Source organism: Facklamia sp. P12932 (assembly GCF_050409545.1).
Classification (GTDB): Bacteria; Bacillota; Bacilli; order Lactobacillales; family Aerococcaceae; genus Facklamia.
The window spans coordinates 1-44,421 of record NZ_JBNUPG010000012.1 but is presented as its reverse complement, the minus strand read 5'-3'; the positions used below and the strand labels follow the sequence as shown (position 1 = coordinate 44,421).

Below are 44,421 nucleotides of genomic sequence, written 5' to 3'. Positions count from 1 at the left end.
GGTCGATCATTCATGCGCTTATAATAATTGTTGATCTGTAAAAAAAGAGGTGAAGCAACCAGTCGGTTACCTCACCTACTCATCAACCCTATTTGACAAAGAGCCATTAATTAAAGTTTAACAATGTTGGTTGCTTGGTCGCCACGAGCGCCAGCTTCAACGTCATAAGAGACTGCTTGACCTTCGTCTAAAGATTTAAAGCCATCACCTTGAATGTTAGAGAAATGTGCAAAAACATCATTTCCGTCTTGACCTTCGATGAAACCAAAACCTTTATCTGCATTAAACCATTTTACTGTACCGTTGTTCATAATGTAAATCCTCCTGTGTGCGTCTTAAGCACTTTGTATTGCAATAATTAAATAATTAAAAAGAAGATTTTACATTTGTTGGATGAAAATGACTTAATTAACTTATTTCTTTACTACAAGACACAGTATGTTCCTTATTTGATGAGTTGTCAATAGATATTTTAAAGTAGTAAATAATACAAATATTTTCCAGAACGGTACTCGACTAAAAATTATTAAAGCTATAGTATTTTACCTACCAAAGGATTTTGACCAGTTTAAATTTTTATGGAAAGAGATAACGTGGGGAAAATATGATTAATTTAAAATTCAAATGTTTTAATTCTGAGTATAAATTTAAAAGATTAGATTCGTGTGCTTACATAAAATATTTAGAAATGAAGAGATTCATTATTCTTTAATTGAAATTCTTGAATAATATTTTCAATAAAATCTTTATAGAATTCCATTTTTAAATCATTGGGATTTATAAATAAACAGTAACAAATTTTACCATATAAAGATCTAAGATAAGCTTTAGCTTCGACTTTAGCTCCGATATGTTTAAGATGTTCATATAAACCAAATTTATTAATATAGTATATTTCTAGTCTTATTTTTTTTCGATAATTTCTAGAAACTTGGATTTTTTGATTTACTACTATACCAGTAATAATTTGGGATTGCTGTTGTTTTAATAATCTTGTTTTACTATGATTAAGTTCTAGACTCAACAATTTTAGTTGGTAATTAATAAAATTTAAAAGAGCTTTATGATTAAATGAACCTGAAAAACTCAAATCATCTGCATATCTTGTATATCTTATATTCCTTTTTTTACAAAATGAACTAACAGTTTTATCAAAATCAAGTAGAATTAAATTAGAAAGATATGCACTAGTACTTGCTCCTTGGGGTAAGTGACCATTTAAAGTGCATAATTTGGTTAACAATACTGATACGTCATTAAAATAACCTAAATTTCTAAATATTTTATATACCTGTTTTTCTGAAAGTGAACCAAAAAAATTTTTTATGTCTAATTTCAACACATATTTTTGATTTCTATGAAATCGAACGTTATCTTTGATAGAAACATTAGGAGTATAAGCTTTAGCGAATTTACTAACTTCTAACTTATATAAGATATTTTTTAAAATCCACTTTTGAATAATTTTTAAATTTGGAAGCGGCTCATGAATTATTCGTTTTTTCCCATTTCTTTTTTTTATAGAGAATTTTCTATAAAAGAGTGTGGTTTTATTAGTAACCTTGAAAAAATAGCTAGATTTAATGCCAATTAATTTTCCTAAGTGATCAGGATTATAGATGATAGGGAGATCTTTTTTTGCCAAATTTTCAGCATAATTTAAATTAAAGTATATATATTCTTTAGACTTTTTATTTTTAAATGCTTCTTGTTTGAAGTTTTCTTTATAAATAATCCACTCATTTTTATTCATTAATAGACCTCCCACTACTTAATTATTTCTATTTAACACGCAAAATGGACCCTAATTTAGATTAGTCTAAATTAGGGACATTTTGCGTTCATGGACAATTTGCTTGCAAATTTCCATCAGTTTAAAGAATTTATTTCTTCTCCAGAAGAGGGAAATTCTTTAAACTGTGAGCTTGAAAATCAGTTCATTCTAGCTTAGCGAACTCACTAAACCATACTCGAGTGGAGTATTAAACTAGTGGGAGATCAAGGTAAGTATACATCATTTATGCCTCGTTTATCAATAAAATATCTAAAATCAGGAATTATCATACTACCTATGTTAATAGTTTTTTTTAGTCTTTTTAATTCTTCATTACCATAATTCGTTAATTCTAGTTCACCTAAATAATCTATTAGCAGATGATTTCTTTTTAGATCATCTATAGCTCTTTTCAAGTCTAAATAACTAAATTCATCATTAATTAAAATTTCAATATTTGCATTAATTTTTATAACTTGCAAGATTCCAAATGTAATCTGTTCTAAACGCTCTTTATTCATATTAAATCCTTCTTTTAATTAACTAAATCTTGGAAAAGGAATATTATCTTTCTTTTTCCCCTTCCAGAAAGCACCAATTGTATTATTAGGAACTCTGACCATACTAAGAACCGCTTCACTATTTTCAAAACCCCAAAAATCCTTTGTATCAACACCTAATTTTTTAGAAATAATTTCTATGTTTTTTCTAAATATATCATTATCCTCAATTTTATGTAAGTCAATTTTTTCTGATAGAGATAAACTTTCAGTAGCAAAAAAAAATTTGAAACCTTTTTCAAAAATATTCTCTTTACCTTTATTCATTGTTACTAGTGAAAGAATAATTATTTTTTCTCTATCAACACCTCTATTAATAAAATATTTGGCTGATTTAATTGCCGAAGAGCCTGTTCCAATAAAGTCGTCAACTAAAACTAAATAACTATCGGTTTCGTTCACTTTATTTATTTTTGTTTTTGTCAAATCAATCTGTAAAATCATCTTCATATTTGAAAGGTCTGAATCATAATGAAAAGAATTAGATTTCAGTAAATAGTTAACCAAAAGAGAGCTTTTGATATCATTATTTTTCCTATTTGAAATAATTGGTGAGAAATAAAATTTATTTACCTTCATTTGCTTAAGCATTTTCTTTAGCACGGTTATTAAAAGAGACTCATAATCAGAAATAGTATAGTATTCCATCATGTCTAATAATTGTAAAAAAACCTCTTGTTCATTATTATCAAGTAGTTTTAAAGTTCTACATGTTCTCATGAATAAACTTTTTTGATCATCATTAGTTTCCCAAGATTTTATTTCAAATATTTTTTTTATCTTGTTAAATGTTTGAATATCCAAATTATGTTTCATAATAGCACCTTCTAAATTCAATGATTAAATTTATATAATAAGTGAGTAGTGTATCAATTAAGGAGGCAATATTTCTTCCATCTCATTAGAATCTTACCATTTTTTAAAAGTTAAATAAAATGTCATTCTTAAAGAATCTCATTAAAATTTTATCAGAAGATAGATAAGACTATACAAAATAGATGGAAATATTATTCAAATTATTGGTATGATATTAAAATATTTACAAATTAAAAACTGTAAAAGTATTAGAATATATAATATAAGTAATTTTGGGAATTGTTTTAAAGTCAAATGGGAAAATTTTTATGAAGTTACAATATATATTGATATAAAATTTTTCCAACTTAAATGTTTTAAAGTGTTAATTTTTTTACGCACTACATATCACTGTGATAGATTAAACATTAATTATTTCATGAGATTTTAAAGAATTCATTATACGTAGTTAGAATTAAAACTATGGACAAAAAGCTTGGTGCTGTTAATTTAAAATAATTTAGGAATAAAACTATTATCCAACAGATCCTTCCATCTCATAAGCAATCAGACGATTCAACTCGACGGCGTATTCCAATGGCAATTCCTTGGCAAAAGGTTCGACAAAGCCCATGATGATCATTTCAGTCGCTTTTTCTTCGCTAATGCCACGACTCATTAAGTAAAAGAGCTGTTCTTCAGAAATACGTGATACCTTGGCTTCGTGCTCAAGTGAAACATTCGAGTTATGTACTTCATTGAAAGGGATGGTATCTGATTTTGATTTTTCATCCATAATAATAGTATCGCACTCTACGTGGGATTTAGCTCCATCAGCTTTAGGCCCAAAGTACAACTGCCCCATATAATCGACATTTCCCCCATCTTTAGCAATCGATTTGGAAACAATGGTTGAGGAAGTGTTTGGAGCATTGTGATAGATTTTAGCTCCAGAATGTTGATGTTGTCCCTCGCCGGCAAAGGCAATGGATAAAACAGTACCTCTTGCACCCTCTCCATTTAAACGACATGAAGGGTACTTCATGGTCTTATAAGAGCCTAAGTTGCCGTCCACCCATTCCAAGGTGCCACCTTCTGCAACGGTTCCCCGTTGGGTAACTAAGTTATAAACGTTGTTAGACCAGTTTTGGATGGTCGTATACCGGCAAGTAGCATTTTTCTTAACTACGATTTCCACCACCCCAGTATGCATGGAAGTGGCGGAATAAGTTGGAGCAGTACAGCCTTCCACATAATGCACGCTCGCCCCTTCATCCACAATAATTAAGGTGCGTTCAAATTGTGCCACACTCGAATTGTTTAAACGGAAATAGGCTTGAAGTGGCATATCAACTTTAACCCCTTTAGGAATATAGATAAAAGATCCACCACTCCAACAAGCTGAGTTTAAGGCTGTTTGAAAGTTTTCATTGGGATGAATGACTGAGGCAAAATGTTCTCTAAAAAGTTCGGGATGGTCTTTTAAAGCAGAGTCGGTATCGGTAAAGATTATGCCTAATTTATCCACTTCGTCTTTCATTCGCGAATATACGGTTTCTGATTCATATTGAACACTGGTTCCAGCTAAGAAAGCCCGTTCGGCTTCTGGCACACCTAGACGTTCAAAAGTTTCTTTAATTTTGTCTGGCACCTCATCCCACGTACGAACAGGTTGGTCGGTTGCTTTTAGATAGTAGATATAATCGTCGAAATTTAAATCAGATAAATCAACGCCCCAGGTAGAGACTTTTTTATTGCGGAAAGTTTCATAAGCTTTTAACCGGAAGTCAAGCATCCACTCGGGTTCATCTTTTTCTTTTGAAATCGTACGGATGACTTGCTCATTAAGTCCTTTTCCAGTCGAAAAGAGGATTTTAGCATCGTCTTTAAAACCGTATTCGTATTCACCTAATACAGGAACTTCTGACATTATTCATCTTCCTTTCTTTCAATGCCATCTTGATGGAGCAATTGTTCATTGCGGTTTTGATCGAGTCCGTACTCGACGGCTCGCCAAGAAAGAATGGCACATTTATAACGGGCTGGAAAATTTTTGACGCCAGCCAAAATAGCTGCATCTTTTAATTGTTTGCGTAATTCAGCTTCATCTTTTTCTTCTTCATCGTTACCGATTGTTCCACCTACTAATTGATTGAAGTCATGCACTAATTGGATGGCTTCATCAACCGTTTTACCAATCATTAAATCGGTCATCATACTGGCTGAGGAAATAGAAATGGTGCAACCTTCACCATTAAAAGCAATTTGTTCAATCTGATTATCTTTAACAATCATATCCACAGTAATGGCATCACCACAAGTTGGGTTGAGTAATTGCATTTGATGGGTAGGTTTTTCTAAATGCCCTCGATGATGAGGGTTTGAAGAATGGTCAAGTACAATCGTACGATAGAGTTGGTCTAATCGACTAAGTGCCATAAGTGAAAAACTCCTTTATTTCTTTGGTAGCTTCTATAAAACGGTCGACTTCTTCAAGAGTATTATAAACCATCAGGCTGGCTCTTAAAGTGGCTGGAGTTTCAAGCAGACGCATCAAGGGTTGAGCACAGTGGTGTCCTGCTCGGACTGCGATCCCTAATTGATCATAACCTGTTGCAGCATCATGCGGATGGACTCCCTTAATATTAAAAGAAAGAATACCATGACTTTTAGCCGATTCAGGAGTATAAAGAACGACGTCCTCTAACTCTTTCATTCCTTGATAAAGTCTATCGCCTAATAATTTCTCTTGGGCTTGAATTTGATCAAAGCCAATAGCTTCAATCCACTGAATTGCTTGAGTCAACCCAACCACTTGAGCGATTGCCTGGGTGCCGGCTTCAAACTTCCATGGAGCTTGTTTGTAGTTGGATTGAGTATCCTCTACTAGGTGAATCATCTCACCACCGAAGCTAACCGGTAAGCAGCTTTCATGATGTTCTTTAGCTAAATAGGTGATCCCCAATCCCATCGGACCATACATTTTATGGCTTGAGAATGTATAGGCATCAACTTCCCATTCCTTCAAATGTAAACGAATATGTGGACTGGCTTGAGCGCCATCAACAATCAAAAGGGCACCTTGTTGGTGGGCCCATTGACTGAGAGCTTGAATGGGTTGCTGTACACCTAACACATTTGAAAAGTGTTGAATAACAATTGCTTTGACTGGCTGATCTTTATACTTACGTGATAAAGCTTCTACATCCACTTGATAATCAGCAGTTAGGTCCATAAATTTGAGCTTAGCTTCGGTGCGTTTACATACTTCTTGCCAAGGCACTAGGTTGGAATGGTGCTCTAAGCGCGTTGTGAGTATGATATCTCTATCTTGAAGGCGTGGTTCGATGAGTCCACGAGCAATTTTGTTGATGCTATCGGTTGTCCCTGAGCTAAATGAGATGCAGGCACTGGCTTCTGCCCCGACAAAAGCCGCAATTTTTTCACGACCTTTTTCAAAGGCTTGGGTAGCGCGCTCACTTAGGGTATGTACGCCACGGTGAACATTGGCATTATCCTGTTGATAATAGGCAACAATTGCCTCGACCACTGATTGAGGGGTCTGGGAAGTCGCCGCATTATCAAAGTAAATAAGTGGCTCATCATTAACGATTTGATCGAGTATAGGAAATTCTTGACGAACTTTTAAAAGATTTTGTCTAGTCAAGGCTATCACCTGAATTTATGCTTTCTAATTTTTGGTCTAAAGCATCAATCATCATTTGTCTTCTCTCAGGATCTTTAATTTGATTTAAAGTTTGCATTAAGAAGCCACGGATGACTAGATATTCTGCTTTAGTGCGATTTACTCCACGAGTCATTAAATACCATAATTGACTGTCATCCACCTTGGATACGGAGGCAGCGTGTCCTGCAGTCACTTCAAATTCATCAATTAAAAGAATGGGGTTAGCATCACCACGGGCTTGATCAGAGAGCATGAGTAAACGGTTTTCTTGTTGAGCATCCGCGTTTTTAGCATTTTTGAAAATTTTGCCAATACCATTCATTGTCAGGACTGCTTGGTCTAAGACAACACCTCTTTGGTTAATGTGTCCAATGGAATGGTTGCCATAATTACTGATTTTGGTGTCTAAAATTTGTTTAAAGTTTTGATTAGAAATAGCCACTTCGGATAAATGAGCGTGTGAACCTTTACCTTTTAAAATAGAAGCTAAATCGACAATCGTTGCTCCATCATTAAATGAACCAATTGACCATTGAATATGAGCGTCGTTCTTAGCCAAAGCATGGCGACGAATATAGCTAGCTTGGTCGGTTTTCGTTTGATCAATAGCCATATAATGCAAGTTTGCTCCATCTTCGAGGATGATTTCTACTGTGTAGCTTTGACTATGGTTAGCCACTTGATTTTGTTTTAGTTTTTCAAAAAAAGTAAACTGACTGTTTTTGCCAACGGCAAGTAGTAGATATTGATGGGCTCCATCATCGAAATTTTGTTCCCATTCAAAGGTTTCATTGCCTTGATAGTTATCAGGAACATAAATCAAGGTGCCGTGATTTAAATGAGCTAATTGGAAAGCAGAAACTTTATCTTGATTAGCAGGAACTGCTTGGAATAAATACTTTTTTAAAAGTTCTTCGTGATCAGTTTGAGCGCTTTGCCAATCAGCAATGATAAGGTCCGGATGAGTAGCTAATTTTCTTTCAGCTGCTGAAGGCCTACTTTGAGCTTCGACAAATAAAGGCCAGGTTTCGATCTTTGCTCGTTCGATGGTGGGAAGTCTTGTATTCTCGAATACTTGTTGACTTTGGTCAAAGATATCCTTAAGCCAGTTGACAGTTGGTGCGAATAATTGTTGAGTCATCTTTTCACCTACTCTTCATTTAATTCAATGCCGTTTTCGAGAGCTATCTCTTTATACCCTTTAGCTTCTAATTCTAGGGCTAACTCAGATCCACCTGATTTCACGATGCGTCCATCCATCATAATATGAACAAAATCTGGCTCAACATAGTTCAAAAGGCGTTGATAGTGGGTAATAATTAAAGCGCCAAAATCTTCACCACGTAAAGAGTTGATGCCTTTGGATACAACTTGTAAAGCGTCAATATCTAAGCCAGAATCAATCTCGTCTAAGAGAGCAAAACGAGGTTCGATCATTAACATTTGAAGGATTTCATTGCGTTTTTTTTCGCCCCCTGAGAATCCTTCATTCACATAACGTTCAACCATTTCATCAGACATATCTAAAAGCGCCATTTTTGCATCTAATTTGTCTAAGAATTCAAAAATAGGCATCTGATCATCTTCTTTACGGCGTGAGTTGATGGCTTCACGCATAAGAGTGGCATTAGTAACACCTGAAATCTCACTTGGGTATTGAACGGCCATAAACAGACCGGCTCTAGCACGCTCATCGACTTCCATTTCTAAGAGGTCAACACCATCAAGTAGAACTTGGCCTTGTGTAACTGTATAGTCAGGGTGCCCCATGATAGCTTGTGAAAGAGTAGACTTACCTGTTCCGTTTGGTCCCATAATAGCATGCACTTCATTAGTGTTAATTGTTAAATTAACACCTTTTAATATTTTTTTATCTTCAATTTCTACGTGTAGATTTTTGATTTCTAGTGTGGACATAAACTCGCTCCTTCTAATCATTTTCACAAGCTATATTCTACCATAAATTGTGAAGATTAAAATCTTGAATTTTAGAGTATCTATTTAGGCAGATTTTAAAAGCATTCGCCAATCAGTGACAAATTCGATATAATAAGTTTACTAAATGGAGGAGGCTATAAATAATGAGTTATCAGGCATTATACCGTGTTTGGCGACCGCAATCTTTTGATGAATTAGTCGGGCAAGAAATGATCGCCCAAACTTTGAGGAATGCGATTGCTAAACAACAATTAAGCCACGCCTATCTCTTTTCAGGTCCAAGAGGAACGGGTAAAACTTCTGTTGCTAAGATACTTGCAAAAGCGGTCAATTGTCCTAATTCAACGGATGGAAATCCTTGTAATGAATGTTCTATTTGTCAAGGGATTACTTCAGGAGAGATTAGTGATGTGATTGAGATTGATGCGGCATCGAATAACGGAGTTGATGAAATTCGTGACCTGAGAGACCGTGTTCGCTATGCTCCTACACGTGCCAAGAATAAAGTATATATTATTGATGAGGTTCATATGTTAACAACTGGTGCCTTTAATGCACTCTTAAAAACATTAGAAGAGCCTCCTGCCAATGTAATTTTTATACTTGCGACGACGGAGCCTCATAAAATACCGGCCACTATTTTATCAAGAACTCAGCGCTTTGACTTTCAACGGATTAAAGACCTTGATTTGATTAGAAGGATGCAATATATTTTGGACCATGACCAACAAGACTATGATCTTGAAGCGTTGAAAGTTATTGCTCGAGCAGCTAACGGTGGAATGCGGGATGCTCTAAGTCTACTAGACCAAGCGCTTTCTTATGGGCAAGATCACCTAGAACTTGAAACGGCTTTGTTAGTATCCGGTTCTTTTGCTCAAATCGTTTATGTTCAATATATTCAAGCGCTTGCTCAATCACGAGTAGAAGAAGCCTTGCAGATCTTGGAAGAACAATTACAAGAGGGAAAACAGGCTGGGCGATTTATTGAAGAACTGATTTTATTTGCTAGAGATGTCCTTTTAAGTTTATTTTCAATTAAGAACCATACACTGCTAACTGACCAAGAATTACAGCCATTGAAAGAAAATGTTGAGCCAGCATTCTTTTATCAGTTAATTGACTTTTTGAATCAAGCGCAAAATAAGATGCGTTTTTCTACACAACCAGAAGTTTATTTAGAAGTTATGACGGTTCAATTAGCACAATTAGGGCAGGACCTACTTCTAAGAGAAGAAGTAGAGCCTCAAATGTCTGGACAGATAGAAAGTCAGATTAGACTGTTACAAGAGGAACTAGAAAAACAAAAAAAATTACTTGCTGAACTTATAAATAATCAAAAAAGTACTACTCAAGGAGTTAATAATCAAACGGAATTAACTCCGCGTAAAAAGCCTGATTTTGCTCAAAAAGATTATGTGGTCGACTTACATGCGATTTATAATGTTTTGAATCAAGCAACTAAAGAAGATATTAACCATTTAAAAAAAGAGTGGTCAGCTATTTTAGCTGAACTAGCTCCTAACCAAAGAGTTCGCTTGAATAATACTAGACCGTTAGCGGCAGGGCCAGACTGCGCTTTGATTTCCTTCGAAGACCAAAATTTATGCGCGATTGTTCAACATGATAGTCATTTAATGGATCAGGTGAATAATATAGCGAGTCAGCGTTTAGGTAAGGCGATTCACTTCACTTATTTGTGGCAGGCTGATTGGTCTGGTATTCGAAGGGATTACAAAATCTTGTTTGAACAAAATGGTAGAAAGCCGATAGAACTAGCTAAAAAGTTATCAAAAGTTCAAGAAAGTATAACTCCGTCAGAAGGAACTATTGATTCGCTACAAAATGATCAGACAGATTCGCAGGACAATCCCCCAGGTCACATTAATCAGGATAATTTATCAGAAATTGATCAAACTGAAAAAAATAGGCCTCAAAATGAAGAGTTAGAATCAATTGAAGCTCAATTACCTGAGCCGGCAGAAGATGTAGCAGCTTTATTCCAACGGAGTCAAATTCACCATATTGAAGAGGGAGAAAATTCAAGTATTCAACCGGCGGATGGGCAAACGGGATTTTTTGATATAGAGGATACTCAGGAGCAAGAGAATCCAGCGGTCCAAAAAGCCATCGAACTCTTTGGTGAAGAAAATATCACTATTTACAATGATCGTTAAGAAAACTAGTTGGTGATGAATTTAATTAATTCTTTAAGTATCACTTTTACTGCTGAAATAATATGAATTACAATTGATCGTTAGTCAATAGAGAATCCAAGTGTTTAAGCGCTTGGATTCTTTTGGTTTATTAATACTTTACGAATGGTATGAGGTGGAGTATGAGTTGAGGTGAATTTGAATTATTTAATTTGATTATAAAAGACTTCTTTTGTAGTCGAAAGAAGTTATTGCCGTATGCTATAATTGAAGCGTAGTCGAAATAAAAGACAAATTTTACAATAATATTGAAACAATGGAAGGAAGATGCAAAATGATGCCAAATATGAACAATATGATGAAGCAAGTTCAGAAGATGCAAAAAGAGATGGAGAAAACACAAAAAGAACTAGAAGCTAAAGAATTTATGGTGGAGGATGCACAACAATTAGTTAAAGTGGTTATGACTGGTAAAAAAGAAATCAAAGAATTAACCATTAAACCAGAACTAGTTGATCCAGAAGATATCGAAATGTTGCAGGACGTAGTTTTAGCAACCATTAACCAAGCGATTCAAGAAGTTGAACAAACAACACAAGATCAAATGGGCCAATTCACCAAAGGGCTAAACTTGCCTTTCTAGTAGTAAGAAAAGAAAGGGGGAGTTGGAATGGATTATCCATCACCCATTGCCAAATTAATAAATAGCTTCACTAAATTACCAGGTATCGGAAGTAAAACAGCCGCTCGTCTAGCTTTTTATGTTTTAGAAATGTCTGAAGCAGATGTTTCTTACTTTGCTCAGGCCTTGATAAACGCTAAGCGTGATCTTAAATATTGTTCGGTTTGTGGGAACATTACTGATACAGACCCATGTATGATTTGTAGTGATTCGTCAAGAGATCGATCGATTATTTTAGTTGTTGAAGATAGTCGTGATGTGATGTCGATGGAAAAAATGCAAGAATTTCACGGATGCTATCACGTCCTGCAAGGTGTACTCTCGCCTATGGAAGGCACAGGACCTGAGGATTTAAATATTGCCTCACTAATAAAGAGACTTCAAGATGAAGAAGTTAAAGAAGTTATTGTGGCAACTAATGCCACTGCTGAAGGTGAAGCGACAGCCATTTATTTATCAAGGTTGATTAAGCCGGCCGGCATAAAAGTAACGCGTCTCGCTCATGGATTATCAGTGGGATCCGATATCGAATACGCAGATGAAATGACCCTCTTTCGTGCCATTGAAGGCCGAAGAGAGTTATAATAAAGGAGTATCAAATGCCAAAAGGGAAGTTTATTGCGTTTGAAGGACCAGATGGATCAGGGAAAACCTCGATTATCAAAGTTTTAGGTCCAATGCTTGAAAAAGAAGGTGTAGAAGCAGTATTTACTAGAGAGCCAGGGGGCAGCCCGATAGCTGAGCAAATTCGCGAACTCATTTTAGATATTAATAATACAGCTATGGACTATCGAACAGAGGCCTTACTATATGCAGCAAGTCGTCGGCAACACTTGAGTGAAACAATTTTACCCAATGTTCAAGCGGGGAAAATGGTGATTAGTGACCGTTTTGTGCTGTCTTCATTAGTCTATCAGGGCGTTGCAAGAGCAATCGGTTTAGAGGCCGTTTGGCAGATTAACCAGTTCGCCATTGAAGACCACTTACCAGACCTTACCATTTTAATAGATGTTCCTGCTGACATAGGTTTGGAGAGGATCGAGAAAGCTCGTGGTAGTAGACAGTATGATCGCCTCGATCGGGAGGCACTTGCCTTTCATCAACGAGTCAGACAAACCTATCTCGACTTGATACCTCAATGGGAAAATATTGTGGTAATTGATGGTAATCAAAGTGTAGAACAAGTTAGCTTGGAGTGCTTCGAAACTCTAAAAAAACGTGGTATGATTAAGTAATAATACATCAGGAGGGATAATATGAAATTACTAGTAGCGATCGTGCAAGATCAAGACCAACAAGTTTTGGGGAAGGCTTTATTAGAAAATGATATCCGTGCGACAAAATTATCTTCAACTGGAGGTTTTCTTCGTTCAGGTAATACAACATTCTTATTAGGAGTAGAAGATGAGCGAATTGAGGAAGTGCTTGAAGTTATTAAAGCTTCATGTCAGTCTCGTGAGCAATATATTTCAACACCTATCCATCTAGATATGAATTTGGAAGTTTCAAATACTTACCCATTAAAAGTTGAAGTTGGTGGAGCGACTGTTTTTGTTCTACCTATTGAAAGTTTCTTCCATTTCTAAGAGACAAGCATTTGAAAGAGGGAGTCTATGCGGTTAGAAGCTGCCAAAAAGCATTTTAATCTATTGATACAACATAAGCGACTCGCTCACGCTTATTTATTTACTGGCGAATTAAACCCAGCAAAAAAAGAATTAGTGGATACAATTACTCAAGCCCTTGTTTGTAAGCATTTTGATGCAGAAGGAAGGGCTTGTTTAAATTGCATGGACTGTCAGAGAATTACTAGGGGTCAGTTTGCAGATTATATGACTATTGAACCCGATGGGCGTAGCATCAAAGTGGATCAGATCCGAGGGCTAAAAGAATGGTTAGGAACGAGTCCGATTGAGGCTGATTTTAAAATTGCTACGATTGAGCAGGCAGATTTAATGGGCCCAGCAGCAGCCAATGCTCTTTTACTTTTTTTGGAAGAACCAAGTCCTAATGTTTATATCTTTTTATTTAGTCGTCAGGCTGAACAATTACTACCGACTATTCAATCGAGAGTTCAGGAAGTGATCTTGGAAGATGATAAAGAACACTCTCAAATTGATCAGATGGTGCAAGCAGGTATTCGTGATCAGCATGCAAGAGTAATGTTAAAGCTATCAGCCAATCGCTTGGAGAATTTAATGGATGACTATGAGGCGGAGTCTTTCGAAGCTTGGCTAAAAGCCATAGAATATTTTTATCAGTTATTGATACAAGAAAACCCTTATGCTTTTGTCGCTATTCAGCAACATTTAAAACCCTATCTTAATTATAATCAAGGCCAAGATGGTCTCGATTATTTAAATTGGTTGAATGCCCAATTGTTATTGAGTCACTATCCATCTAAAGAAAACCACTTAGGAAGTTTACAAAAGAGGGTAAATAGAATTAAAGAGAGAATCGATCATCAAATGAGTCAAACAAGCTATCATAGAATGAATGAGCTCTTAATGGATAGTAAAAAACTCCTTTTGTTTAATGTCACACCACAGTTGGCCTATGAGCGCTTAGCGATTAAAATGTGTGAATGGAAGTAATATGAAGAGAGGTGTTAGCATGTCTGAAATAAAAATTGAAGAACTTCTTATGCAAGTTAACCAAGAGCTGAATCAATTGTTCGAAACGGTTAACACCTTGTCGGAAGAAGTGACACGGTTAACTAATGAAAACAATCGGTTAAGGATGCAGCAGTACCAAGCAGTTGAGCAAATAGAAATTAAGCCATTAAAAGATGAGGAAAATCAAAAAAATCAAGTTATTGATAAATCAGAGCAAACGCTTGAGCATCGTCAAAGTGGGCAAGCTCGTCTTCAAGCCTTCTATAATGATGGTATTCATATTTGTCATCATTATTTTGGTAGTAAGCGTGAAACCAATGAAGAATGTATCTTTTGTCAAGACATTATTGACTCTTTAGGAGAGCAATAGATGACAAAAGAACTGTTTATGCCAAAACTGACTGATGAACAAATACGATTGGTGAAAGATGAAGAACGACTTGATTTTCTGATTCGAGAAAACCGTTATGTAATACAAAATCCAAATTACTTTCCTTTTTCTGTGGATGCCGTTTTGCTGGCGAATTTTATCACATTCAATCAGCGGTCCTCTTCCTCAAGGATAATGGATTTTTGTACAGGCGGTGGCATCATTCCTCTACTCTTATCGCATCGGACAGATGCTAAAATTCAAGCTATTGAGTTGCAAGCAGATATTGCAGATATGGCAAAACGATCGGTTCGATTAAACGGTTTAGAAGAACAAATTGAAATCATCCAGGGGGATTTAAGGCAATTAAAAGCAAATAATCAGCGATTAGATGTTATCAGCTGTAATCCTCCTTATTTTTCGCTCAATGAGGCAGCTAAATTACATTCTAATCCTTATCATGCTATTGCTCGTCATGAAATTCACTTAACTTTAGATGAATGGGTGAGCAAAGCGAGCCAATTACTTAAGCAAAAAGGCAGGCTATTTATTGTTTATCGCCCAAACAGATTAGACGATCTAATGATGAGTTTATTAAATCATCACTTTGCTATCAAACGCCTTTGCTTTGTCCATCCAAAACAAGCTGAAAATGCCAATAGTGTCTTGGTAGAGGCCATTGCCAGGGGAGGAAGACAAGGCGTTCGAGTTGAACCTGCAATTATCGTACATCAAGAAGATGGATCCTATACCCCTATGATGCAGGAGATCTACTATGGAAATCATTAATGATGAAGGGTTCTACTTTTATGTTTTATACTGTCATGACAAAACACTTTATGGAGGATTTACAACCAATCTTAGGCAAAGGTTAGAAGCTCATAATAAGGGCAAAGGAGCGAAGTATACTCGCGTTAAAAAGCGGCAGCCTTTAAAACTAATCTATGTTGAAAAGTGGCCGAATAAGTCTTTAGCGATGTCTGCGGAGTACCATTTCAAACAGTTAAATCGTCCCAAAAAAGAATATTACTTGGCTAAAAACGGTATGGCTAATTTTGATAAGGGTGTTTATATTATTAAAGATTACAGTCAGCATTTGATTTGTCATTTACAAAGAGATTTAAGCTTAAAGGAAGTGAGTGCATTTTGAATATTCAAAAGAGTTATCAAACAGAAAGCTCTTGTCTCTACTTGGTTCCTACTCCAATAGGTAATTTAGAAGATATGACTTTTCGAGCGGTTAGAATTCTTCAAGAAGTCGATCTAATCTTGGCTGAAGATACGCGAAAAACAGGAATTTTGTTGAAGCATTATGATATTAAAACAAGAATGATTTCTTTCCACGACCACTCGAATCAATCGGAAGTAGATAAGTGGACGGCCTATATTGGAGAGGGACATACGGTTGCCCTAGTCTCAGATGCTGGTATGCCACTAATCAACGATCCTGGCCATCCTCTAGTACAATCCCTACTGGCTAATTCATTAGCCGTAATAAGCCTTCCAGGAGCGAGTGCCGCCATTACTTCTTTGGTTGCTTCAGGATTACCTGCAAACACCTTTACTTATTATGGCTTTTTTCCAAGAAGTAAAAATGAGCAAGTTGAGTTACTAACAGATATCGGAAGGCGAAAAGAAACGGCTATTTTTTACGAGTCGCCCTATCGATTAAAGCAATCTATTCAGCAAATTAATCAGCTGTTAGGAACGGATACAAAAGTGGTTGTAGCTCGTGAAATCAGTAAAAAGTTTGAGGAATATCTTAGAGGCACAAGCCAAGAACTAATCAATCATTTTGAGGAGCATTCTTTAAAAGGTGAATGTGTCCTTTTGTTGCAGTCTATGGGTCAATTAGATCAAAGGCAAACGCTACTCAATCCAGACTTAAGCTATAAAGACCAGGTTCAATCTTTAATGGATAAAGAGAAACTTTCAGCCAAAGCAGCCATTAAACAGGTTGCCCAAGCACAAAATGTCAAAAAACAAGAAATTTATGCGGCTTATCATGAATTGGATTTCGACAGAAAGGACTGAGCGGTTTGTTGTATTTTCTGTCTTTCATTTTATTTGTCTCATCCGTTTTGGTCTACGTTTTTAAATGGCGCAAAGTCTCATTAATTGCTTTGCTTTATTTTTCACTCCTGATAGTTTTTTTTGCGATACTTAATGAATCACGATGGTATCTATTATCACTTATGCGCTATTTATTGTATTTTTCAAGTTCAGGAATTGCTATCATTATTCCCTTTTTTCTTTTGTTGTTAGCCTATTTAATGTTAAGTCGAATAGAAGATGACCGTTCGCTATCAGGCATGCGTATTTTTTTTAATTTGACGATCTCTTTTACTTTTGTTGGGATTGTTATTTTTACAGCATGGGTTGTTATACAAAGAAACTATTATATGAGTCGGTTCTTAGCTATTTATACCTTAGTGGCTATGTACTTAATTATTAATTTTTTTCTTTTTATTGTTCTCAACCTTCTCTTGTTACTATTTAAGTTTAAAATGCGATCTAATGATATTTTATTAGTTCTTGGCGCCCAATTAACAGCGAACGGTGAGATGGACAAGACTTTAATTTATCGATTAAAAAGGGCATTAAAAATTTTTAAACAAAGTAGAGCAAAAGGTCAAAAGCTGCATTTAATTGTCAGTGGGGGAAATAGTCACGAAAATATTGCTTCAGAAGCTGAAAAAATGGCGAAATTTTTAATTGCTAATGGTATTGACCATCACTTCATTACTATTGAAGATCAGGCTCGAACGACTAGAGAAAATCTCATTAATATTCAAGAGCTTTTAAATGATTGTTTTCCTGAACGTGGGAAGACGCTCATTGTAACAAGTTACTTTCACCTTTTAAGGACTTATCTTTATGCTTGGCGCTTCGGTTTTGATTTAAGAGTCGTCGGGGTAAGAACCCAATTTGGTCATGGTTTTTTTGCTATTTTAAGAGAATACCTTGCTTTTTTTGTATTAACTAAAGAATTAAATTATTTTTTTATGATTGGATTATTAATTTATGGTATTCGTCAAGTGCTTATGATTTTCCAGTAGGAGGTAAAAATGCAAAGATGCCAATGGGTAGCGAATAAGCCTGATTATTATATTCAGTATCATGATAAAATATGGGGAAAACCAGAACATGATGATTTACTTTTGTTTAAATGGTTGGTGTTAGAAACGTTTCATATCGGCTTGTCGTGGCAACTAATTTTATCTAAAGAACAAGCTTTTGAACAAGCTTTTGATCAGTTTGACTACCGAAAGATAGCCAATTATCAAGAAGATAAAGTTGAGGCTTTATTAAAAAACGAAAAGATTATTCGTCATCGCGGTAAGATAGAAGCTACAATAACCAACGCTCAAGCTTTTATCAAAATTCAGCAAGATTTTGGTAGTTTTGATAATTATATCTGGCATTTCACCAACAGACAGCTAGTATTAAGACCAAAAAGTCAGAAAGAACCTAAGACAGCTTCAAAGTTAAGTGATGAAGTCGCTCGTTCCCTAAAAAATTATGGTCTTAAATTTGTAGGTTCAGTAACTATATATTCCTACTTACAAGCTATTGGTGTTATTAATGATCATGATGCCGATTGTACCTTTCGTTTAAAATAGTAAAAGCCCAATTACTTCCAGTAACTGGGCTTTTCATGTGTAATGTGTTTAAAATAATCGGTTATTCAAATTAGCAAATCAGTAAATATAAGAGAGTCAAGTCTGATATTAAGCGTAAATTCAAGCCGCTTGACTTATTTAAACGGTCAATTCGATAATTAAGCGTGTTGCGATGTAAGTACAAATCCTGGGCGGTTTTACTAATATTCCCCCCATTTAGAAAGAGTTGGCGTATCAACGCACGATCTTGATCATCTGAAATCGTTTGACCATAGTTAGCAAATTGGGCGAGATGACTTTCTTGTAAGTTCCTACCAACTTGTTGTAAAAGCAAATGGCTCATGCGATTAATGGTGTTTTTCTTAAGTAACCTCTGATGACTTTCTATCTGAGCCACGTCAAAAGAAATTTGATCTTCAACACTTTCTATACCAGTATAAGGAGACCCTATGATGACAAGCGCTGATTGTCCAAAGTCATCATTAAGCATTTTTAGAATTCCTTCCATCATTTGGGATCCTTGGTTAGCCCAAAAAGAATTGTGGATGACATAAACAAAGTGATGTGAATTTCGTTTTATATAATCAATAATGTTTTGACTGCTTGATCTGAGAGTAGATAACCACAAGGATTGATCAAAGTCTGTTTGCAAATGCTCAAAAAAGATATGAAACAGACAATAACCTTCTTTATGAGAGCCCTCTAAATCAAGAAGAGAGTGAGGAATTTGAATGACTCCATTTGCTTTCATTGTAAGACCTCCTCGTAAATAAACGGTTTAAAGATTATACTTAATTTAGCGAATAACTTTTTCGCTTTCTTTATCGAAGAAATGAATTTTTTCCATATCGAAGGCTAATTCAATAGATTCTCCTGGAGTATATACTTCTTGTGCGTTTACTCTAGCAATGAACTCATCTGATCCAATCGTTAGATACAGCATGGATTCGGACCCCAGCAACTCTGCGACAGAAATCTTAGCATTAACAAGCGAGTCTTTAGATTTCGCAACAATGCTTGTTTCCGCGTGAATATCTTCCGGACGAATGCCAAGAATAATTTCTTTTCCTAAATAACCCTTATCTGATAACAACTTTTTGTGATGAGGGCTTAATGGCAAGTTAATACCTTGATTATTGGTTAAGGTATTACTTTCAATAGTAACAGTAAAGAAGTTCATAGCTGGTGAGCCGATAAAGCTTGCCACAAAAACATTATTGGGTTTATTATAAACTTCCTGAGGGCTACCTATTTGTTGAATATAGCCGTCTTTCATAATAACGATTCGACTGGCCATTGTCATAGCTTCAGTTTGGTCATGGGTTACATAGATAGTAGTTGTTTTTAATTGCTGATGCAGTTTGGCAATTTCTGCCCGCATTTGTACGCGCAATTTAGCGTCAAGATTTGATAAAGGCTCATCCATTAAAAAGACTTTGGCATCACGAACAATCGCTCGACCTAAAGCGACTCTTTGTCTTTGACCACCGGACAGAGCGGCTGGTTTGCGGTTTAAAAATTCAGTTAAGCCGAGTAAGTCAGCGGCATGATTGACACGTCGGGTAATTTCACTTTTATCATACTTACGCAGCTTTAAACCAAAAGCCATGTTGTCGTAGACAGTCATGTGCGGGTAAAGGGCATAATTTTGAAAGACCATAGCGATGTTTCGATCCTTAGGTGCTACGTCGTTCATCAATTTACCATCTATAATCAGTTCGCCTGCTGTTATTTCTTCTAAACCAGCAATCATTCTTAAGGTGGTTGATTTTCCACAGCCGGAAGGTCCAACAAAGACGATGAACTCTTGATCAGCTACAACTAAATTAAAATCAGTTACTGAATTGGTTTTTGCGCCTTCATATCTTTTATTAATCGACTTTAAGTTTATTTCAACCATTTTAATCCTTCTTTCTTACATAATAATTCTAGCTTAACTGAAATTTGTGGATTATACGATAGGCAATGTGCACAAGAAAAGGGAAATCCCAGAAAAGCTGGGCTTGTCTGGGTATTAAAATTAATTAATTATTTACTTTTTAATTCTGAGAGTATATCTTGTAATAGTTCGACTTCTGAAGGGCTTGCTGGCTCTTCTTCTGGAGAAATAATTTTTTTGTTTTGTGCTTTTTCTAAAGCTTTAAGTGTGATAAATAAGAAGCTACCAATTAAAAGAAAATTAATAATTGCTTGGATAAATGCTCCATAAACAATTTCAGTCTTACCAACTGTCAGAACAAGACCTGAAACATCTGCTTGACCTGTAATGGCTATAATGAGTGGCATAAAAATATTATCGACTAAAGAAGTAACAATTGCTGTAAAAGCTGACCCTAAAATAATCCCAGTTGCCATAGTAACAACATTTTTATTTGCAATAAAACCTTTAAATTCTTTCCACATAAAAATTAATTCCTCCGTAACAATTCATTTAATACTTATAGAGTACCATGAATTCGAAATAAATCAATGTCGAAATTTTTCATTTGCTATATTTTATGAACAAGTTGGTGACTGGAAATAATTTCTTCGGGAAGATCCCAATAATTATTGATGATTTTATGGACCCATTGATAAGCTAGATAGGGTCCACTTGTTAAGCCGGAAGACCCTAAGCCAGAAATTGTCCATAGATTGGATAAATCAGGGATGGATCCGATTAAGATATCGCCATTGTCAGTGAAGGCTCGAGTACCTACTTTTACTCGATAAAGAGGATAGTTAAAAACATCCGGAAAAATTTGCTCAGCCTTTGTTTTTAGCTCTTTGATAACCATGGGATTAATGGTTAAGTCTTTTGCTTGGTCATCTTCATGACTTGCGCCAATTACTATCTCACCATTATCAAAGGGAAGGATATCAATGCCACCCGGTGACATAATAACAGGCCAGTTGTTATCGACCCATTGTGGGTGGTAGATAGAAAATAGCTGGCCTTTTTGAGGGCGTAAGTTACAATCAAACCGCAAGGAGCTTAGAAGTTCTTTGACAGCGGGTCCTGCTGCCAAAAGGACCTGATTTGCAGTAAATGAGTCTTGATCAGACTGAATCAAAAAGCTCTTTCCTTCTTTAAGCAACTGAACTTCTTTTTTAACTATTTCCCCCCCTTTTGTTAGAATCGCTTTATGTAATAAAGCAACCAATGCCTGTCCATCAACTCGGCCACCCCCTTTAATTAAAGAGCCAGGCCAAGGGCTATCAATAAGAGGAAACAAATCATGAATTGCTTCTTGTGTTAGTGTTGAAACTTTTCCGATAGAAGGAGATTGCTCTCTTTTTGAATCTGCGTTTTCAAGATCTCTGTGTAAGTCTTTTTCATTTTTACGTAGAATCAAAGTCCCAGTTTCCTTAAAAAGACTGGAAGCATCAAATCCGTCTTCAGTTAAATCTTGAATAAATTGACGGTAGAATTCTGCACCATGAACGACAAGGTGATACCATTTTTTATTTCTTCTTTTGGAAAACCAAGGACAAATAATTCCAGCCGCCGCCTGGCTGGCTTGACCAACTTCTTTATCGAGAAGAATTACTGGATAGCCAGAACGAGTCAGATAATAGGCAGCTGTCGATCCAACAATACCACCGCCAACAATGATAAAAGGAAAATGTTTTTTCAAAAATATCCTACCTTTCATTAATAGAAATTAAAATCAGTAAATGCTAAATTAGAGACATCAAATTAAAAGGAGACCTTTTTATGGAAGAAACACTCAGACAGATTCAAAATCACCGTAGTATTCGCTTTTATAAAGATCGCCCAGTTGCAGTGGAAACTCGTCAGCAACTAATGGAAACTATGAATGCCAGTCCGACTTCAAATGGGTTGCAGGCCGTTTCAGTTGTCCGTATTACTGATCGTATTTTACGCGAAGAATTAGCCAAGGTTGCAAAACAAGCCTATCTTGCCGAGGTGCCTGAACTATTGATTTTTCTTGTGGATTGGCATCGCAATGCTGAAATAGCTAAGGCTAAAGGCTATCAAGGAGAAAAATATCGCTCAATGGATTATTTCTTTCAGGGAGTGGCTGATGTTTATATTCAAGCTCAAAGCTTAGTGATCGCTGCTGAATCTTTAGGATTAGGAACGGTTTATTTTGGATCGATTTTAAACGATTCAGCTAGAGTCATTGAACTATTAAAACTACCTGACTTGACTTTTCCTTTAGTAGGGGTTGGGTATGGCTATCCGGACGATCAACCCCCATTGAAACCACGAATGCCAATCGAATTTAAATTATCTGAAAATTATTATCGCGCAAATCCAGATTATCTTCAAATGTTGGCAGACTATGACAAGGAAATGACACAATACTATGACACTAGAAATAGCAACCAAAGAGTGGATAGCTTTACTAATCAAGTTAAAAATAAAATTGCTATTGGCGAAAAGAAAAGAGCCCAGTTAATGCAAGTTGTTAGTAAACAAGGCTTTAATGTAATGCTAGAAGATGGAATGGATTATTAAAAATTAGAAAATAATATTTTTGATGAGAAAAGAGTGAGGGATTTAATCTAGCGATTCCTTAAATATAACTAGCTATATGCTTATTGCTAAGGTAGTTATCCTTCAATAAAAATTTTTTGTAGATTAATGGTTGACAGGATTGTTTTTTTTGATTAGAATACTTCTAACAAATCGAATGAAACACGTAGATGTGGAAAGTAGATCGTCAGACTATTTTAAAGAGAGCTTGAGTAGGGTGAAATCAAGCAGTAGGAAGCGATTGAAAATGGCCATGGAGTGGTTATCCTGAATGCATAGCAATAAGGATAAACGGCTGCAACCGTTAGTAAGCCTCAGTATAACAAGTGATACTCACTTGCGTACTGGCAGAGGTAACCTTAGTGATGAGGTTACAAATTAAGGTGGTACCACGAAGTATTAACTCTCGTCCTTTATTGGAGGAGAGTTTTTTGTGTTTTATTGAAAGGAGTGAATACTTGATTGAATTAAAAAATGTATCTGTCACTTTTGAAAAAGAAAATAAAAAAATCCAAGCGGTTTCAGGTGTAAGCTTACAGATACAAGCGGGGGAAATCTTTGGCATTGTGGGTTATTCTGGTGCCGGCAAATCCACTTTAGTTCGAACAATCAATCTTTTACAAAGACCTTCTAGCGGGCAAGTGATAATAAATGGAGTTGATTTGATGCAACTGTCAGCGTCTGAATTGAGAAAATCTCGCAAGAAGATAGGGATGATCTTTCAGCACTTTAATTTGATGAATTCAAGAACGGTGGCAGAGAATGTTGCTTTCCCACTTAAAGATTTAAAATTATCTACTGCTGAAAAAGAAGCGAAAGTGTCTGCTTTGTTAGAAATGGTTGGCATATTAGATAAAGCTCAAGCCTATCCTGAACAGTTATCAGGTGGGCAGAAGCAAAGAGTAGCGATTGCTAGAGCCTTAGCTACAGACCCTTCAATTTTATTGTGTGACGAGGCAACCTCTGCTTTGGATCCTAAAACCACACATTCTATTCTTGATTTGCTAAGGCAGTTAAATCAAGAATTGGGCTTATCGATTATAATGATTACTCACGATATGAATGTTGTTAAAAACCTCTGTCATCGAGTGGCTGTAATGGCTGAAGGGCAAGTGATTGAAGAGAATGGCATTGTCGAAATGTTTACCCAACCTCAAAACCCATTGACGCAAGAGTTTATAAATATGGCTACCCACTTTGATTGGGACTATGAATTAGTGCTTAAAGAAATGCGAGGAGCTAACTCTTCAGAAGATTATTTCATCGCTCGCTTATCCTTTGTCGGTCAAGAGGTGACGGAGCCCTTTATTGCACAGTTAGCCAGAGACTATCAGGTACATTGTAATATTTTATATGGTAATATTGAAGCTTTAAGAGGATCATTTGTAGGTAATCTTGTTGTCACGGTTGAATCAAAGTCGCAAGATTGGGAACGAGCTTTAGTCTTTCTGGAAAAACATAAAGTAAATGTCGAGATTTTAACCGATAGGGAGGGTGTTAAGTGGATGAATTAGAAGTAAATGTATATTCCTTTATTAATGACCAATTCCCCAATTTATCATCTTTTTTAGAAAAATGGTTACCCAATGCTTGGCCCATTCTCGACGAATTTATTGTTGCAACTATCGAAACCTTATATATGCTGATACTGACCATCCTTTTTGCAGGTTTATTAGGTTTAATGCTTGGCGTAGTTATTGTTGTAACAGGACCAAAAGGTATTTTAAAAAACCAATGGATTTATCAAGTCTTAGACAGTTTTATTAATATTTTTAGATCCATTCCTTTTATTATTCTTTTGGCTTTATTAGTCCCTTTTACACGTATGCTTGTAAATACTTCCATTGGCCCGACGGCGGCTGCCATTCCTATCATTGTAGGAACGATTCCCTTCTTTGCTAGGCAGGTGGAGATTGCTTTGTTAGAGGTAGATGAAGGGATTGTTGAAGCGGCTCAGGCCATGGGGTCTTCACCGTGGGACATCATATGGCGTGTCTATATTCGAGAGGGCTTAGGATCTTTATTAAGAGTATCTGCTTCGACTGTTATTAATGTTATTGGCTTGACAGCTATGGCGGGTGTAGTAGCTGGAGGTGGCTTAGGAACCGTTGCGATCGCTAGAGGCTATCAAAGAAGTCGTTTTGACGTTGTCATAGTAGCAACCTTATTGATTTTATTAATTGTTTTGATCAGTCAATTGCTATTTAATTGGTTGATTCGAAAGGCAGAAAAACATAAAAGAAAGTATTAGAAAAGGAGAATTATGATGAAAAAATTTTTAAAAGTATTATTAGTGGGTTCTTTATTAGGGGGGGTTACTCTCAATAATGTCTTCGCTGAAGATAAAGAAGATTTTTCAGGTCAGAGTGTTTCAGTGGGTGTCGCTTCAGAATATGAAGAAGATGTTTGGCAAAGTGTTGCTGATATCGCAGAAGAGGAGGAAGGAATAAAAATCAAACTGGTTCTATTCAATGACTATGTTCAGCCAAATATATCTTTGTCTGATGGATCGATTGATTTAAATGCCTTCCAGCATGTTGAGTTTTTAAATGATTGGAACCAAGCTAATGACGGAGATTTAGTATCGATAGGTTATACATATGTTGCACCTTTGAAAGTTTACTCTGAAAAAATTGATTCTCTCGATCAATTAAAAGAAGGAGATAAGATTGCTATTCCAAATGATGCGACAAATGGGGGGCGTGCTTTACTAGCTCTTGAACAAGCAGGCGTGATTGAAGTGGATGATGAAGCGGGTGTGTTAGCTGAAGTAAGTGATATCACCAAAAATGAATTGAATTTAAAGTTTGAAGAATTAGATGCTGCACAATTAGTGTCGGCTTTACCCGATGTAGCAGCTGCGGTTATTAATAATAATTTTGCCAATGATGCAGAACTCGAAGAAGATCTCGTTATTTTTAACGATGCGGCGGATATTGAAAAGCTACCAGATTCATATAAAAATATTATTGCTAGTCGTAAGGAAGATAGTAAAAACCCACTATTTTTAAAAATTGTAGAACTTTATCAAAGTGAACAAACAGCTAAAAAAATAGAAGAAGTTTCAAAGGGTTCGGATCAACCTGCTTGGTAATAATAGTGATACGACATGTTGAGCATTGTTTTTCGACTGTATAAAAATACAATTCGTTTAGACGGCTTATTGTCTCAAATATGGTATAATTGAACCATCAGTACAGACATAGAGGAGGAATTTCAATGTTCAAGCGTGCCGGATCATTTGTGCAATATGGTTTATTAGTTACTTTACTAACTTATGGATTATTAACCAGTTTGGGAGGACCTCAAATTTATACTTTCTTATCCATTGTAATTTTAGGAATTATTTTAGGTCTATTGTTCCTAATCTATTACACAAAATCACTAACTTTTGGTCAAAAGTTAGCGAGTCATATTGGGGCTTCAGCCTTAGTGATAATTGCTGTTGCTTTATTCAATGGTTGGATGCAAGTCGATTGGGATAAGGTTCTTGCAGGAATACTTATCTTATCTGTTTTATGTTTGTTTGTTTATTTTGGCTATCACTATCTAATGAACAAGCGTCAAAAACCGCAAGCTACTATTGAGCCTGAGGTCACTGATAAAGTGGCTCCGAGGTCGGATTTTGATCCTAGGACAGGTGAAGTCCTTCATCAAGAGTCGGTATCAAAAGAAAAAGACACTCATAAAGCCGACTTTGTAAAAGAGGAAGCAAAAGACATTGACCCAAGACAAACAAAGGAAGTTGAAGTTGCCGAGCCAATGGATTTTGAGGTAACAGAGCCCAACCAATTTGAGGAAGTTGAAACTTATGAAGTAGTTGAGCCTTCTGATGAAGCAGAAGAAGTTGTTGCTGTTAACACAGATCTAGAAGGGGATCTCGTTCTGGAAGAAGAGGTAAAGTCAGACGAAAGCCATGAAACTCTCAATAAGTCAGAAGACCAAGAAAAGATTTAAAATGAAAAAAGATTAACCCATTAACTATGAGCAGTGTTTATCTCACCGCTTCATAGGTTAATGGGTTTTCTTAATGAAGAAAGTTCTGAGCTTTGACTAATAAGTCTTTATCATTCGAATAAGTAATTTTATCTAGAGCTTCTTGGTAAGGAAGCCATATGAATTGACTCACTTCTTCTAATTGACGAGTGACTTTATTTGAGTTTGTCTTTGCTATAAAATAGACGACTTCTTTCATAACATCTTTTTTAGGAGAAAAGTGAGTAGTCTCTCTGAATTGATTATTCAATTCAACTTCGAGACCTGTTTCCTCTTTAATTTCTCGAAGGGCTGTTTCTTCTTCCGTTTCACCTTTTTCAATATGTCCTTTAGGAAATGCCCAGTGGCCACCATTTTCATGTTGGATGAGGAGAAAAAGAAAGTCTTGATTATCTTTATAGTAGATAACTGCTCCACATGATTTTTCTTTTTTCATAGATTTCCTTTCTAGAATAAGCGTTCTTGAATATTGTGGGTAACATCGTGGCGTTCATTGGTATAAGCATCTAAAATTTTCTTTTGACTATCAGTGAGACTTTCTTGAGGCAAATTGTATAAATCAGCAATAAACTCTCTAGGAAAGAAAATACGATGGTCTCCTCTGACTTGACCTGTTAAGGAATGAACTAAACTTGAAACTTGAGAAAGTTCGACAACTTGATTGGTTTTAGTGACTAAGTCAATTTGTACTTTTTGACTTGAGTGATAAGGTCGATAATAATCGTAAGGAAGGTCAAAGCTGGAATCTTCATTAATATAATAGTTAGGGTCAAATCCGACTTTACTTAATTCATTGAAGATGGCAGTACGTAGTTCTTCTCTTTCATTGTCATTTGTAATGACTGATTTAAAAGGCTTACGATTAATAAAACGGTAGGCCAAATCAGCAAGAATGGGATCTTTTTCATCTGCCCATTGGATAAAATAAGCGTTCATTATATGATCATCTAACTTGAGATAATCATCAAGGGTCCAATTGTTTTTTAAAAAAGGTTCGAGTAAGTGGATAGGAGCCTCAATTTTTTGACAGTTGTCACGTTCAAGATAACAATCTTTAGCACGAGCTAAAAGTCCCTTGAGGACTTGTTCCATTCCTCTAGAAACTGGGTGGAAATAAACTTGCATATACATTTGATAGCGACTCATAATATAATCTTCTACCGCATGCATACCAGAAAAATCAAAAACGATTCTTTTATCAAACGGTCGGATGACACGCGAAATGCGAGTTAAGTCAAATTCACCATAGGATACCCCTGCATAAAAGGCATCTCTTCTTAAATAATCCATACGGTCGGCATCAATTTGACTGGAGATTAATTGAACAACTTGTTGATTAGGATAGGTTTTATTGATGACGGACGCTACCTTTTCAGGGAAGTCATCACCTAATCTTCTTAAAACTTGGTTAACTTCCGTTTGCTTAGAAGTGATAATTAATTGAGTTAAGGCCTCATGGTCAGTATTAAAAATAGCTTCAAAAGTATGTGAGAAAGGACCATGTCCAATATCATGTAAAAGGGCTGCGCAAATAGCAACCATTCGTTCATCATTATTCCATAACCCATCACCATCCGTTTTAGAGCGATAATTACGGTCAAATTGGCTGATAATGCGACGGGTAATTTCGTAAACACCTAGCGAATGGTTAAAACGAGAGTGTTCTGCACCGTGAAAAGTATAAGAAGAAGTTCCTAATTGTTTGATGCGGCGCAAGCGTTGAAACTCTCTGGTGTCAATTAAATCAATGATGATACGGTCACGAATATGAATATAATCATGAACAGGATCACGGAAAACTTTTTCACGTTCAAGTTTTTGATTGGCAATAATATTTTGGAATTCAGACACCTATTTCACTCCTTTAGACTTTTCTATGTTAGTGGTTGAATTTTTTGACTACGTTGATAGGCTTTTTCAAATAGCGGTTGATAGATAGAAATTAATTCAGGGTCTTTATAATTTCCTTGATCAATCGCTGTTTTTTGAGAGAGGTAGTTTATAAAATGTTTTTGATAATCAGACAAGGAAAGATCTTGGCCAAGAATTTCAGATAGCGTTGACATAGAACGAGGTTCAATAGTAGGAAAGCGTTGATCGGATTGACTAAGTGAGTAAAATTGCTTCATTAGTTGGCCACGAGCAAATTGGTTACCATTGACACCAATATAAGCAGCAGTAGTAACAGCATCTTTATAGCGACGCTGTGCAATTCCACCTACCTTTTTTTGGTTAATGACCACATCATATTTACCTGGACAGTAAGAATCAGCAATTTCATAAGCCTCTACTGTTAAACCGTAATGATTTAAAGTCGCTTGAATTACTGCAATGGAAAAGCTAAAAGCTTGGTCAATTGATAAGTTGATTGAACGATTGTCTGTTACAATTGCAAAATTTAGGATGCCTGCATCTTCAACCACTCCCAATCCACCATGTGGTCTTACAGATACTTGATAGCCTGCTTCTTTTAAATAGCTAACACCCTTGGGTAAGTTTTTTAAAAGTTTATCTTTAGCTCCTAAGAAGACACTCGGTTTAAAAATAGGATAAAAATGAAAAATACCATAAGCTTTATCTTTTTTTTGAAGGTCATTTTTTTGTAGGAGATATCTAAGAAAACTATCTTGATAAGCTAAGGCTACATCTCTTTGATCTTTCAGTGGGTTTTCTTGTTCTTGAAAAACTAACCATTTATGTTGTGATAGAATAGATAATAGATTTGAATCAGTCATTGACGAATACTCCTCAAATTGTTAAATTGTAAAGGCTATTAACACTTTGATTATAGCAAATTTTGTTTTATAATAACATGAAAGCTTTAAAGTAAAACTACTTATTAATCAATTAAGCACCAGTAGCTCAGCTGGATAGAGCACTCGCCTCCTAAGCGAAAGATGATGGTTCGAGTCCGTCCTGGTGTATCAGAGACGACATAAGGATGAGAGGAGAAAGATGGAAAAACAAGCAGTCGATGTTTATGTCGAGCAAAAAATAAATTATGCACAAACGAAACATTCAGACCGATGGGAGCACTCCTGTCAAGGTCATACTTATATTCTTTCTACCTATCAAAAACTAATTTATCATGATCAATTAGAAAGAAAAATTGAAGTAAAATGGCAACTGGATGATTCAAAACAAAAGATTAACAAAGTGAAGGTAGATCAAGGAAAGCAGACTTTAGTTTTTAATATAAATCATGCAACCACCACTCTATATGAAAGTGATCAAGGTATCATATTATTAGAAATCAAAACGCATAGAATTGACTATAGTAAGACAGCTGACGGTCAAATGATACAAATTCACTATCAAATGCATACGAACGATCAATCACTAGGTGATTATTTCTATCAATTGAAATTTACATCATAAATTAGCAATTCCTAGTGAGAATTTTAAGGAGGATAAAAATGGAATTAAAGAAATTTGAAGGCCAAATAAAGGAAGAATTATCGTTAATTGAAGTGGCATATGCTATTTTAGAAGAAAATGGTGAGGCTATTGATTTTACTCAACTGCTTTTAGATATACAAAGCTATCTAAAAGTTTCAGATGAGTTTATTGAAGCCAAAATGATTCGCTTTTATACAGATTTAAATATTGATGGGCGTTTTATCTCAGTAGGAGACAACCGTTGGGGATTAAGATCATGGTACGCAGTGGATGAAATTGATGAGGAAATCATTACTTCTTCTGAAGAAGAAGCTTCAAAACGCCGTAAGAAGAAGTCAGGAAAAGTGAATGCTTTCGCTGACAATGAAGAAGATATGATTGATTACAATGATGATGACCCTGAAGATAGCGATGATGGGTATGTTTATGATGAAGACGAAGATGAAGAAGACGAAGAGGACGAAGAAGATGAACCAATCGAAATCCTAGTTGCTGACGTTGAGGAAGATGAGCCAGATGAAGATGAAGAGCTGAATGAGTATGCAACGGATTTATCTGAATTAGGTGACGAAGAAATCGACCTCGATGAAGATGAAGATTTTGACGAAGAGGACGATGATTTAGAAGAATTAGAAGAAGACTAAAAATAAAAAAGTTAGAGAGACCGGTTCATTTGAATGGGTCTCCTTTTTATTCCAGATAAGATAATTGTAGTTAGCTAAGTTAAAAAATCTATTTTAATGCTATCACGATTTGATGACAATTTGCTGCTTCGTTCGAAATTTAAGCTTCAATATGATAAAATACGCCTATATTATAAGAAATTAGGATGTGGATTCATTGTCACATAATAGTATTCACAATAATCAGACTCAATTTGCTTTGCTGAAACAGTTACTTTATCATCAGCATTATCAAACAATGCTCAAATTTTTAGAAGACAATCCTTCTTGGGAAAGTCAAGAATTATCTAAACTTTTGCAATTAGGTCATGCTTATATTCATACAGATTTGAAAACGATCGAAGAATTATCTGGGCAAGTTGAAATGGACTATCTTACAAAGCCTAGTCTTTTAGAGCGTCGTGTCTATTCTTATATTCAAGGCTTAGCCATTAAATTGGAAATTAAAGAATATGATGATTATTTAAGAGCAATTACACCTTTATTGGTAGATGTATTAAGGCTAACTTTAGAAAACACGGTATTCCCCGATCTTGAACGTTATTTGGTTGAGGTAATGAAAGAAACTGATGAAGGGATCCCTATTTATCGCGGTTTACAGTGGAACCAGTCTTTAATCGAAGCTGATAAAAATGGCAAAATTAATAGAACTTGGGAACGCTACTATGGGAAACATTTTAATTATTCGCACTATGTTTCTTCTAGTCACTTATTAAAGTTAGTAGAAGACTATGTAAAAGACCCGAAAATTTTAAAGTTAGCTGTTCAAATACGACATATTGAAAAATACGCGAGAAATATTGTGGCCCATGAATTAATCTATGTAGATGATGCTTGGTTAAAACATCGTCTAAAAATTGAAGCTAAGGAAGTTCATCAGCAAATTATTAATATGATAAATGCTGCAGGGTTAAGAGATCCTCAGCAGTGGCAAGGCTTAGCTAGTATTCAAGCCGCTATTGAAAAAGAATTAGAAAAAAATTATACGAAGATGTCGAAATAACGACTAATCTTGATAAAAAGGAGTCATTATCTATGAAAAAATTGATCATCCGTGGAGGCAAAGCACTAAATGGTGAAATTAATATTAATGGAGCAAAAAATTCTACCGTTGCCTTAATTCCAGCAGCCATTTTAGCCGATTCGGAGGTTATCTTAGAAGGAGTGCCAGATATTCAAGATGTCCACTCTCTACTTGAAATTTTGGATGAGTTCCACGTCAAGACTTCTTTTGAAAATAATATATTAAAAATTGACCCTTCTCATATGCAGTCAATCCCTATGCCAACAGGTAAAATTCAGAGTTTGCGAGCTTCTTATTACTTTATGGGAGCAACCTTATCAAAATTTGGGGAGGGCGTAATAGGGTTACCCGGAGGTTGTTTTTTAGGACCTCGTCCAATTGATCAGCACGTAAAAGCCTTCCGAGCTTTGGGTGCGGTGGTTGAGGATGAATACGGGGTAATTACCCTCTCAACTCCCGAAGGGCTTAATGGAAATCGAATCTATATGGACGTGGTTTCAGTTGGAGCAACTATCAACACTATTTTAGCCTCAGTTAGAGCTGAGGGGAAGACGATTATTGAGAATGCCGCACGTGAACCAGAAATTATTGATTTAGTGACTCTATTAAATAAAATGGGGGCAAAAATTCGTGGAGCTGGAACTTCAGTTATACGAATCGAAGGTGTCGACCGTCTAAAAGGAACCACTCATACAATTATTCCCGATCGAATTGAGGCAGGAACCTATATTTCAGTTGCAGTAGCAATGGGAAATGAAATTAAAATTAATAATGTAATTTTTGAGCATATTGAAAGTTTTATCGCCAAACTAAATGAGATGGGTGCTAAGATGGAAATTGGAGAAGATAGTATTCTCGTTCATCGCTCGGATGATTTAAAAATGGTTTCATTAAAAACCCAACCTTATCCAGGATTTGCAACGGATCTACAGCAGCCATTAACTTCTGTATTAATTAAAGCAAATGGAAAGGGAACGATTACGGATACCATATACCCTCAAAGAGTTAAGCATATTCCTGAATTAAATCGTATGGGAGCTAATATTAAGGTGGATGGCGATATTATTCGTGTGGAGGGCCCGGCTAAATTGACTGGTGCTCCAGTTCGTGCCAGTGACTTAAGAGCAGGAGCCTGTTTAGTTATTGCTGGTTTAATGGCAGAGGGTCAAACAGAGATTACAGGTGTTGATAATATCTTAAGAGGTTATTCAAATATTGTTGAAAAACTGCAAGAAGTCGGAGCTGATATCCAAATGGTTGAGGATGAATAGAAAGGAAGTACCCAGTGAGTGATGCATTTTCCTTAGAGAATTTATTAAATAAAGAAGTAAAAGACTTATATGCTTATGCTAGGGAATTAAAAATCCCTGATTTTAGTCAACTGTCTAAAAAAGAATTAGCTTTAGCTGTGATGCGAACACAAAAGGAAAAGCAAGGTTTTTTCCAAGTGGAAGGTATCTTAGATATTCCTAATGATGAAGGCCTAGCCTTTATTCGTCCGATTAATTTCTCTCCTAGTAGGGAAGATGTTTATATTTCAGATTCACAAATCCGCCGGTTTTCCTTGAGAAATGGTGATCGAGTAGGAGGACCTGCTCGACCGCCTAAGGACTCAGAACGTTATTATGGTTTGATGCAGATATCGAGCGTCAATGGGAGAGATCCTGAAGAAACGCTTAATCGAGATGCTTTTGCCAGTCTAACACCCATTTATCCAGACCGGCAGATAAAATTGGAATATAAACAAAATGTTTTATCAAACCGCCTGATTGATGTGATTGCACCAATTGGGTTCGGTCAAAGGGGATTGATTGTCGCACCACCTAAGGCTGGTAAAACAACTATTATAAAAGAGATAGCACGAGGGATTGCCAGTAATTATCCTGATAGTAAACTCTTTATTCTCTTAATTGATGAGCGTCCTGAGGAGGTAACTGATATTGAGCGTTCAGTCAAGGCAGAGGTTGTCTCATCAACTTTTGATGAAAGACCGCAAAACCATGTGCGTTTGGCAGATTTACTACTTTCTCATGCACGTCGCTTGGTGGAAGATGGACAAGATGTTGTTGTCCTTTTGGATTCAATCACACGGTTAGCACGAGCTTATAATTTGGTGGTGCGACCGAGTGGAAGAACATTGAGCGGAGGATTCGATCCTGCAGCTTTTTATTTTCCTAAGCGGTTCTTTGGTTCAGCTAGAAACATTGAAAATGGCGGGTCTTTAACGATTTTAGCTACTGCTCTAGTAGATACTGGATCAAGAATGGATGACATTATTTATGAAGAGTTTAAAGGCACGGGCAATATGGAACTTCATTTGTCCAGAGAATTAGGCCAAAGACGTATCTTCCCAGCTATTGATATTAAAAAATCTTCTACCCGTAAAGAAGAATTATTAATTGAGGAAAACTATTTAAGTCAAATCTGGGACTTGCGCAATTTAATGACTTCTAACGGTTTAGAATATACCGAACAATTAATACAATTAATGCGTCAGACAGATAATAATCAAGACTTTTTTGCACAGTTATCCAAACTTTCAAGTAAATAAATAAGAAATACCCTTACTAAGTGAGGGGTTCTTTTTTGAGAAAAATATATATTTCTTATAGATATGGTTGAATATAGTAAGAAGGAGAATACTTATGAAATGTTTGAATTGTGGTTATGAAAATCTGCCAGATGCTAAATATTGCTCAGAGTGTGGCTTGCCGTTAAACAATGATCATTTATATAAAGAAAATGATAGTGCATCCTTTGATGGAAGAGTAAATCTATTAGAAAATGAAAAGAGTCCAAAAGATTCTATCCTGTCCCAAAGTAGAATGGATTTATATCATGGACAAGATGAAAGAAACTTGTCAACAGACCAGGAGGATAATAAATCTGAGACTACACAATTAGATCATAAAGACCACAGGGTACTAACTAAGCGAGAAGGCTTTGATTGGAAAAAGCTTGTTGGTTTTAGCCTGATTTTTTTAGGAGTAATTAGTTTTGTCATGATTTATCGCTTAAATTTTTCTAAAGCAGCAGTTGAAGAGCAATTCACTAAGGCTATTAAAAAGAAAGATTATTTAAAGGCAGCAGCGGTAGTAAAAACACCTATTACTGAAGCGCCCTGGACAGATTTAGATGTCAAACGAACAATTGAACATTATCAAGAAGCTGATATTGATTTTCCACAATTATTGCTAAATGGTAATTTATCAACAGGTATTGAATGGCAAGGAAGTAAGTTGGCGAAAACAGAAAAAACGGGAAGCTTTCTGTTGATATTTCCTAAATATGCGATTAATCTTTATCCCTTACCAGTCCAACTCTCTCTTTCTAATGAATATCGTGATCTAAAAATATTGAGTGAAGACCAAACTACTCAGTCTATTAACTCAAAAGGAGGCATTTTAATTGAGCCTCGAATACAAAATGTGATGATTCAATATACTTATCAAGGAAAAACCGAAGAGGTTTGGTTTGATTTAGATTATAGTCAATTAGAAACACTCCGACATAAGCTGTCCTTAGTACCAGTGACTAACACTTTAATGGTGGATAAAGCTCTATTAGGAGTAAGACCTGATCTACCTTTTCAAGTAATTTCATTTAATATTGATGGTCAGGAGTATTCACAGAATCAGATTCAATTGTCAGGCTTTGTTGGTCAAATTTTTGAAGTGAGCTTAAAGGCTAATTATAATGGCCACGAATTACAGACAGAAACCATTCCAGTCAAACTAGTCAATAAAACAAAAACCACTTTAGACTATTCCCAAGATCAAAACCTCAAAGCGCAGATCCAACAAGCGGAGTTAAAATAAAAAAAGAAGGCTCGTTTTGAAGCCTTCTTTTTCAATAAATAAACTATCCATATTAGCAAAAGATTATAACAATAAAACGAACTTGTTATAGAGTTAGCTCTATGGTACTATTAGAATCTAACATAAAAAAGGAGGTTACTTATGGAATGGATTAAATTAATTGGAATTATTATTATCGTTCTTGGTTTTTATTTTAAGCTAGATACCTTAGCAACTGTTATACTGGCAGGATTAGCTACAGCTTTAGTTTCAGGGATTTCCCTGGCTGAATTTTTCACAATTTTGGGAGAAACTTATACTAAACAGCGAGTTGTATCTTTATTCTTTTTATCTTTACCAATGATTGGATTATCAGAAGCTTATGGTTTGAAACAGCAAGCTGTTAAACTGATTGGAAAACTAAAGGGGTTAACCACTGGTTGGCTATACTCTCTTTATATGTTGATTCGTATAATTGCAGGATTTTTATCAATTCGTTTGGGAGGACACCCACAATTTGTGCGTCCATTAATCTACCCAATGGGTGAAGCAGCAACTAAGTTAAAAGTAGGCGACGATCTTAATGAAGAAGAAACCGAATTGATTAAAGGGCGTGCGGCGGCTAATGAGAACTTCGGAAACTTTTTTGGACAAAATACTTTCATAGGTTCAGCTGGAGTCCTCTTGATTGCTGGGACTTTAAAAGAGTTAGGTTATGAAGGAACGACGGCTAATGTAGCCGTTGCTTCAATGCCAATTGCTATCATTGCTTTAATTGTAGTGGTCGTTTACAACTTATTATTGGATGTCAAAATTAGACGTCATCATAAAGGGGAGGTTAAATAATGCAGCTCTTAAGTAATTATGCTGGGTTTCTAGCGATAACTTTCCTTGAAAGCTTCAATGCCGCACTTGAACCTTATGTGCCAATGCTTTTGGAAATCACTTTTATTCTTATTGGTTTGCAACTTCTCCACACGGCATGGCGAGCTTTTACAGACGAAACGAATCCTAATCGAGTTGGAACAGCCATGTTTTGGGGTTTATCTGGTCTCACTTTTTTAGGTGGACAATTTATCCCCCCTATGATTATCGGAATTATCATCTGTGTCATGGGTGCTTTATCACTCTTTAAACAAGTTAAAGTGGGAACTTTACCAATAGTTGATGAAGATAAAGCAGAAGCTCGTTCTGAAAGAGTCGGTAATAAAATCTTTATCCCTGTATTAACACTTGGGATAGTGGCTTTAATTATTGGATTTACGATTCAAAGCTTTAATGTAGTCGGGATCGCAATGGGTGCAGTTTTAGCCACCGTTATAGTGTTCATCGTTTCAAAAGCTAAACCCTATGAGTTTCTTGATGAAAATAGTCGAATGGTACAACAAGTTTCTACTACAGGTATTTTACCTCAGCTACTAGCCGCTTTAGGAGCAGTCTTTACAGCGGCAGGTGTTGGTGATGTCATTGCCAGTTTGATTGGTGGCGTCGTTCCTGCTGATAGCCGTTTCTTTGGAGTGGTTGCTTACGTAATGGGAATGGTAATCTTCACTGCCATTATGGGCAATGCTTTCGCAGCCTTCACCGTTATTACTGCAGGAATAGGAATACCTTTTGTATTTGCCTTAGGGGCAGATCCTTTTGTGGCAGGAGCCTTAGCCATGACTGCTGGTTATTGTGGAACTTTGATAACGCCGATGGCTGGAAATTTTAATGCTTTGCCAGCAGCTCTATTACAAATGAAGAATGAGTATGGCGTCATTAAACAGCAGATTCCAGTTGCAGTGGTAATGATTGTAGTCCATATTGTATTAATGTATTTCTTTGCTTTTTAATTGTAAAATAGAAGTGAATAGGGAGGAATTTGATGAAAATTTTAGTAACAGGCTTTGATCCCTTTGGTGGCGAAGACGTAAATCCAGCCATTGAAGCAGTAAGAATGTTGCCTGATGAGATTGCAGGAGCAGAAATCATAAAATTAGAAATACCGACTGTTTTTCATAAATCAGCGGAAGTTGTTCGTGAAAAAGCCTTGGAAGTAAAACCGGATGTTATTTTAAACATCGGTCAAGCAGGGGGGCGTGCGGAGTTAACACCTGAGCGTGTGGCCATTAACCAAGATGATGCGCGTATCCCAGATAATGAAGGCAATCAACCGATTGACGTTTCTATTCAAAAAGACGGAGAACCTGCGTATTTTGCTAGCTTACCGGTTAAAGCAATGGTAGAAGCTATTCGTAAAGCCGGTCTACCCGCAAGCGTTTCGAATACTGCTGGGACTTTCGTTTGTAATCATATTATGTATCAGTCACTTTATTTTGCGGCAAAAGAGATGCCGAATACTAAAGCAGGCTTTATGCATATTCCTTTTATGACCCAACAAGTGGTTGATAAGCCAAACGTTCCTTCAATGTCATTGAAGGATATTGCTAAGGGAATTGAAAAAGCAATTGAAGCGATTGTTGAGTATAATGAAAAAGAAGATATCAAAGCTGTTGGTGGCGCTACTCATTAATCTTAGAATTAAAAAAAGAAATTAAAACAGCACTCTCTTTGATGGGGATTAATCCATCAAAGAGAGCGTTATTTATTTAGGAAATACTTTCAATAAAAGCTTGTGTTCGTTGATGTCGTGGATTATTAAAAACATCGTAGCTGCTTCCTTCTTCTAAAAGGATACCTTTGTCTAAAAATACGACTCGGTCTGATACTTGTTGGGCAAATTTCATTTCGTGAGTTACAAGGATTAAGGACATATGCTGGTGGGCAATTTTTTGAATAAGGTCTAAAACGCCTCCAACCAGTTCAGGGTCCAAAGCAGAAGTGGGTTCATCTAATAGGATAACTTTGGGTTCAATCGCTAAAGCCCTAGCAATTCCAACTCTTTGCTGTTGTCCGCCTGATAGCTGGTGAGGGTAGTCATCTAGATGGTCCCCCATACCAACTTGCTGTAGGAAGGGGATGGCCCTTTCCTTTGCTTGAGATTTAGAAAGTTTTTTCACCATTAAAAGATGTTCCATCACATTCTCCAGCGCAGTCTTTTTAGAAAACAATGCATAATTTTGAAATACCATAGCTGTTTGTCTACGGAGGTTAAGAACATCAGTTTGAGAGACCGTTTCAACATTCAGTGTTAACTGATCCAAACGAATAGTTCCCTCGTCAGCAGGTTCAATAAAGTTAATTGTTCGTAGTAGAGTCGATTTGCCCGATCCAGAGGGTCCGATAATAGTCAGGACTTGTCCAGCCTCAACTTTTAAATGGATATCTTGAATAGCTTTTTTATTTTGAAATGACTTTGACCAATGATTTAGTTCTAACATTTTAAGTTCCTTTCTAAAAATCAGCCCACTTGGTAATAGCTTTCCAGTTTTTTAATCAACCATTCTAATAGAATGCATAAGAGCCAGTATATCAATGAAATAGCAATATAAGCTTCAAAAAAGCGTAAATTAGAGCCAGCAGTTATTTTGGCTTGACCCATCATATCAACGACCGTAATGGTAAAGGCTAGGGATGTCCCTTTTAATAAGCGAATAAGACTGTTTCCTAGGTTAGGTATGGCATTAATCATAGCTGAAGGTAAGATAATTCTCCACATGGTTTGACTAGCATTTAAGCCAATAGAATAGGCAGCTTCAATCTCCTTATGATCGACAGAAAGAATGGCTGAGCGAATCGTTTCAGAGTTATAGGCAGATTCATTTAGTCCCATGGCTAAGAAAGCGTAAAGAATGGCAGGGACTTGATTCACATCCCAATCAGTACCAATTGATCGATTAAGCCATTGTAGAAAGATGGGTAAGCCGTAATAAGCAAGAAATAGCTGAACAAGCAAGGGGGTTCCACGCATAAAAGAAACAAAAAGATTGACGAACCCTCTTAGACCTTTGATCTTTTTGAGTTTGATGATAGCTAAAATAAATCCAAGTATTAAGCCGATTATCCCAGCAATAAGAGTAATTAATAAGGTAATCGGAAGTTTTTCAAGAATCCGTGGGAAAGCGATTTTAATGGCATTTAATGAAATAAGTTGACTGTTTGTTTGTTCTTTAAGTCTTTGGGATTCAAAGCTCTGATTGCGCTGAATAATTGTTTCATTTAGCAGAGTATCATCTTGACCTAAATATTTCAGTGAAATTTCACTCAGCCTACCATCTTGTCGCATAGCTTGTAGGGTTCGATCAACCACTTGCCGCAATTCAACTTCATCTTTGCGGAAAATAAAATAAGAGCCAGGAATTCTAATTTCTTCTTCGTTAGCTATCGGATGCATTTTTAATTGGATGCCGTAAGTATCCTCAACATCCTTTAGATAGGTTGTGGCGTAAATAGTCGCGTCGATTCGACCGTTATAAACATCACGTATTAAAGAGGCTGGGTCAGACTCTGCATATTGGATAACAACTGCCTTATCAGGGTGAGTCTCATTCCAAGCTTCTAGGTAGATAGATTGCGGGGAAGAAGGAACGACACCAAAAGATTTGCCTGCCATTTGTTCAATGGTGAGGCCTTCCCTACTATCATTAGCTGTAATTAATACATTGTGAGTGATGACATATGGGTAGAGGGAAAATAAAAATTTTTCACGCCGTTCGGGATTTTCACCCAAATTATTGGCGACTAGATCGAACTGACCAGAATCCAGTCCTGCGAAGAGGGAAGAAAACTCAGTAATTTCAAATTTGAACTCAATATCTTCATTACGTCGATCAATTTCTTGCAGGATTTCAATTTCAATTCCTACTAATTGACCCTTATCATCAAAATAGTTGAGTGGTTTGGTCTGACCGGAAGTTCCAATCGTATACTCTTGTTTAGCTAATATGGAAGGATGAGTTAAAATTAAACTTATGGAAATAAGCAGTAAAGTAAAGATCAATTTATAAAGATTTTTCATGGAATTCTCCTAAGCACAATAGAATATGATTATTTTATCAAAAAAATGAATAGATAGATAGATTATGTGAATAAGAAAACAAGCAAAAAACAATCCCACCTATACGCTGATTAGGTAGGATTGTTTTTGTAGCAATTAAGAAACACCTGTTTTGACTATATGAAATCTTATAAAAGCCCTAATAGAGGTTGAATCATTGAAACTTGTACGGGTGCGCCAGGTCCTAATGGAAGGTTGAGACTGTACCATACAATTAATAAGATTGACCAGAAGATTAAGAAAGCAATAGAGTATGGTAGCATAGTTGAAATAAGGGTCCCAATTCCACTCTTCTTATCATATCGTTGCATAAACACAAGAATCATTGCAAAATAGTTCATCAATGGTGAAATAATATTAGTGGATGAATCAGCCACACGATAAGCCATTTGGGTCATCTCTGGGGACAAGTTAATGGCAATAAACATTGGAACAAAGATAGGAGCTAAGATTGCCCACTTGGCAGAAGCTGAACCAATAAACAAGTTGATAAAAGCTGCAAAGAAAATAAAAGCAAGGATTAAAGGAACTCCTGATATCTTTTGACTTTTTAAGAAATCTGCACCTGTTGAAGCTAAAATAATTCCCAAATTAGACTCGGTAAAGTAAGCAATCAGTTGGGAAGCAAAGAAAGCCATTACGATGAAACCTGCCATTGATCGCATAGCCTCAATCATTGATTCCACGAAGTCATTAGAATTTTGAATTTTGCCAGTTGTACGACCATATACATAGCCTGGTATACCAAATAATAAGAAAACCATAAATATTAAGCCGGTATTCATAAAGGGTTGTAAAGTCTTTAGACCGGTCTCAGGATCGATTGATTGGAAGGGACCAAACCAAGGGTTCATTAGTAGAAAAGCCGCGACTAATGAAACTAACAATGCGATCCCGGCATTCTTTAGACCTTTTTCTTCCTTAAGGGATAGCTCGCTAGTTTCATGTTTATCAAAGTCGCCATGGTATGAACCAAGATGTGGTTCAACAATTTTTTCGGTTATTAAAGTACCAATAATGGTTAAGAAAACAGTAGAGACGATTAAGAAATACCAGTTACCACTAATGGAAACTTCATAATCAATGCCACTGGCATTTAAAGCGACGTTAGTGATCCCTCCTAATAAGGCATCAGTTGGTCCAAACATAAGGTTGGCTGAAAATCCGCCCGATACCCCAGCAAAGGCAGCAGCTAGACCAGCAATTGGGTGACGCTTAGCACCAGCAAACATAATAGCGCCAAGTGGCACAACCACTACGTAACCAGCATCAGAGGCAATATTTGAGATAATACCGGCAAAAACAACCACTATGGTTAAGAGTGAATTAGGTACCTTCATAATTAACTTAGTCAAGGCAGAGCCGATTAAGCCTGACCATTCTGCAATTCCAACACCCAACATGGTGACGAGAACAGTTCCTAAAGGAGCAAAGCTAGTAAAGTTTGAAACCGCCGATTCAAATATATAGCGTAAGCCATCACTGTTTAAGAGTGAGACGGCTGCTATAGTACTGGTTTCATCTGCTTTCGCATCAAAGAACTCTACTGAAACGCCTGAGCGGTAAACCAAGTCAGAGATTAAAATAGTGATAGCCGACAAGATGATAAAAATTACTACTGGGTGCGGCATCTTATTACCGACTTTTTCCACCCAATCTAGTGAACGCTGTACAAAACTTTTTTTATTCTTTCCATTTGATTCCATACTACTATTAATTATTCCTCCTATAACAATATTTTAAATCATTATAATAATAAATCTTATTAAATTATTTAAAGAGATGCAAGGCCTTTTCAAAACAATAGAAAGCCATCAATGAGTCTCTAAAAACAAATGCAAATAAAAACCGACCGGAGCGCTTTTAAGCACCTGGGTCGGCTTTTTGAGCTGTTTAAAATTAGTCTTCTTTTTTTGCGTTTTTGTCCACAAATCCGAACTTTTTGTTGAACTTGTCGACGCGTCCATCGGCTTGTGTAAATTTCTGACGTCCAGTATAGAATGGATGTGAATCAGATGAAATTTCAATCCGGATTAAAGGGTAAGTGTTTCCATCTTCCCATTCAACTGTCTCTGAAGAAGACTTAGTTGATCCTGATAAAAATTTATAACCTGTCGAAGTATCCATAAACACAACTGGATGATATTCTGGATGAATGCCTGCTTTCATGTGTATACTTCCTTTCTGCCGTAAATTATTTGCTAATCTACAGTTATTCTTTGCACAGGGTGCAACATAAGAATAATAACAAAATTTTATAGTGCTGACAATCTTTTTTTGGAATATAATGAACTATCCCATCTCTTTTATTTCGAAAACGAGATAAAAAGTGCTATAATTTATGAAAATACTTTAGAGGGGGGAAGAAGTTGAAACGTGAAGAAGAACAGATTAGACAATCGCTTGCTAATTATCGGCCGAATCAATTTAAAGATAAGACACATTATGCTGTTTTAATTCCTCTTATTCAAAGAGAAAATGAATGGCACCTCCTTTATGAAGTAAGAAGCTCCTTAATTTCTCAGCCGGGCGATACTTCTTTTCCGGGAGGAAAGGTGGAAGCGGGTGAAACTTTTGAAGCAGCGGCAGTTAGGGAAACGATGGAAGAATTAAATATCAGTCGTAAACACATAGAAGTTATTGGAGAGTTAGATGGATTGATTCATGATGCAACAATGATTCATTCTTATGTAGCTTTGATTAAAGATATTACTTTTGATAATATAAGTCCGAATGCCAAAGAAGTCGCTTATTTGTTTACCCTTCCCTTAGACTATGTCTTAAATAATAATCCAACTTATTACGATGCATCTGTATTGACGGAAGTAGGGGAAGATTTCCCCTTCCACTTAATGGCTCATGGTGCATCTTATCAATTTAGAGTGGTAAAACGTAAAATTCCGTTTTATAATTTACCTAGTGGAGAGTATCTATGGGGATTTACTGCCAGTATGACACAATGTTTTGCAGAGGTCATTCGTAATCATTATGATATCAATGTTCAGGAGGAAAAAATTAATGAATAATTTTTTTCAGCCATTCGAAAAAATGGGTCTACAAGTATTTTTAGCAGGAGCAGAATATAATTTTAGAGTCGCTAAAATAGGTGAAGCAGCGGTAAGCCAACAAATTACAAAAGCGCTTGAAAAAGGAGGTTTTGACTTCCAAAGTTTCTATACTGGAGAACAAGTTCATGGTCCCAAGGTTGCATTTCCTCAAGAAGAAATTAGCAATCCGTTTGCAATTGGGCATATAGTGCCTCAATCGGATGGTTTGTTAACTAATCAGCCTCAGCAAGTTTTAATGATAAAGTTTGCGGACTGTACTCCTGTCATTATTTTTGATGCCAACCAAAAAGTTTTTGCAATTGTTCATTCAGGCTGGAGAAGTACGGTGCAAAAAATCAGTCAATTGGCTGTTAAAAAGATGCAAGAGAAATTTGCTTGTAAATTAGAAGATCTTTGGGTCTATATTGGTCCTTCCATTGACCAAGATCATTATGAAGTGGGCGAGGAAGTCTATCAAGCTTTTGCCGAGTGGGATAATCATGCTTTATATATAAAACCAGGTCAAAAAGAGGGCAAGTATCAATTGAGTATGACTGATGCTAACATGAAGTTAATTCAAGATTTGGGGATCCCTCAAGAAAGAATAATGGTAGATAGGCGTTCTACTTATCTATCTTCCGAGCTTCACTCTGCGCGCAAAGAAGGCAGTGACTATCAATTGAATGGTCTTTTTGCCATGATTAAGTAAAAAAACGAACCGAGCTTTTGCTTGGTTCTCAGACTGTAGACAAAGCCCTCTAAATCACCAACCTATGGTGATTTAGAGGGCTTTTTGGTATATAATAAAAAGAAAACGGGTGATTTCTATGATGTCCACTAATGCAGAAAGTA

Annotated in this window: 47 protein-coding genes, 1 tRNA gene, 1 pseudogene and 1 other annotated feature; of the genes and pseudogenes, 29 read left to right on the top strand and 20 right to left on the bottom strand. The window is 36.2% G+C overall.

Annotated features, from left to right (window positions below; genetic code table 11):
* Positions 1-110 precede the first annotated feature (110 nt).
* The 9 genes from ACQV2P_RS06160 to sufC form a co-directional block, all read right to left on the bottom strand.
* Positions 111-311, bottom strand: a complete 201-nt coding sequence (locus ACQV2P_RS06160) for a cold-shock protein (protein WP_428894757.1) — start codon at positions 309-311, stop codon at positions 111-113.
* 371 nt (positions 312-682) lie between these two features.
* Positions 683-1,753, bottom strand: a complete 1,071-nt coding sequence (locus ACQV2P_RS06155) for a retron St85 family RNA-directed DNA polymerase (protein WP_428894756.1) — start codon at positions 1,751-1,753, stop codon at positions 683-685.
* Positions 1,754-1,998: 245 nt separating this feature from the next.
* Complete coding sequence (locus tag ACQV2P_RS06150; RefSeq protein WP_428894755.1) at positions 1,999-2,295, bottom strand: hypothetical protein; 297 nt, start codon at positions 2,293-2,295, stop codon at positions 1,999-2,001.
* Between the two features lie 18 nt (positions 2,296-2,313).
* Complete coding sequence (locus tag ACQV2P_RS06145) at positions 2,314-3,150, bottom strand: phosphoribosyltransferase-like protein (RefSeq protein ID WP_428894754.1); 837 nt, start codon at positions 3,148-3,150, stop codon at positions 2,314-2,316.
* A 514-nt stretch (positions 3,151-3,664) separates the two neighbouring features.
* Complete coding sequence (gene sufB, locus ACQV2P_RS06140; RefSeq protein WP_428894753.1) at positions 3,665-5,059, bottom strand: Fe-S cluster assembly protein SufB; 1,395 nt, start codon at positions 5,057-5,059, stop codon at positions 3,665-3,667.
* The gene (sufU, locus tag ACQV2P_RS06135) at positions 5,059-5,568 is read right to left on the bottom strand and encodes a Fe-S cluster assembly sulfur transfer protein SufU (protein ID WP_428873106.1); all 510 of its coding nucleotides are present in this window, start codon (positions 5,566-5,568) and stop codon (positions 5,059-5,061) included. The genes sufB and sufU overlap by 1 nt, the downstream gene beginning before the upstream one ends.
* Positions 5,558-6,805 carry an aminotransferase class V-fold PLP-dependent enzyme gene (locus tag ACQV2P_RS06130; protein ID WP_428894752.1) on the bottom strand — a complete coding sequence of 416 codons (1,248 nt, stop codon included), beginning with the start codon at positions 6,803-6,805 and terminating at the stop codon, positions 5,558-5,560. The genes sufU and ACQV2P_RS06130 overlap by 11 nt, the downstream gene beginning before the upstream one ends.
* Positions 6,789-7,958: a SufB/SufD family protein gene (locus ACQV2P_RS06125; protein ID WP_428893309.1), complete on the bottom strand. Its 1,170-nt coding sequence runs from the start codon at positions 7,956-7,958 to the stop codon at positions 6,789-6,791. The genes ACQV2P_RS06130 and ACQV2P_RS06125 overlap by 17 nt, the downstream gene beginning before the upstream one ends.
* A gap of 8 nt (positions 7,959-7,966) precedes the next feature.
* Positions 7,967-8,734, bottom strand: coding sequence for a Fe-S cluster assembly ATPase SufC (gene sufC / locus ACQV2P_RS06120; RefSeq protein ID WP_428873109.1), 768 nt, complete (start codon positions 8,732-8,734; stop codon positions 7,967-7,969).
* Positions 8,735-8,898: 164 nt separating this feature from the next.
* Between sufC and dnaX the strand changes: the two genes are divergently transcribed.
* From dnaX to ACQV2P_RS06060, 12 genes are all read left to right on the top strand, one after another.
* Positions 8,899-10,932 carry a DNA polymerase III subunit gamma/tau gene (dnaX, locus tag ACQV2P_RS06115; protein ID WP_428894751.1) on the top strand — a complete coding sequence of 678 codons (2,034 nt, stop codon included), beginning with the start codon at positions 8,899-8,901 and terminating at the stop codon, positions 10,930-10,932.
* Positions 10,933-11,248: 316 nt separating this feature from the next.
* The gene (locus ACQV2P_RS06110) at positions 11,249-11,554 is read left to right on the top strand and encodes a YbaB/EbfC family nucleoid-associated protein (protein WP_428893317.1); all 306 of its coding nucleotides are present in this window, start codon (positions 11,249-11,251) and stop codon (positions 11,552-11,554) included.
* A gap of 27 nt (positions 11,555-11,581) precedes the next feature.
* Positions 11,582-12,178 (top strand): recombination mediator RecR, encoded by a 597-nt coding sequence (gene recR / locus ACQV2P_RS06105; RefSeq protein ID WP_428873111.1) that lies wholly within the window; start codon positions 11,582-11,584, stop codon positions 12,176-12,178.
* A gap of 14 nt (positions 12,179-12,192) precedes the next feature.
* Positions 12,193-12,828, top strand: a complete 636-nt coding sequence (gene tmk / locus ACQV2P_RS06100) for a dTMP kinase (RefSeq protein WP_428873112.1) — start codon at positions 12,193-12,195, stop codon at positions 12,826-12,828.
* A 21-nt stretch (positions 12,829-12,849) separates the two neighbouring features.
* Positions 12,850-13,179, top strand: a complete 330-nt coding sequence (locus ACQV2P_RS06095; protein ID WP_428873113.1) for a cyclic-di-AMP receptor — start codon at positions 12,850-12,852, stop codon at positions 13,177-13,179.
* Positions 13,180-13,206: 27 nt separating this feature from the next.
* Positions 13,207-14,187 (top strand): DNA polymerase III subunit delta', encoded by a 981-nt coding sequence (locus ACQV2P_RS06090; RefSeq protein WP_428873114.1) that lies wholly within the window; start codon positions 13,207-13,209, stop codon positions 14,185-14,187.
* Positions 14,188-14,206: 19 nt separating this feature from the next.
* Positions 14,207-14,578, top strand: a complete 372-nt coding sequence (locus tag ACQV2P_RS06085; protein ID WP_428873115.1) for an initiation control protein YabA — start codon at positions 14,207-14,209, stop codon at positions 14,576-14,578.
* Positions 14,579-15,367, top strand: a complete 789-nt coding sequence (locus ACQV2P_RS06080; RefSeq protein WP_428873116.1) for a tRNA1(Val) (adenine(37)-N6)-methyltransferase — start codon at positions 14,579-14,581, stop codon at positions 15,365-15,367.
* Positions 15,354-15,728, top strand: coding sequence for a GIY-YIG nuclease family protein (locus tag ACQV2P_RS06075; protein ID WP_428873117.1), 375 nt, complete (start codon positions 15,354-15,356; stop codon positions 15,726-15,728). The genes ACQV2P_RS06080 and ACQV2P_RS06075 overlap by 14 nt, the downstream gene beginning before the upstream one ends.
* Positions 15,725-16,612: a 16S rRNA (cytidine(1402)-2'-O)-methyltransferase gene (rsmI, locus tag ACQV2P_RS06070; RefSeq protein ID WP_428894750.1), complete on the top strand. Its 888-nt coding sequence runs from the start codon at positions 15,725-15,727 to the stop codon at positions 16,610-16,612. Before ACQV2P_RS06075 ends, rsmI begins: the two co-directional genes overlap by 4 nt.
* 173 nt (positions 16,613-16,785) lie before the next feature.
* Positions 16,786-17,637 carry a YdcF family protein gene (locus tag ACQV2P_RS06065; RefSeq protein WP_428875232.1) on the top strand — a complete coding sequence of 284 codons (852 nt, stop codon included), beginning with the start codon at positions 16,786-16,788 and terminating at the stop codon, positions 17,635-17,637.
* Positions 17,638-17,646: 9 nt separating this feature from the next.
* Positions 17,647-18,201, top strand: coding sequence for a DNA-3-methyladenine glycosylase I (locus ACQV2P_RS06060; RefSeq protein WP_428873120.1), 555 nt, complete (start codon positions 17,647-17,649; stop codon positions 18,199-18,201).
* Positions 18,202-18,271: 70 nt separating this feature from the next.
* Here the strand turns inward: ACQV2P_RS06060 and ACQV2P_RS06055 are convergent, their stop codons facing one another.
* From ACQV2P_RS06055 to ACQV2P_RS06040, 4 genes are all read right to left on the bottom strand, one after another.
* Positions 18,272-18,952 carry a PucR family transcriptional regulator gene (locus ACQV2P_RS06055; RefSeq protein ID WP_428875233.1) on the bottom strand — a complete coding sequence of 227 codons (681 nt, stop codon included), beginning with the start codon at positions 18,950-18,952 and terminating at the stop codon, positions 18,272-18,274.
* Between the two features lie 45 nt (positions 18,953-18,997).
* Positions 18,998-20,101 (bottom strand): ABC transporter ATP-binding protein, encoded by a 1,104-nt coding sequence (locus ACQV2P_RS06050; RefSeq protein ID WP_428894749.1) that lies wholly within the window; start codon positions 20,099-20,101, stop codon positions 18,998-19,000.
* Between the two features lie 128 nt (positions 20,102-20,229).
* Positions 20,230-20,604, bottom strand: a complete 375-nt coding sequence (gene mscL / locus ACQV2P_RS06045) for a large conductance mechanosensitive channel protein MscL (protein ID WP_428873123.1) — start codon at positions 20,602-20,604, stop codon at positions 20,230-20,232.
* 86 nt (positions 20,605-20,690) lie between these two features.
* Positions 20,691-21,818 (bottom strand): NAD(P)/FAD-dependent oxidoreductase, encoded by a 1,128-nt coding sequence (locus ACQV2P_RS06040; protein ID WP_428894748.1) that lies wholly within the window; start codon positions 21,816-21,818, stop codon positions 20,691-20,693.
* 80 nt (positions 21,819-21,898) lie between these two features.
* Here ACQV2P_RS06040 and ACQV2P_RS06035 point away from each other — a divergent pair, with 80 nt between their 5' ends.
* From ACQV2P_RS06035 to ACQV2P_RS06015, 5 genes are all read left to right on the top strand, one after another.
* Positions 21,899-22,666, top strand: a complete 768-nt coding sequence (locus tag ACQV2P_RS06035; protein ID WP_428873125.1) for an NADPH-dependent oxidoreductase — start codon at positions 21,899-21,901, stop codon at positions 22,664-22,666.
* A 176-nt stretch (positions 22,667-22,842) separates the two neighbouring features.
* Positions 22,843-23,101: a binding site (T-box leader), on the top strand.
* A gap of 41 nt (positions 23,102-23,142) precedes the next feature.
* A complete protein-coding gene (locus ACQV2P_RS06030) occupies positions 23,143-24,198 on the top strand; it encodes a methionine ABC transporter ATP-binding protein (protein WP_428873126.1) in 1,056 nt (351 codons plus the stop codon).
* 20 nt (positions 24,199-24,218) lie between these two features.
* Complete coding sequence (locus ACQV2P_RS06025) at positions 24,219-24,935, top strand: methionine ABC transporter permease (RefSeq protein ID WP_428873164.1); 717 nt, start codon at positions 24,219-24,221, stop codon at positions 24,933-24,935.
* Between the two features lie 15 nt (positions 24,936-24,950).
* Entirely contained in the window at positions 24,951-25,778 is an 828-nt protein-coding gene (locus ACQV2P_RS06020) for a MetQ/NlpA family ABC transporter substrate-binding protein (RefSeq protein ID WP_428873127.1), read from the top strand.
* Between the two features lie 125 nt (positions 25,779-25,903).
* Positions 25,904-26,641, top strand: coding sequence for a DUF3021 family protein (locus ACQV2P_RS06015; RefSeq protein WP_428885141.1), 738 nt, complete (start codon positions 25,904-25,906; stop codon positions 26,639-26,641).
* 70 nt (positions 26,642-26,711) lie between these two features.
* Here the strand turns inward: ACQV2P_RS06015 and ACQV2P_RS06010 are convergent, their stop codons facing one another.
* Genes ACQV2P_RS06010 through ACQV2P_RS06000 form a run of 3 tightly spaced genes read right to left on the bottom strand, consistent with a single transcriptional unit; the run spans position 26,712 to position 29,415 of the window.
* On the bottom strand, positions 26,712-27,116 hold the full coding sequence (locus tag ACQV2P_RS06010; RefSeq protein WP_428881972.1) for a bis(5'-nucleosyl)-tetraphosphatase: 405 nt from the start codon (positions 27,114-27,116) through the stop codon (positions 26,712-26,714).
* Positions 27,117-27,127: 11 nt separating this feature from the next.
* Positions 27,128-28,531, bottom strand: coding sequence for an HD domain-containing protein (locus ACQV2P_RS06005; RefSeq protein WP_428873130.1), 1,404 nt, complete (start codon positions 28,529-28,531; stop codon positions 27,128-27,130).
* Between the two features lie 23 nt (positions 28,532-28,554).
* Positions 28,555-29,415, bottom strand: coding sequence for a lipoate--protein ligase family protein (locus ACQV2P_RS06000; RefSeq protein WP_428873131.1), 861 nt, complete (start codon positions 29,413-29,415; stop codon positions 28,555-28,557).
* 116 nt (positions 29,416-29,531) lie between these two features.
* On the opposite strand from ACQV2P_RS06000, the gene ACQV2P_RS05995 reads away from it, so the two are divergent.
* From ACQV2P_RS05995 to pcp, 10 genes and pseudogenes are all read left to right on the top strand, one after another.
* Positions 29,532-29,604: transfer RNA gene (locus ACQV2P_RS05995), tRNA-Arg, on the top strand.
* A gap of 31 nt (positions 29,605-29,635) precedes the next feature.
* The gene (locus ACQV2P_RS05990; protein WP_428894747.1) at positions 29,636-30,058 is read left to right on the top strand and encodes a DUF1934 domain-containing protein; all 423 of its coding nucleotides are present in this window, start codon (positions 29,636-29,638) and stop codon (positions 30,056-30,058) included.
* Between the two features lie 38 nt (positions 30,059-30,096).
* A pseudogene (gene rpoE, locus ACQV2P_RS05985) lies at positions 30,097-30,360 on the top strand (DNA-directed RNA polymerase subunit delta); the annotation flags it as partial.
* 559 nt (positions 30,361-30,919) lie between these two features.
* Positions 30,920-31,765, top strand: coding sequence for a hypothetical protein (locus tag ACQV2P_RS05980; RefSeq protein WP_428891783.1), 846 nt, complete (start codon positions 30,920-30,922; stop codon positions 31,763-31,765).
* A 32-nt stretch (positions 31,766-31,797) separates the two neighbouring features.
* The gene (locus ACQV2P_RS05975) at positions 31,798-33,057 is read left to right on the top strand and encodes a UDP-N-acetylglucosamine 1-carboxyvinyltransferase (RefSeq protein ID WP_428873134.1); all 1,260 of its coding nucleotides are present in this window, start codon (positions 31,798-31,800) and stop codon (positions 33,055-33,057) included.
* Between the two features lie 14 nt (positions 33,058-33,071).
* Positions 33,072-34,337, top strand: a complete 1,266-nt coding sequence (rho, locus tag ACQV2P_RS05970) for a transcription termination factor Rho (protein WP_428873135.1) — start codon at positions 33,072-33,074, stop codon at positions 34,335-34,337.
* A 94-nt stretch (positions 34,338-34,431) separates the two neighbouring features.
* The gene (locus ACQV2P_RS05965) at positions 34,432-35,604 is read left to right on the top strand and encodes a zinc-ribbon domain-containing protein (protein ID WP_428894746.1); all 1,173 of its coding nucleotides are present in this window, start codon (positions 34,432-34,434) and stop codon (positions 35,602-35,604) included.
* A 141-nt stretch (positions 35,605-35,745) separates the two neighbouring features.
* On the top strand, positions 35,746-36,429 hold the full coding sequence (locus tag ACQV2P_RS05960) for a DUF969 domain-containing protein (RefSeq protein WP_428873137.1): 684 nt from the start codon (positions 35,746-35,748) through the stop codon (positions 36,427-36,429).
* Positions 36,430-36,512: 83 nt separating this feature from the next.
* Positions 36,513-37,418, top strand: a complete 906-nt coding sequence (locus tag ACQV2P_RS05955) for a DUF979 domain-containing protein (protein WP_428873165.1) — start codon at positions 36,513-36,515, stop codon at positions 37,416-37,418.
* Between the two features lie 32 nt (positions 37,419-37,450).
* The gene (gene pcp / locus ACQV2P_RS05950) at positions 37,451-38,098 is read left to right on the top strand and encodes a pyroglutamyl-peptidase I (RefSeq protein WP_428873138.1); all 648 of its coding nucleotides are present in this window, start codon (positions 37,451-37,453) and stop codon (positions 38,096-38,098) included.
* 76 nt (positions 38,099-38,174) lie between these two features.
* Here the strand turns inward: pcp and ACQV2P_RS05945 are convergent, their stop codons facing one another.
* The 4 genes from ACQV2P_RS05945 to ACQV2P_RS05930 all read right to left on the bottom strand — a co-directional run bounded on the left by ACQV2P_RS05945 (position 38,175) and on the right by ACQV2P_RS05930 (position 42,691).
* Complete coding sequence (locus tag ACQV2P_RS05945; protein WP_428873139.1) at positions 38,175-38,906, bottom strand: amino acid ABC transporter ATP-binding protein; 732 nt, start codon at positions 38,904-38,906, stop codon at positions 38,175-38,177.
* A 20-nt stretch (positions 38,907-38,926) separates the two neighbouring features.
* Positions 38,927-40,483, bottom strand: coding sequence for an ABC transporter substrate-binding protein/permease (locus tag ACQV2P_RS05940; RefSeq protein WP_428894745.1), 1,557 nt, complete (start codon positions 40,481-40,483; stop codon positions 38,927-38,929).
* Between the two features lie 167 nt (positions 40,484-40,650).
* Positions 40,651-42,228, bottom strand: a complete 1,578-nt coding sequence (locus ACQV2P_RS05935) for an AbgT family transporter (RefSeq protein ID WP_428876067.1) — start codon at positions 42,226-42,228, stop codon at positions 40,651-40,653.
* 193 nt (positions 42,229-42,421) lie between these two features.
* Positions 42,422-42,691 carry a type B 50S ribosomal protein L31 gene (locus tag ACQV2P_RS05930; protein ID WP_428873142.1) on the bottom strand — a complete coding sequence of 90 codons (270 nt, stop codon included), beginning with the start codon at positions 42,689-42,691 and terminating at the stop codon, positions 42,422-42,424.
* Positions 42,692-42,891: 200 nt separating this feature from the next.
* Here ACQV2P_RS05930 and ACQV2P_RS05925 point away from each other — a divergent pair, with 200 nt between their 5' ends.
* Both ACQV2P_RS05925 and pgeF read left to right on the top strand, forming a co-directional pair.
* Positions 42,892-43,548 carry an NUDIX hydrolase gene (locus tag ACQV2P_RS05925; RefSeq protein WP_428873143.1) on the top strand — a complete coding sequence of 219 codons (657 nt, stop codon included), beginning with the start codon at positions 42,892-42,894 and terminating at the stop codon, positions 43,546-43,548.
* Entirely contained in the window at positions 43,541-44,278 is a 738-nt protein-coding gene (gene pgeF / locus ACQV2P_RS05920; RefSeq protein ID WP_428875240.1) for a peptidoglycan editing factor PgeF, read from the top strand. The genes ACQV2P_RS05925 and pgeF overlap by 8 nt, the downstream gene beginning before the upstream one ends.
* Positions 44,279-44,421 lie beyond the last annotated feature (143 nt).

Bases quoted from the DNA above. Each gene is read 5' to 3' on its own strand.
- ACQV2P_RS06160 (WP_428894757.1), bottom strand. From the start codon at position 311: ATGAACAACGGTACAGTAAAATGGTTTAATGCAGATAAAGGTTTTGGT.
- ACQV2P_RS06155 (WP_428894756.1), bottom strand. From the start codon at position 1,753: ATGAATAAAAATGAGTGGATTATTTATAAAGAAAACTTCAAACAAGAA.
- ACQV2P_RS06150 (WP_428894755.1), bottom strand. From the start codon at position 2,295: ATGAATAAAGAGCGTTTAGAACAGATTACATTTGGAATCTTGCAAGTT.
- ACQV2P_RS06145 (WP_428894754.1), bottom strand. From the start codon at position 3,150: ATGAAACATAATTTGGATATTCAAACATTTAACAAGATAAAAAAAATA.
- sufB (WP_428894753.1), bottom strand. From the start codon at position 5,059: ATGTCAGAAGTTCCTGTATTAGGTGAATACGAATACGGTTTTAAAGAC.
- sufU (WP_428873106.1), bottom strand. From the start codon at position 5,568: ATGGCACTTAGTCGATTAGACCAACTCTATCGTACGATTGTACTTGAC.
- ACQV2P_RS06125 (WP_428893309.1), bottom strand. From the start codon at position 7,958: ATGACTCAACAATTATTCGCACCAACTGTCAACTGGCTTAAGGATATC.
- sufC (WP_428873109.1), bottom strand. From the start codon at position 8,734: ATGTCCACACTAGAAATCAAAAATCTACACGTAGAAATTGAAGATAAA.
- dnaX (WP_428894751.1), top strand. From the start codon at position 8,899: ATGAGTTATCAGGCATTATACCGTGTTTGGCGACCGCAATCTTTTGAT.
- ACQV2P_RS06110 (WP_428893317.1), top strand. From the start codon at position 11,249: ATGCCAAATATGAACAATATGATGAAGCAAGTTCAGAAGATGCAAAAA.
- recR (WP_428873111.1), top strand. From the start codon at position 11,582: ATGGATTATCCATCACCCATTGCCAAATTAATAAATAGCTTCACTAAA.
- tmk (WP_428873112.1), top strand. From the start codon at position 12,193: ATGCCAAAAGGGAAGTTTATTGCGTTTGAAGGACCAGATGGATCAGGG.
- ACQV2P_RS06095 (WP_428873113.1), top strand. From the start codon at position 12,850: ATGAAATTACTAGTAGCGATCGTGCAAGATCAAGACCAACAAGTTTTG.
- ACQV2P_RS06090 (WP_428873114.1), top strand. From the start codon at position 13,207: ATGCGGTTAGAAGCTGCCAAAAAGCATTTTAATCTATTGATACAACAT.
- ACQV2P_RS06085 (WP_428873115.1), top strand. From the start codon at position 14,207: ATGTCTGAAATAAAAATTGAAGAACTTCTTATGCAAGTTAACCAAGAG.
- ACQV2P_RS06080 (WP_428873116.1), top strand. From the start codon at position 14,579: ATGACAAAAGAACTGTTTATGCCAAAACTGACTGATGAACAAATACGA.
- ACQV2P_RS06075 (WP_428873117.1), top strand. From the start codon at position 15,354: ATGGAAATCATTAATGATGAAGGGTTCTACTTTTATGTTTTATACTGT.
- ACQV2P_RS06060 (WP_428873120.1), top strand. From the start codon at position 17,647: ATGCAAAGATGCCAATGGGTAGCGAATAAGCCTGATTATTATATTCAG.
- ACQV2P_RS06055 (WP_428875233.1), bottom strand. From the start codon at position 18,952: ATGAAAGCAAATGGAGTCATTCAAATTCCTCACTCTCTTCTTGATTTA.
- ACQV2P_RS06050 (WP_428894749.1), bottom strand. From the start codon at position 20,101: ATGGTTGAAATAAACTTAAAGTCGATTAATAAAAGATATGAAGGCGCA.
- mscL (WP_428873123.1), bottom strand. From the start codon at position 20,604: ATGTGGAAAGAATTTAAAGGTTTTATTGCAAATAAAAATGTTGTTACT.
- ACQV2P_RS06035 (WP_428873125.1), top strand. From the start codon at position 21,899: ATGGAAGAAACACTCAGACAGATTCAAAATCACCGTAGTATTCGCTTT.
- ACQV2P_RS06020 (WP_428873127.1), top strand. From the start codon at position 24,951: ATGAAAAAATTTTTAAAAGTATTATTAGTGGGTTCTTTATTAGGGGGG.
- ACQV2P_RS06015 (WP_428885141.1), top strand. From the start codon at position 25,904: ATGTTCAAGCGTGCCGGATCATTTGTGCAATATGGTTTATTAGTTACT.
- ACQV2P_RS06010 (WP_428881972.1), bottom strand. From the start codon at position 27,116: ATGAAAAAAGAAAAATCATGTGGAGCAGTTATCTACTATAAAGATAAT.
- ACQV2P_RS06000 (WP_428873131.1), bottom strand. From the start codon at position 29,415: ATGACTGATTCAAATCTATTATCTATTCTATCACAACATAAATGGTTA.
- ACQV2P_RS05990 (WP_428894747.1), top strand. From the start codon at position 29,636: ATGGAAAAACAAGCAGTCGATGTTTATGTCGAGCAAAAAATAAATTAT.
- ACQV2P_RS05975 (WP_428873134.1), top strand. From the start codon at position 31,798: ATGAAAAAATTGATCATCCGTGGAGGCAAAGCACTAAATGGTGAAATT.
- ACQV2P_RS05965 (WP_428894746.1), top strand. From the start codon at position 34,432: ATGAAATGTTTGAATTGTGGTTATGAAAATCTGCCAGATGCTAAATAT.
- ACQV2P_RS05960 (WP_428873137.1), top strand. From the start codon at position 35,746: ATGGAATGGATTAAATTAATTGGAATTATTATTATCGTTCTTGGTTTT.
- ACQV2P_RS05955 (WP_428873165.1), top strand. From the start codon at position 36,513: ATGCTTTTGGAAATCACTTTTATTCTTATTGGTTTGCAACTTCTCCAC.
- pcp (WP_428873138.1), top strand. From the start codon at position 37,451: ATGAAAATTTTAGTAACAGGCTTTGATCCCTTTGGTGGCGAAGACGTA.
- ACQV2P_RS05945 (WP_428873139.1), bottom strand. From the start codon at position 38,906: ATGTTAGAACTAAATCATTGGTCAAAGTCATTTCAAAATAAAAAAGCT.
- ACQV2P_RS05940 (WP_428894745.1), bottom strand. From the start codon at position 40,483: ATGAAAAATCTTTATAAATTGATCTTTACTTTACTGCTTATTTCCATA.
- ACQV2P_RS05935 (WP_428876067.1), bottom strand. From the start codon at position 42,228: ATGGAATCAAATGGAAAGAATAAAAAAAGTTTTGTACAGCGTTCACTA.
- ACQV2P_RS05930 (WP_428873142.1), bottom strand. From the start codon at position 42,691: ATGAAAGCAGGCATTCATCCAGAATATCATCCAGTTGTGTTTATGGAT.
- pgeF (WP_428875240.1), top strand. From the start codon at position 43,541: ATGAATAATTTTTTTCAGCCATTCGAAAAAATGGGTCTACAAGTATTT.